This is a genomic window from Gelidibacter salicanalis (genome assembly GCF_007997285.1).
GTDB classification, from domain to species: Bacteria; Bacteroidota; Bacteroidia; order Flavobacteriales; family Flavobacteriaceae; genus Gelidibacter; species Gelidibacter salicanalis.
In genome coordinates this window covers 634,386-692,056 of record NZ_VORX01000001.1, presented here as the reverse complement: position 1 = coordinate 692,056, position 57,671 = coordinate 634,386, and the positions used below count along the sequence as shown (strand labels likewise).

Here is a 57,671-nt window from a genome sequence, read left to right as displayed (position 1 = left end):
CTAATTGTCCTCTGTCCAATCCGATGTCATTAGAACCTATTCCGCTGGCTAAACTGTTCACATAAAGAAACTCTTCATCTAAATTAGCAACTTCCAAATAAATTTTATCCTGCTGTTCTTCATAATAAAAATTAAAAAACCCTGTATAGGGTTCCACTTTTTTCTTCTTTAAAACTTGTGAGAATGAAGAGGTTGCACATAAAATAAAAACGCAAAGCAAGGTGTGTTTTTTCATAGCTGAGAATTAGCTCATAAATCTACATAAATTAACTTGAAAAATTTATCCCTAAATTTCTTTATCTGTCCTCAGTTTTAATGATATATTTGTGAAAAATTCACACTATTATGACTACATCTGATCAAATTAAAGGTCTTGTAGAACGCCTAGGAGCGTTGAGGAGGTATCTTTGACGTTGATGCCAAAACTATTGAGATAACCAACGAAGAAGAACAAACTTTTGACCCTAATTTTTGGAATGATTCTAAAGCTGCTGAGCTGGTGATGCGTTCCATTAGGGAGAAAAAAAGTTGGATTCAAGATTACAACGCGGCCAAAACTTTAGTTGAAGATTTGGAGGTGTTTTATGAATTCTACAAAGCCGAAGAACTTAGTGCGCAAGAATTAGAAACGCATTTTGATAAAACTGTAGCTCATATTGAGAAGCTAGAGTTTAAAAACATGCTTTCTGAAGAAGGCGATAGTTTAAGTGCGGTCCTTCAAATTACTGCCGGTGCTGGTGGGACTGAATCCTGTGATTGGGCAAGTATGCTCATGCGCATGTACTTAATGTATGCTGAAAACAGCGGATTTAAGGTCAAGGAATTGAACTATCAGGAAGGCGATGTTGCGGGAATTAAAACCGTAACTTTTGAAATTGATGGCGCTTTTGCCTTTGGTTGGCTAAAAGGTGAAAACGGCGTTCATAGATTGGTCCGCATTTCTCCTTTTGACAGTAATGCCAAACGCCATACCAGTTTTGCTTCAGTTTATGTTTATCCTCTTGTAGATGATACTATAGAAATTGATATCAACCCTGCCGATATTGAAATTACTACGGCGCGCTCAAGTGGTGCCGGTGGTCAGAATGTCAACAAGGTAGAAACCAAAGTACAATTGACGCATAAACCTACAGGCATCCAGATTTCTTGTTCTGAAACCCGTTCACAACATGATAACAGATCGCGGGCCATGCAAATGTTGAAATCGCAGTTGTATGAGATTGAACTGCAAAAGCAATTGGCGCAACGTGAAGATATTGAAGCTGGAAAAATGAAGATTGAATGGGGCAGCCAGATTCGCAATTACGTGATGCATCCCTACAAATTGGTGAAGGACGTGAGAACTGGTCATGAAACCGGAAATGTAGATAATGTGATGGATGGTGAAATTGACGAATTTTTGAAAGCTTACTTAATGATGATGGGTCAGAAGGATGAAAATCCGAACGATTTATAACCTAACGTGTTGTAATGATTATCTTGTGACCACTTATCATACGTATTTTGAACATTATTAATTATTAATAGTATAAAGATGAATAGTATTGACACGATCATTTTTGATTTGGGAGGCGTTCTAATTGATTGGAATCCTGAGTATGTCTATTTAGACGTTTTTCAGGGAGACCGAGATAAAATGCAAGCGTTTTTTGATACCGTTTGTACTCACGATTGGAACGAGAATCAAGATGCTGGATATCCATTGGCCAAGGCCACAGAAGAACGCATCGCCTTGTTTCCTGAGCATGAAGAGTTGATTAAAATGTTTTACGGACGTTGGGAAGACATGTTGGGCGAAGCCATTGAAGGAACCGTGGCAATTTTGAAAAAGCTAATCGATAATAAAGATTACAAAGTCGTGGCTCTCACCAATTGGAGCCATGAAACATTTCCAATCGCTTTGGAGCGTTTTGAGTTTTTGCATTGGTTTGAAGGAATTATTGTTTCTGGTGAAGAAAAAACCCGAAAACCTTTTAAAGACATCTATGAATTGACCCTGAGCCGTTTTGATATTGAAGCCAATCGAGCTGTTTTTATTGATGACAACCTTCGGAATATTATTGCCGCCAAAGATATGGGCATCAACACAATTCTATTTAAAGATCCAGAAAATTTAGCAGCTGATCTCAAGGCCCTGAACATCCAACTTTAAAATCTATTTATAACTTTCAACATTGTTGAGGTCATCAAATTGCCTAATTTTGAGTATCACATAAAATCTTGACTCATGATTTCCATTTATCACAATCCCCGTTGCAGTAAATCGAGAGAAGCGCTACAAATTCTCGAAGAAAACTCTACAAATTTTGAGGTGATCAAATATCTGGAAGATACTTTTGATCAGGAAGCATTGGAAAACGTTATTAGCCTTTTAGGCATCAAACCAATTGAACTGATCAGAAAAAATGAGTCTATTTGGAAAGAAAAATACAAGGATTTAGATCTTTCGGATAATGACCTCATTGCCGCCATGGTAAAACACCCTAAATTAATCGAACGACCAATTGTTGTAAATGGCAAGAAAGCCATAATTGGTAGGCCTCCACAAAACATCCTTAACATCCTTTAAGGGTAGCTTTAACACAACTTTAACCAAACCCCATTAAACCAAGTTCTATTTTTGCACTCTCAATAATAAACCCTATTTATTATGGTTGCAAAACTAGTCAAGGTTACTCTTTTGATGCTTGTTTTAAGCGTCTCTCCCGCGCATGCACAGAAAAAAGAAGCTATGGAAAAAGAGCGGGAACAGTATATGGAAAAACAAATGGATCAGTACCGCGAGCGTGTTGACACCTTTGTTAAACTTCTACACGTTGACGATTTTAAAGGTCAAATCATCAAACAAAAAATAGATGAGTTTTATGAAAAACGTCATAAAATTTATAGTTCTGATAGTTACAAGGCAATAGAGAAAGAATCTGTGATTGAGGAGATGAAAATTTCTCATTTTGCTGATGTCAGTGAATTGTATTCAGAGGAAACTATCAGTTCCATCCACCGCTTTCTAAGTGATAATAAAACCGAAATAAAAAAATTGCAGAAAACTAAAACCAAAAAAAATAACTAAATAATAATGAAACTAATTCCCTACGTATTTACCCTACTATTTGTATTTACATCACATCTCGTGTTCGCCCAGCAAGAGGTTAGCGTTACCGGCGTTGTCATGGACAACGATGTAAACCAACCGCTGGAGTATGCTACCATTGCCTTTTTCAGCAAGGTTGAAAACAGAATTGTCACCGGTGGTATTACTAACCTTGATGGTAAATTTGATATTAAAGTTCCTAAAGGCACTTATGACATATCTATTGAGTACATATCTTACGGTACCAAAAAAATTCCAAACAAAACTATCAATCAGAATACTGACTTAGGTGTGATGGGCATTGCCATTGATGCACAATCTTTGGGTGAAGTATCAATTGTTGCTGAACGTACCACGGTCGAAATTAAATTAGACAAGAAAATATACAATGTTGGTCAAGACCTTACCGTTAGAGGCGGAACTGTGAGTGACGTTTTAGATAACGTGCCTTCCGTATCTGTCGATGTTGAAGGGAACGTCTCTTTAAGAGGGAATGAAAACGTTACAATTTTAATCAACGGGAAACCATCAGGCTTGGTAGGCTTAAATTCTACCGATGCGTTGCGTCAATTACCGGCAGAATCAATAGAGCGTGTTGAGGTGATTACGTCTCCATCAGCAAGATATGATGCTGAAGGTACGGGTGGAATTTTAAATATCATCTTAAGAAGAAGTAAACTTCAAGGATTCAACGGCGCCATAACTGCAAACGCTGGCTATCCTACAACGGCTGGTGTGTCAGGTAATATCAATTACAGAACTGGCGATTTCAACTTCTTCAACACCACTTCTTATACCTATAGAGAATCTCCAGGAAAATCCTCCACAGAAACTCAATATTTCAACAACAGATTTGACACTAATGGCAATCTTATTGAGGACAGGCCTGATACCTTCTTAAATGAAAAAGGCGAATCTGAAAGACAAGATAAAAACTTTACAACTAACGTTGGTGTGGAGTGGTATATTAATGATTCTGCATCATTAACTACCTCTTTGGTCTATAGAAATAGTGATCAGGAGAATAACAGTACAAATATCAGTAGAGAATTTGATGCCAGCAATAACTTTCTCTCTTCTTCTGAACGTTTTAATCCTGAAGTTGAAGATGATAAAACCATTCAATATTCGGTAAACTTCAATAAGCAGTTTAAAGACAATAGCCAACATAAATTGACCTTCGATTTTCAATACGAAACCAATGATGAAAATGAGCGTTCATTAATTTCTCAAGATGGAGCAACCGTAGAACGTGTACAAATGCTACAGAATCAAAATAAAGTTTTATTACAAGCAGATTACGTGCATCCAATTGGAGAAAACAGCCAATTTGAATTAGGATACCGTGGAAATTTCAATGAAATGGATACGGACTATAGTTTAGAATTTTATGAAGACAATCAATTTGAATTGGACACTGATGTCAGTAATAATTTGATCTATAGAGATTATATCAATGCGGTTTACACCCAGTTTGGAAGTAAGATTGGTAATAAGTTTTCTTATTTGATGGGCTTACGTATGGAAGGATCACGTGTAACAATCGATCAAAAAACAACCAATGATCTTCAGAAAAAGGATTATGTTGGGTTATTCCCAACACTTAATTTAGGCTATGAAATTAATAAGGATCAAAGTTTACAATTAGGATATAACAGACGTATCCGTAGACCATATTCTCGATTTATCAATCCATTTCCATCAAGAAGCAGCCCAACCAGCGTATTCCAAGGAAACCCAGATATCGACCCTAGTTATTCTAACAAAATAGATTTAGGATATTTATGGAACTTCAGTAAGTTTACTTTAAATTCTTCAATTTATTACGAAAGAGCAACGGACGTATTTAGCTTTATCAGCGAACCTACTGGCGATTTCTACATTAGAGATATCAATTATACCATCAACGAAAATGATCCAACATTTGGTGATGTATCCGCTCAACACGAAAGTGTTATTCCGGTCATCAGAAGAACGCCTATCAATTTAGCGACCAACGATCGTTATGGTTTTGAATTTACATTATCCTACCGTCCTTCTAAAAAGTGGAACATGAATGGTAACTTTAATTTATACCAATCTAAAACAGAAGGTTTTTATAATGACACGGATTACGGTGCTGAAAACTTGAGCTGGTTTGTAAGATTTAATAACAAATTTACCCTACCGGGCGGTATTGATTGGCAAACACGTTTATTCTATATGGGGCCAAGTGAAGATGCACAAAACAAAAGAGATGGCATGTTCTCTACTGATTTTGCCTTCAGTAAGGATGTGTTTGATGAGCGTGCCTCAATTGCATTTAATGTGAGTGATGTATTCAATACCAGAAAGAGATCAATGGAATCTTTTACTCCTACATTTATCAGTGCCTCAGAGTACCAATGGAGACAGCGTAGTTTTAACCTATCATTCACGTACCGTTTCAACCAACAAAAGAAACAACAACGTAGTATGGAGCGCAGCAACGGTGGTGACGACATGGATTTTGAAGGATAATAACTTTCACAATAAAGCACAAAAAAGCGGTTTCAAATTGAAACCGCTTTTTTAATATCTGGTATTTAAATTATTGTTACTTTGAGCTCATTGATGCTCTCTTAGCTTTACGCTCTGCTTTTATTTCCTTAAAACGTTCCATTGATGAACCAAAAATCCAATAAGGAATTACGAAAGTCATCAAAAATATCATTAACCAGAACCCAATGGTTAAAATGGTTAAAAATGCTAAAAATCCTAAATATTGGTCAAAATCAAACATGCTGAGAGTTGTTTTTAATAATTAAAGCAAAGATATAAGAAAGCATTGTGTTTTACAATACCAAAATTAACTTTTATTAACAAGGTTGTTAAAAGCCTAGTTCTTGTTAGGCTGTGGCGTCATTCTTAAATAAGGACGCACTTCATTAAAACCTTTAGGGAACATCTTCTTAGCCTCCTCACTACTAACTGCAGGTACAATGACACAATCATCGCCATCAGTCCAATTAGCCGGTGTTGCAACTTTATGGTAGGCAGTCAATTGTAAGGAATCTATTACACGAAGCAACTCATCAAAGTTTCTACCTGTAGATGCTGGATACGTAATGGTTAATTTAACTGTTTTATCAGGTGCGATAACAAAAACTGATCTCACCGTATGTTTACTGTCAGCATTGGGATGAATCATATCATACAAATTAGATACCTTGTGATCTTCATCAGCAATAATCGGGAAGTTTACGGTAGTATTTTGAGTAGCGTTAATATCCTTTATCCAATCCTTATGAGATTCTAAACCGTCAACACTTAAAGCAATAACTTTAGTATTCCGTTTATCAAATTCTTTTTTGTACTTCGCCACGGCACCAAGTTCAGTAGTACATACTGGTGTATAATCTGCAGGATGGGAAAATAAAATACCCCAGCTATCTCCTAGCCACTCATGAAAGTTTATATCGCCCTCCGTTGTTTCGGCTGTAAAATTTGGAGCTTCATCACCTAATCGAATCGTTTTCATAAAAATAGTGTTTTTAGTAATTAATATATCTAAAGGTAAGTATAATTGCTAAGGCTACATATGAAAGAATTGTTAATTGTAGACTGACTTGGAGGTATCAGTTTCATTTTCAATCACGTTCAAATATATCCATTTTTAGATAGAGCAAAGCATCTTTTCCTCTTATTAATCACCAAACTAATGTGGATAATTCATAAAATTAAACCCTCAAAACAATTCTTTAATCGTCCTCAAAATCTTAACTTTGTGTAGTAATTAATCATCTAAGTATTATGGAATACAGAATTGAAAAAGACACAATGGGAGATGTTAAGGTCCCTGCAGATAAACTTTGGGGCGCACAAACTGAACGTTCCCGAAACAATTTTAAAATTGGTGCTCCTGCATCTATGCCTTTAGAAATCATTCACGGTTTTGCCTATCTTAAAAAAGCAGCCGCGTTTACCAATTGCGAATTAGGAGTTTTACCTGAAGAAAAGCGCGACCTGATTGCTCAAGTCTGTGACGAGATTTTAGAAGGAAAACATGATGACCAATTTCCGTTGGTAATTTGGCAAACAGGTTCTGGGACCCAAAGTAATATGAATGTTAATGAAGTGATTGCCAATAGAGCACAGCAATTGGCAGACAAGAAAATTGGCGATGATGAGCCTGTCATTAAAGCTAATGATGATGTTAACAAATCACAATCTTCTAATGATACGTTTCCTACCGGAATGCATATCGCTATATATAAAAAAGTTGTTGAAAACACCATTCAAGGAGTCATTCAACTCCGCAATACGCTCCATAACAAAGCTGGCGAATTTAAAGACGTTGTTAAAATTGGACGTACTCACTTAATGGATGCTACGCCTATTACACTAGGCCAAGAAATTTCAGGTTATGTTGCACAATTGGACTATGGTTTAAAAGCTTTACAAAACACCTTACCGCACTTAAGTGAAGTCGCTTTAGGCGGAACTGCCGTAGGTACAGGCTTAAATACTCCAAAGGGATACAGTAAATTGGTAGCTGATTACATTGCAAAATTTACGGAGTTACCGTTTGTAACAGCTCCAAATAAATTTGAAGCGCTTGCTGCTCATGATGCCTTGGTTGAAACCCACGGTGCATTAAAGCAATTGGCTGTAAGTTTAAATAAGATTGCGAACGATATCCGTATGATGGCTTCTGGACCAAGAAGTGGTATTGGCGAAATCATCATCCCTGCAAATGAACCTGGAAGTTCTATCATGCCTGGAAAAGTAAATCCAACCCAATGCGAAGCGTTAACTATGGTGTGTGCACAAGTTATGGGGAATGACGTTGCCGTAACCGTTGGTGGCACGCAAGGCCATTATGAATTGAACGTTTTTAAACCGATAATGGCTGCTAACGTTTTACAATCTGCGCAACTTTTAGGTGATGCCTGCAGAAGTTTCGACGAGCATTGTGCCCAAGGTATTGAGCCGAATCACGATGTGATTAAGCACCTTTTGAATAATTCATTAATGTTGGTGACAGCGTTAAACACTAAAATTGGCTATTACAAAGCTGCTGAAATCGCCAATACAGCGCATAAAAATGGTACAACCTTAAAACAGGAAGCGGTCAATTTAGGCTACGTTACTGCCGAAGACTATGACGAATGGGTAAAACCTGAAGAGATGGTTGGCGGACTAAAATAAGAACGCTTCAAAAGTTATAAAGCGGAATCAATCCTATAAAAAGCAAGTTAAATTTAATAACTTGCTTTTTTATTTCATTTTTTTCAAGTTCAAGTTCAAATTCAATTTCAATTTCAATTTCAATTTCACGCTATGTCCATACTCATCAAAAATATAAAGGAACTGCTTCAAGTTAGAGAAACCAACGTGACCATTGTAAAGGGTGAAGACATGAAAACACTTCCTACGCTCAAGAACGCGTATCTCATCATTGAAAATGATACTATTGTAGAATATGGTCCGATGTCAGAATATACCGAGTATGAAGCCGAAGAGGTTATCGACGCGACAGGCAAAATTGTACTTCCTGCCTGGTGTGATTCCCATACTCATATTGTCTATGCTGGAGATAGATCGCAAGAGTTTGTTGACCGCATCAATGGGCTAACATATGAAGAAATTGCTGAACGCGGTGGCGGCATTCTTAATTCTGCTGAAGTCTTACAAAACACCTCAGAAGAAGAACTGTATCAACAATCCTTGGTGCGCTTAAATAGAGTAATGCAATTAGGCACAGGCGCTATAGAAATAAAATCAGGTTATGGCCTTACTGTTGAGGCTGAGATGAAAATGCTTCGCGTTATAAAACGCTTAAAGAAAGAGTCTTTAGCAGCTATAAAAACCACGTTACTCGCCGCCCACGCTGTACCCAGAGAGTATAAAGCTAATAAAACAAAATATGTCGATCTTATTGTTTCGGAAATGATACCTGAGGTTGCAAAAGCCAATCTTGCTGATTTTGTGGATGTGTTTTGTGAAAAAGGCTATTTCGATTTGGAAGATACCGATCGTATTTTAGCCGCTGGAACAGTACATGGCATGACCCCGAAAATTCACGTCAATCAATTTAATGCTTTTGGAGGCGTTGCGCTTGCCGTAGAACACAATGCCCGTTCTGTAGATCATTTAGAAGAAATGAGACCAGAGGATATTGAAGCCTTAAAAGGCTCTGATACAATGCCGGTGGCACTTCCCTCCTGTTCTTATTTTTTAAGCATTCCTTATTCGCCAGCACGACAAATTATAGATGCAGGCCTTCCATTGGCTTTGGCTACCGATTATAATCCGGGGTCTACTCCAAGTGGCAATATGAACTTCGTGGTCAGCACCGCCTGTATCAAACTCAGAATGACTCCTGAAGAAGCTATTAATGCTGCCACCATAAATGGGGCATATGCGATGGGCTTATCTAATCAATACGGTAGCATCTGTAGAGGCAAAAAAGCGAATATCATCATCACCAAAGAAATCGCGAGTTATAATAATCTCCCTTATGCATTTGGAGACAATTTAATTGAGACCGTTATTGTTAGAGGAAAAATTCTTAAAAAAGAAGTATAGCGATAAACCAAGCATTTCCATTACACTAGACACCATAAAAAAACCCGAAAGCCATATGACTTTCGGGTTTTTAATTCGTGTAATTTGCGCTTATTCTAAAGTAAACTCTGTGCTAGATACGAGTTCTTTTTTATTGTAAACATTAACCGTGTAACGTCCTTCAGCGAATTCTCCTCTAGGAGAAACAAACTCACAGATATTTAAATTTCTGTTTTCGTAGTTAAATTTACTAACAATGCTATAGTTTAAAACAGTGTCACCAAATTGAATTTGCTCATTAGCCCCTAAAACGTTGTCCTTAGGATCCAATACTTGCACATACAATTCTTTATCACCAGCACCCACTAACGTGTTTTTTGCTACGGTATAACAGATTCTGATTTTATCACTACGACGTGCTCTTTCAGTAGGAATCAACTTTCCTGAACTTCTTTCAATCACTCCAAACGCTTTTAATCCTACTGTTTGTAAAACAGCTGCACTTTCCACTACTGAAGCCAATTCCGTATTTTGCACTAGTAACGAATCCGTAAACATGTTGCGTTCTGCCAACTTAACATTGGTACTGTCCAATGAATTTGCCAATAGAGAGTTTTCAATTTTCAACTTATCATTTTCAGTTAAGAGTACATTCATCTCTTCTTGCAACGACAAATATTTCTTTTTATAATTCCACAAACTGTTTACACTATTCTGCGAAATTTTCAAAGAATCCATTAAATTTTGAATTCTATTTCTCGCGTCAATCAAATCTTCGTTTGCAACTTTATTCTCACCAATGGCAATATCATATTGCTTGGCCATATTATTTAAATCGGTCATGACCAATTGTTTCTCCTTAGCCAATGTGGCTTCATTTTCTTTTTTCTCATTGTATAGTTTCGAGGTGTAGAATCCTGTCCCGATAAACAAGGCCAATAAGATGCCTAAAGCAATTTTTAATCCGGTATTTTTGTTACTATTGTTACTAGTTGAACTTTCCATAAGTTTTGATTTTAGTTATTGATACTTAAATTAACACTGGTTATACTCTGATTTTAATGATAGAATTAAATAATAATGTATTTTTAATACTTCAAATTTAAAATTAAACTTCACAATGAACAAACTTGTTCTATTTAATATAAACGATTTAGACACATTCTTGAAAAAAAGACCAAATGAATCTAAATTTGGAGAGCATATCAAAATTCTTTCTAACACTACCAATATATACGAATCTTTAAGAACTTTAGACGTTAGCTACGTTATATTCGGAATTCCCGAAGACATTGGTGTATTTGCTAACTATGGCCACCGAGGTACGGCTAAAGCTTGGGAAGCCACTTTAAAGGTGTTGTTGAACATCCAAAGTAACATCCATACCAAAGCCAACAAGGTTTTGGTGCTTGGTCACTTAGATTTTTCCAAGGAAATGGAAAAGATTGACCATCTCGATAATTCCGATAAGAATATTGCTAAGGCCAGAAAGCTTACAGAAAAAATTGACCGGCACGTCACTGAACTGGTACACACCATTGTCAGTGCCGGCAAAAAACCTATAATTATTGGCGGCGGTCATAATAACGCTTACGGCAATATCAAGGGCACCTCTTTGGCCTATAAAAAACCGATTAACGTGGTTAATTTTGATGCCCATTCTGATTTTAGAAAAGAAGAAGGTCGGCATAGCGGCAATGGGTTCAGTTATGCTTACGCTGAAGGCTTCCTAAAAAACTACTTTATCTTCGGACTGCACGAAAACTACACGTCGCATTTAATTTTTAAAACCTTGGACAAATTCAAGGCTTTAAAGTATAATACCTTTGAAGCCATTACCATTAGAAAAGACAAAAAATTTAAATCAGAATTGGAACGTGCAGCAAAACATGTTACGGAGAAGGCGTTTGGTGTAGAAGTAGATTGTGACGCTATTAAGTTCATCCCTAGTAGCGCTATCACTCCGAGTGGTTTTAGCGTCAAAAAAGCACGCGCTTTCGTTACCTATTTTGGAACTCACGAAAACGCCGCCTATTTGCACATTTGTGAAGCGGCTCCTACAGCAGATACTGAAGTCATCGTTGGGAAATTGATCACCTATCTGATTACGGATTTTATAAGAGCTAATCAATCTATTTATGAAAGCAGACAGACAATACCGAATTGATTTATGGATATTTATTGGCAGTGTGATTGTGCTCCTATATCTGTTATTAATCAATGTAATGTTTGATAATGCATATAGCAACACCAACTTTAAAGATACTATGGAGATGATTACCATTTTTATTTTTAGCGTTGGCGCTTTTATTCCGTTAATTGTCATATTTAGGGGGATTTCTAAAAAGACTGAAAGTAAGAGTTTGGCCATCTTGACCATGCTTTTTTCATTATTGACCGCCTTTTTAATAGGCTATACCACATTATTATGATGATAAATATTATCCCTTTTGATAAAGTATACGCGAAGGATTTTTATAAGCTTAATTCAGAATGGCTCAAAAAGTTTTTTGTAATAGAACCTTTTGATGACGAAGTCTTAAGCAAACCTGAAGAATACATCATTGAAAAGGGTGGTTATATTTTCTTCGCAAAGCTTCATGAGGACATTGTCGGAACTGTTGCCTTAATGTCCACTGAAGATGCTGAGATTTTTGAACTTACTAAAATGGCCGTGTCTCCTGAACATAGGGGTTATAAAATTGGACAGCAGTTGATGCAGCATTGTATTGACTTTGCCAAAGCGAACAGATTTAACTCGTTACTCCTCTATTCCAGTACCAAACTTGAGAACGCTATTTACATTTATAAAAAGTATGGGTTTATAGAAGTTCCTATGGAACCGAATTGCATTTATAAGCGTAGTGACATTAAAATGCTATTAAAATTTAAGGAACAATAGGAATTAAAAAATATCAGATTCTTACCTAATTCAAAAACTCCAGAATGACTTCTGGAGTTTTTTAGTATCATTTAATAGTGATTTGCTATTAAGCGACAACACTTAAGGGTTGCTCAACAGCAGTAGCTTCCGCAATGGCTTCAAACTGATTTGACGTATTCTTTTCGCCATCTGCTTTTAACGCTTTTTCACCAGCAAAAAACGTTTTGTGATCGTCTCCAAGGTTAGATCTTGCCATACGTTGGTGCTTTACACAAGCGACACCTTTACGGATTTCTTGCCTCTGAACGCCTCTTACATACGCCAACATCCCTTCTTCTCCAAAGTATCCTTCAGTTAAATCATTCATGTGCAAAGCGGTTGTATGATATGTAGGTAACGTAATCAAATGGATGATGCACAACGGACGTTCATTTATGCCAAAGAACTGGCTTATAATTTTCTGCAATACAAAGAACGGCTTTACACCTTTTCATGGATTAAATTTGAAAATTTTGACCAGGTATTGAATAATTTTTACGCATCGTATTTTGCTGGGGCGCTGATTTTACCTAAAGCCAAGATTACCGAACAACTTACCACCTTATTTGAAAATGAGACGTTTGATGAACACTTGTTTTTAGAAATTATAAACTCCTACAATGCATCGCCAGAATCGTTTTATCAACGCTTGACCAATGTGCTTCCTAAAGAGTTTAATATTCAAGATTTATTTTTCTTGCGCTTTACACATCGTGCAGGCAGTGAACGTTTTCATCTAAAAAAAGAATTGCATTTGTCGCATCAGCATTCCCCACGCGCCAATGAAACTAACGAACATTATTGTCGCCGTTGGGTTTCTTTAAGAGTTTTAAAAACTATAAGCAGCACCAAAGAGGATCATGTTTTTGATCTTCAAATATCGGATTATCCTGATGATGATATGAAATATTTACTATTATCATCCGCTACAAAAGATCCCTTTAGAGATAATCAGTACAGAAGCATCAGTATTGGGCTGTTGATCAACAAACACTTGCAACGAAAAATTGGTTTTTTGAATGACCCTAAAATCAAAACCACAAAGGTTGGCGTGACGTGTGAACGTTGTGCGATTACCGATTGTGAGGTGAGACAAGCGCCACCAATTTTATTGGAACGGAAAAACAAAAATGCGCAGATTGAGACTGTGGTCGCGGATTTACAGAAGCGGTTAGGGTAGGGTGATTTTGTTTTGTGGTAGGTCTGTTTTGTCATGTCGAATATAATGAGACATCGCATAACGCAAATTAACCGATGATTACTGTTATGGGATTCCTCCCATCGTCAGAATGACAAAACTGGGTTGGAATGACGAATGATTGTTTTGTCATGTCGAATGCAATGAGACATCGCATCATCATAGTCCACGATTGCACTGTTTTGGGATTCCTCCTGACCTCGGAATGACAAAACTGTGTCGGAATGACAAACTCAACCGGAATGAGAAGTTCCTTATTAATTCCCAGCTGAATTCAAAGAATCAATTCTACGTTGTAACTTCTCAATTTCTTGAGCATTCGCATTAACCTTTGGAATCGATCGTATTGAATCCATTTCCCGTTGCATCAAGTCTAAATCAGAAGTTCGGTTGTCTTCTTCATAGAAATATCCAATGCCTTCACTAGCTCTCCAAGCTTCATTGAGCTGATCGTATACGGTTTTATCCCAAGTGCTTGGACGTTTGACATCGATCCAAATCACATCGCGATACTCACTATCAACCAATGCCAAATCTGGAGTTGCTGATCCATCAAATTTTGCTGATCCATCTTTAACGGCCGAAACCGTTCCTAAGAAAAACATACGTCTGCGGCCGGCGATGTCTTTAATATACGGCCTGAACTCTACAGGTTTATTAACCGACCAATCATATTCCTTACGAGATTCAATTATTTTCAAAGGCATTGCTGAGACTCCAGCATAGCCTTGTTTCTTAGCAGCGTGATCATAATAAAACAACTTATCGGTACCATCTGCAGGCACAAACACACTATAAGTTAAACTCGTGCGTTCTTCTCCAATAGGCTCCAATCCAAACCAGTGGTATAATCCGTTATACGCTTTAGCATCCACAGATGAAAAATCGAAATCGGTAACAAAAGGCTGCTGATTCTGATCTTCTGGTAAGTCAGGAATTTTCACAGCAGTTTCCATCTTCCATGGTAATGGATCGGTAAATCCGCCTAAAAACTTTAAAGACTCGGCTTGTAATCGAGATACTTTTTCAGATAGCGTGTTTTGTTTGGTTAAAAATGGGTAATTTTTCATATTCTCAGGGCTGACATAGGTTCCTTTCCCAATTAAAACCCGCTCCATATAGTCGTTAAAATCATGTTCGCCACTATCGATAATCATTACGCCACCAAAAGTCGGATAAGGAAAAAAGAAGCCTTTCCATTTGATTAAACTCACCACTTGCACCCATTTACCGGCATCATTTTTCATATAAAACGTATCGCCAGGTTCCATGGTAAACAATTGCCAAATATTGAAACGTTGCACCACCGCATTATAGGTGTTTCTGCTGAATTTAAGAGATTCGCCAATTGAAAAGGTTACTGGAATACGGTTTTCATTAGAAAACCTTGGAAATGGCGATGTACTGGATACCGCAAAAACCTCCTCCGTATTTTCACTGATTTGTTGCATGGTGTATTTCTCTGATGGCTGAATGGCCATAGTCCATTTGTTTTCACCATCCACCCTTACCAAGTGCGGTAAAGAGACATCTTTAGTTTCTCCAACGGATTCGTTGGCCATGGAAAAGATATTCCGCAACGGCTGAATGCGTTCATTTTGGGTGAGCGGTAATTTGTTTATTTGAACTTTATTCAAATTGTTAAACACATTGTAGGTTTTTACATAATCGTACATTTTAAAGTGTCCGCCAATGATATAAACCAATCCAAAAAAGAGTACCAATAAAACAAGAATCATGATGCGACGTCCTACGCCTACCGAACTTCTAAAGCTCCGCAATCCGAAAAACAAGACCAAACCAATTACGAGAATAAGGAAAATATATTTTCTTATCCATAGTAAAAATGGTTGGTAATCATCCCGAAGAAAAAACAATAACAGCACTAAAACCAAAGTGACAACGATGGTTATTGTTTTTTGTCTACTGCCTCTATTCCAATAGTTCTTTATCATAATTACTCTGTTCTATTATTAAACTTTTAAAACATCAAACTCAAACCTCATTCCTCAAACCTCACACCTATCTACATCAAACCTTTGTCCTTCAATCGCTCTCTAGCACTCTTCTTAGGCTCAACAGGATTTTCTTCGATTTCCTTTTTAGCTTCCTCCACCACTTTTGGTTCTCTAGAGGTGATATCCTGAATAAAATCGCGACCTTGATCTATTGCATGATCAAATTTTTCTTCAATGGAATCACTATGGGCATCGATTACTTTTTCAGATTTCAGCACAAAACCGCCAATATAAGTCCCAATAAGCGTCCCGACAATACTTGAAGCGAATACTGAAATGGTTGCTATATCAATTGGAATTAAAAATCGAGCGATTAAAATTCCAACCAAAAAAATCATCGTGATGAATACCAAACGTAATAGAAATTTTTGTTGGTATACAAAACCCCTTGGATTGTCTGGTGACATTTGCAACTTTTTGGAATACATCATCTTATTTATAAATCGATAGAGTCCGTTGCCGGTTGATTCACGCCAATATAACAAGATTCCGAATAATATGGAGCCGATGAAAACAATGATTTCTAGTGTCATGATGTTGAGTTTGAAGCTTGAAGAACGAAGCTTGAAGCTTGGATTTATAATAAATTGAAAATATTTAACATTCACTTATTGATAAAAAAAATTGTATAAAATTTCATTTAGTAAAATATATTTATACCACCTTAATTTTATTTCTAAATGCAATTGTCATATTTAGCAAATCAAAACAATTCTTGTAATACGATAAGAATTGTTCTTCTGTTATATAATTTCTACGTTTAGCTTTATGTAAATATGTTACGACTTCAGCCGTTGATCGAATTGCATAACCTAAAAATTTTCTATATTCTGCGTTAGATTGTAGAATAGATCCTTCGGAAATATTTAATGCAATAGAATCTGAAGCTCTTCTAATTTGAGATGATAAATTATACAACTCCACTTGTGGGAACTTATAGGCCATTTGATTCATGTTTTCACCTAAATCCATGGCCTTTTGCCAAATTAGTAAATCTTCAAATTTAAAATGCATATTCTTTATGGATAAAGGTAAACTTCATTCTTCGTGCTTCCCACTTATTTTTTAAATATTGTTACGAATCGTTGCAATTACCCAATCTTTCAAGGAATCATCCCAGGTGTCGTAGTTTTTATAAAACAGTTCTTTATCATACCAATACAAAAATAAAACATCTAAAGGCGCAATATTGACTAACAATTTCCAGATTAAATCTTGATGTTTGACATGTAAAGATGAATGGGGTTCATTTAATGCTTCAAACAATTCCACATCTACAATATCCGCTAATTTATGCTGATTGCTGATTTCCATTTTTTCCAAATAGAGCTCAACACTCATTACCATTTTCCGATCTTCAATACTTAGTTTATTCAAATATCCTTTAAATAACACATTGTCTTCCAAAATATCTTGAATAGGATGCGCCGTGTTTTTGAGATATTTAGCAAACATAAATTTTTTGATTCGGCTGTACCGTGGTGTTTTTACGGCGGCATCTAAATCATACCCAACAATTAAATGATCGCGCAATTTATCCATCAATTCTGGCTGAGAAATATGATAGATCAACACATCATAAGTCGTGTCCTTAATGGCCTCTTTGTGCCACTTTTCGTCTTGAAAAACAACGATTGGCGAAATAAAATCGCGCAACACGAACACACCTCCAAAGGCTTTGGTATAAAACGAATCTGTGGTGTAATACAATTCTGGGAGCTCAAGATTTCGATGTCTTAAATCGCCATACGTTTGAGCCGATTCCAACAACTGTTGGTGCAGACCTTCGTCGATAAAATTATGGCCCTGTTTAAATTTATCAACCAACTCAAGCTGCTGCTTTTGTAATTTATCTAGATTGTTAATTAGCTTAAAAGTAATGGAAATATCGCCATATTTCAAGACATCTAAAGGCTCATAAAATGCATCAATATGCTGGTCAAAGTGCACACAAATGGCGCAGTCTCTCGTAATATCATTAATTTTATCGCCATGAGTTCTGAACACATGCTGCATCATTTCCCGATCGAATGTATGAAACGGCACATAGACCGGTTTTCCTTTTTGCAACGGGGTAATGATAATAGCATTCGGATTGGCTTCACCATTATTCAGATAATGAATTTCCTGCTTCTCCTCAGCAATTTCAGGACTCCAACCAATTCCATCGATAGAAAAATTAGTGAGTTTTGTTTCAGTAAATCCTAATATTTTAAGGCACTGATTGTAACGCTCAACCAATTTCCCACTAATGGGAATGAGTTCATCTCTGTATAAATGTGCTGCTTTTAATTTTTCCATGTTTACTTCCCACGAAAGTGGGAATCTCTATTTCTTGTTTCTTGGTAAGAATTTCTCTCTATTCTCTTCTCTCTATTCTATTTTCTATTCTCTATTTTCTCCTCCAAATAATCCATGTATCTGCGCATACTGCAATAACATAATAGTTTTCGCATCTCGAATTTCAGTGGATGCTATCATTTGTAAAGCTTTTGAGAACGGTAATTCCATCACTTCAATTTCTTCATGCTCCCCCGCAACTCCTCCGCCTTCATGCACTTTCATAGTGTCGGAATAGGGTGCAACAAACAAGTACATTTTTTCAGTCAAGGCTCCAGGTGAAGGGTAGGCTTCCATCACTTTTTTGACTTCGGTGATTCTATAACCGACTTCCTCTTCCACTTCTCTTATAATTGTAGCTTCTGGCGTGTCGTTATCATCGATAGCGCCAGCGCAGACTTCAATAGACATGCCTTCGTCCTTATTGGTTTGATAAATTGGCATCCGAAATTGTCGGGTTAAAATGACCGCTCCTTTTTCTACATTGTATAATAAAATTCCGGTGCCGTGCCCACGATCATAACTTTCGCGAGAGACGCGCTTCCAAGAACCGTTTGTAAATTGGTAATCATAATTGATTTCTGACAAGGTTGCCCAAGCTTTAGAAAGCGTTGTTATTGTAATATTTTTTATGTTTTCTGACATTCTAAAATTTTTGTCTGATTTAGATTTGGTTTTAATTATCAAACTGACGTCGTGCTGCCAATTCAATATTGAGGTCGTTAACTCTCGAATCTACCTGACGCTTGAAATCGGTATCCGCAATTGTGGCCACATTATCTAGATAACGCACCACCTCCTGACGTCGTATTTCAGAAAAATCGAGGCCTTTCATATTGGCACGCATCAATTCTTGTAACATATTAAACTTGGTCTCATAATCCTGCTTAAAATACACTTCAGGATTTTCAAACCACGAGCCCTCCAAATCGAAATCAGTAAGTCGCAATGAAATGGCCGATTGGATATTCCTAACGTCCCTAGACGAAAAGAATGGAAACACACGCTGCATTTCTTTATATAAATTGGCGTAAAATTGATGCTCGTTAGTTTGAAATTGACGTTCGACATTGTCATAAACCGCATGAACGCGTTCCTCCGAGGGTTTACCCACCGATTTGAGAATCTCTCCCATATTTTTAGCCAAGCCTTGATCTTGAAGGTATTGGTATTGTTCCGGATTTTTCATGTTGATGAAATCTGGCATCGTTTGTTGCAATTTACGCCACCATAAATGATCTTGATCTAAAAAGTCGTGTTCCGACTGTGCGCCGTCAATTTCGAATCGGCCTTGCACCCGCGAAATCACCGCCTTATCCAACATTTCAGGTAAATTAGTAAATAGACCGATAGCACTATTCCCATAATTTACCGCATAAGCGCCTTCAGTATATCTCAAAAACACACCGATGACTTCCTTCACACCTGCAGAAACACCTTGCGCGGTGCGCTCTTGCAAATTATTTTCAGCGTCATCAATTGGAGCAAAAATTAGTTTTGTAGGATCTTGCATGGGTTTCATCCATTCTACCATCTTTTCTGCAGAACCCCCTTGAAATGTAGATATTAAAGTGTCTGGCATTGGGTGAAACAAAAACGGTAGCTCCAAATGGTCACAGTGTTCTTTTAACCGCGTCGCAGTGGCTGCGATAAGCATACTTTTTCCTGTTCCCGGAATTCCATACCCCATAAATACGGGCATAAAGCCACCCAATTCTTGAAAAGGATTCTTTTTTGCGGTAAAATCATAACTCAACATACGCTCGGTCAATCGACGGGCAAAATGTTTCGCATCTTTATTACCTACAATCTGTTCAAATTGAATCTTGTTAAACTCGACACTTTTAGCAGCTCCAGCAAATACATTATTCCATCCCGAAATCGCAAACTCTGAATGCTCCAATTTATAGGTTCTGTCCAAAATAGTTTCCTGATGATCCAATGTGGCTTTCCGCATTTGGATTTCGTCGATCAACGCATCGAAAAACACGACTGTAAAATCGGCCACATCTTTATCACTTTTAATAATATCAGGATGTCCCAAATACTTGTCGTAATAAAATAAGATACACGCCACACCTTTTAACGGTGATAACAGGGAAATCTCAGGAATACCCGCAAATTTTTGTTTCATGACGCTTAAATCGTCAGATGCATACGGTTTTAATTGGTGCAAAATATGGTAAGCGGCTGAAAACAACATAAACGCAGTTGCTGTGTGCATTTTGCTTTCATATTCCCGTTTCCCCATACTGTCCAAAGACGCTTTGCGCTCATTTAAGCTAGACAAACCGGAGGCATCATAATAACTATCCTTTATCCATACGCCAAGCGTCAACCCTTCCTGAACCGCATACAAGGTTTGATTTAGCAATACAGGGATTGCAATAGAATCTGGCAACAACCGTTTTTTAAGCTCTAAAATGGTCTTAGAAACAGATGTGGTTTCTGCAACATTAGAGCCGTTATTAGCACGAGAAAGATACAGGAGAATTGATTCGTCTTTCGCTTCCTTATCTTTGTTTTTGGCGCGTTGCCCTTGCTCCCATTGAATACTTTTAAGGTACGATGCTGCTTCATCGCGAAGCATATCGAGTTCGTTCTGTTTTATGGGGAATGTGGAGTTTTGTTGCATAGTTTTATTAAGTCCTCAGTTGGCAGTCTTCAGTTTTCAGTTTTCAGTATTAAGACTGCCGTTATTAATTAGATCCAAACTTTTCTGGATGATTTATCATATAATTCAAAAGTTTTCCAATTTCTTCACTTTTCAATTGTAACGCTTCTCTCTTTTGCGCATCTATATAGTGGCAAGCGAATGCAAAGTCTAACCACAATTGGGTTTCAGAATTTTCACTGTCAGCATCAGTTAATTTGCTTTTGAAATGCTTTTCATATGGCCTTTTCCTATAAGCTTCAGCAATCGCCGAACATACCGCTCTACTCGATCGCACCATTTGCGATGTTAGCATAAACTGCTCTGAATTGGGAAAGCCTTTGGTTAGATGAAAAATTTCCATCGCTAAATCAAATCCTTTTTGATATGCCAATAGCTTTTTAAAACTCATTTTGTTTAGTAGTTTTTTCAGTTAGCAGTCCTCAGTCTTCAGTATTCAGTCCTCAGTCCTCAGTTTTCAGTATTCAGTTTACCGGGTTAATTTAAATTTAATATTACTGTTCATATTGCGTACTGCCAACTGTATACTTCTTACTGCCTACTATTTACTGCCAACTGTTTTACTGTTTACTGCCTACTGTTTACTGCCTACTGCCTACTGAATTTTGCAAATCCGCAATCTGAATAGGCGGTTTTTCCAATCCATTCATAATTTCTGGTCTTTTACTATATAGCAATTGAATGATGCGATGTGGCGCCAATACGTAACTTTTATTGACAGGTTGATTCCATCTTTGTAAAGTTTGCTTTGAGAAATAACCCCCTTCTGTAAATTCGCCTCCCGACGTTACTTCATCAATTTTTAGTGACAAAGCATAGGATTCTAAAGGCACATCTTTTGCTGCAATACTTTCTAAAATCGTATGTGTAATCAGGTTTTCGTCTTTAGCAAATACGTTATGGAAAGGTCCTAAATCAATACGTTTGATGTGTTTTGGTTTGATATCTTTTAATTTTCTGTCAATCCCGTAGGCCATCACATCCAGATTCATTTCTCTATCTGCAGTGGTCTTTAGCACTTCATACACTAATTCTTTTACGGCGTCTATAGTACTGCCTTCAAAATCGAAATACATATAGCACACAAACGGACGGTTACAACCCACATCAAAGAAACTCCAACTGGTCATAAATGCACCTTCTGAACCTTCGGGTGCTTTAATGATTTTACCCTGAACAAACCGATTGAAAATAAATTTTTGTTCTACAGAGGTGTAATACATAATTGAAGCCGCTTGGAACAATTTAGTTCGGCTAACGGGTTCTTTTTTTCTCAATAACGAATCTAAAAACTCTTCTTGAAGTTCGCTGACATCTTTAAGTTTATTGACGTAGTTCTCCTTTAAGGACAGGTCGTTAAATAGATAACGGAACTCTAAATAGTTTGGAAAACCAGACTCTGTTAAATCCACTTTCATATTCTCCTCTTCGTCATACATGTATTTGACCCGCATGGCTTCAATGGAATACAACAACAAATCAGCATATTGTTTAAAGAAAATAATTTCTTGCGTGGTACACAACTGATTGTGTTGAGCAGTTACAATTAATTCCTTCAAAGCAAAATCGACCATTTTATGATAGAATACATACTGCGACTTAGAATCGAGGTAGGCAGAATCTAATGGTGTTACAATGTGATTTATGGACACTTTAGTAGGGTTAAAATGAGTATTGAAAGTTAAGTAATAGAAGCCTGAATTGCATCTTCAATCCTGAGCTGCGTTAAGGGTTGGAGCGGCATCCTTTTTTCTATTTCAGAAAAAAGATACAGCGGAAAACCTGACCACGCTTTTTTGCGTGGGAACGCCCAAATTAAACCAGCAACCATTCCTGCTTTACTTTTAAGATAACAGCTCGTCGCCTGAATTTTCAGATTTAGGCGTTGGTTTGCCAGGCTCCGGAGTTCCTGAAGGTTTAGTAGCATCCGCTTTATAGTAATCTTCAAAAATCTCTTTCATGTCGATGCCATAACGCTCAGCAAAATTCTTTTGGATATCACTATCCTTAGCGCGAATTTCTTGCAATGCTTCAGCATAACTGCTGTACACACCTTGCATCACTTTTTCGTGCACCGGAATGTTTTCCATCATTTCCTGACGCGCTTTAGCACTTGCAGTATGCATTGAAGCTAAAGTTTCACCAATATGCTCATCGGTCTTTACTCCCAAATGTTCTAAAATAGCGGCAAATTCCTGATCGGTACGCGCTTTTAAAGCTACCACATAACCGTCATAATATTTCAGACGCTCTTCTGTATCACTTTTTAATTTGGCACGGTGTGTTTGTAAATTACTACGTAAAGAAGTCAATACTTTTATGGTCAGATTATGCTTGTGTACAAAACTGTCTTTACTGGCTGCCAGCGTGGTGTAGGCGTTTTTAAGACCTTCCAACTCCTCAATTTTTTGTTCTAGGGTTGTTACTTTCCCTACGGCTTGGGCGTAATCAGCGGATTGTTTATCTACAATTTCTTCCAACTCCTGACGTGCCTGTCTCAACAACGCATAATTTTCATCAAGCTTTCCTTCTACTTCCTTTTTCTTTTCTAAGGCGCGGGTATGATTTTTAGTCGCTTCCACAATAGCGACTTGAAGTTTTTCCTCAACTTCTTTTATTTCAACTTCTCTATTTTTTAAGCGAGAAACTGCAGCTTGACTTTTAAATGATAATTCGCTTAACAAGGTTTGTACATCGGCACTTTCAATACGCTCCTGAAACATTGCCTTGGCTTTATTATCAGCGCCGGCACGTACTTTTTCTGCTTCTTTAAATTCTTGTTCCTCTTTTTGAATTCTACTTTTACGACCCCATAGGTTGTTCCACCAGGTATCTGGTTTATTACGAGCGTCCTCCAATTCAATACGGGCACGTTCTAAAGCTTTCTGAGCCTCATCAATAACGCGTTGTTCATCGGGATTTAGGGAAGAGAATTTTTCGAATATGATACCAACTTCATCCTGATAATCAGTTAAATCCTTAATGGCATCCAACAAGGTTGTTCTATCTTTTTCGGCCATATGCACGACATCATCCAAGGTAGCATTGAGAATTTTTTGACGCGATTGCGGATCATCTTCTTGAGCCAATTTAGATTTCATCGTATCAATTGCTTTTCCCCAATTGACATCTACTTTTCCTGTTTTTTCGTTGGAATTGGTTTCTAATAAATCAAAATCATCAGACATATGGTAATTTGTTTTAGTGCGTTGGACATATTTTAGTAAGTAGCAATTTCGTTAAAAAATATGGGTTTCAAAATTATTACTCCTTTAATTATTAGTAGTGATTTTACAAATATGTTACACACTTCTTAAATATCTTTGAAAGTCAGTATCTTTAAGCAAACAAAAACTTATAAAATGAAACGACTATTCCCTATCGCCATTATGGCAATCCTTTTAACGGTCAGCTGTAAAGACAGCACTGAAAAAGTTGTAGAAATGGCATCTGAAACGGCGAATGATATGCACAAAACTACTGCGGTGGATTCCGTAAGTGTCATCCCCATTGAACATGCATCATTGATTTTAGCTTATAAGGATGTGGTTATTTACGTAGATCCTGTTGGCGGAGCTGAAGCATTTGTTGATCAAGAAAAGCCAGATTACATATTGATTACAGATATTCACGGCGATCATTTAGATGTCAATACCTTACAAGGAATGACTTTAGACTCGACCATACTTGTCGTCCCTCAAGCTGTAAAAGATAAATTACCCAAGCTTAACGTTAATGAAATTGTTGTAATGCATAATGGTGATACTAAAGATTTTAAGAATTACTCTATTGAAGCGATCCCGATGTACAATTTGAGACCAGAATCCTTAAAATTTCATGAAAAAGGAAGAGGAAATGGTTATGTGCTATCTTTAGGGGAACAGCGAATTTACATTTCTGGAGACACTGAAGATATTCCGGAGATGCGACAACTTAAAAATATCGATATCGCTTTTGTATGCATGAATTTACCTTATACGATGACCGTTGAAAGTGCGGCAAGTGCCGTGCTGGACTTCAAACCCAAAAAAGTGTATCCATATCACTTTAGAGGTACTGATGGTATGAGCGATGTGAAGCAATTTAAAGCATTGGTAAATAAAGAAAATTCTGACATTGAAGTGGTTCAAATAGAGTGGTATAAGTAATCGTTAAACAAACAATCCTGACGATTAAAAACACTTTTATTTCATAAAGTTTTTAAGATGAAACAGTTAGTCAATTAATTAATAGTGTATATTTGGTCATCAAAGCAAATCGAATTACATTAAAATCATGCCTGCTATCCAATATATTATCAATCGTCCGTTGCTGGTAAGCACAGAACAACTTACCGTTGTCCTTCTTATTACTGCTGCTGTATTCTTGTTTTTTATTGCCATAGCAGTGATTAAGATGTACAAATTAAAAGCGGAAAATAAACGCCTGACAGAGAGTGATGCTTTTAAAGCAGAAGTAGATGAAGGCTATAAAGATTTCACGGAAGGTCATTTGTATGATAATAAGTAAGCACTATAAATAATTATTTTGATACTACGTTGTCCATTAAAGAAGTAAGACCGCTGCGCTTCTAGAATCAAGAACAAAGACTTGTTGCAACTAATTGACAAGCAATGTCAATTTAATTTAAATTCACCCAAACACTCTCGGTAGAAATAGTTTCTAAAAAGCAAAGTGTCATTTTTTAAATGTATTGTCTCTTGCTTAAAATTGGTTTGTTAGTTTGTTTTTTATTTTACTGGACACTAATGATTTTGATACTCCTACATAAAATAAATGCCGCTCATTGAGCGGCATTTTTAATTAGCGAACTAATTTTTTATACTTAATTCGTTTTGGTGTCAAATCGCCACCCAAACGTTTTTTCTTATTTTCTTCGTATTCACTAAAACTACCTTCAAAGAAATAGACTTGCGAATAGCCTTCAAATGCTAGAATATGCGTACAAATTCTATCTAAGAACCATCTGTCGTGACTTATCACTACCGCACAACCAGCAAAGTTTTCAAGACCCTCTTCCAAAGCGCGTAATGTATTAACATCCAAGTCGTTAGTAGGCTCATCTAAAAGCAATACGTTACCTTCTTCCCTTAGCGTCATCGCTAAATGCAAACGGTTACGTTCACCACCAGAAAGCAATTTTACTTTTTTGTTTTGCTCACTTCCCGAGAAATTGAATCGGCTTAAGTAAGCTCTTGAATTGACCTGTTTGCCACCCATCAGAATTAACTCTTGCTCATCGCTAAAGTTTTGCCAGATTGATTTTTCAGGATCAATATTGGAATGTTTTTGATCTACATAAGCCAATTTTGCAGTTTCCCCTACTACAAATTCGCCTTTATCTGGCTTTTCCTCACCCATAATCATTTTGAAAATGGTGGTTTTACCAGCACCATTCGGACCGATCACACCAACAATTCCTGCCTGAGGCAAGTTGAAATTTAAATCTTCATAAAGCAATTTATCTTCAAAACCTTTACTAACACCAACCGCTTCAATAACATTAGTTCCCAAACGCGGACCATTAGGAATGTAAATCTCTAATTTTTCGTCAAGTTGTTTCTGATCTTGATTCATCAATTTGTCGTAGTTGTTCAAACGCGCTTTTTGCTTGGTTTGACGACCTTTAGCTCCTTGACGTACCCAATCCAACTCACGTTCCAATGTTTTTTGACGTTTGGAAGCTGTTTTACTTTCTTGCGCCATACGGGTCGATTTTTGCTCAAGCCAAGACGAATAGTTTCCTTTCCACGGAATCCCCTCACCTCTATCTAATTCTAAAATCCAACCTGCCACGTTATCCAAGAAGTATCTATCGTGGGTTACGGCAATGATTGTTCCTTTATATTGTGATAAATGTTGCTCTAACCAATGCACAGACTCAGCGTCCAAGTGGTTGGTAGGCTCATCTAAAAGTAGCACATCTGGCTCTTGCAATAATAGTCTACATAATGCTACTCGGCGACGCTCACCACCGGAAAGGACACCAATTTTCTTATCGCCATCTGGAGTTCTTAAAGCATCCATGGCTATTTCCAACTTGGTATCTAATTCCCACGCATCAGAAGCGTCAATTTTATCTTGTAATTCTGCTTGACGGTTCATCAACTTCTCCATCTTGTCCGGATCAGAATAGACTTCTTCCAAACCAAACATATCGTTGATTTTGTTGTACTCATCAAGAATAGCAACGGTTTCAGCAGCACCTTCACGCACCACTTCCATCACTGTTTTATCATCATCTAATTGTGGCTCTTGCTCTAAGAATCCTACAGAATAATCCTGAAGAAACGTGACGTCTCCTTGATAGTTTTTATCCTGTCCTGCAATAATTTTTAAAAGTGTAGATTTTCCTGAACCGTTAAGTCCTAAAATTCCAATTTTAGCTCCATAGAAGAAGCTCAAGTGAATATTTTTCAACACCGGTGTATCTGCACCTTTAAAAGTCTTTGTAAGACCTCGCATCGAAAAAATTATTTTTTTGTCGTCGCTCATTTCTAAAATAAGTTAGTAGTTAATATGTAATTAGGCTTTTATGGCCTAAATGTTTGGTAGGGATTGAAACTAGTAATGTTAAACCCGTCCCTTCAGTGCGTTGAATACCCAAGCGATGGCAAAGAAGCCAATACCCACTGATGCAAAACCGTATCCAGCGACATCATCATATCTGAATGCGCCAAGAGCGATTAATGCAACTCCAACTATAATCATGATTGTTGTGGCCCAAGCCAACACCGTATTTTTATTCATTGACATAAATCTTCATTTTTATGGGAATTACAAATATCGATTATTTTAACATAAAAATGCTCTTAAAGTGGGATTTTAAAAGGATTTTTATAAAAAACCGATCTTCATTAAAGTTATAATTATTAAATGCTTTCTAGCGTACTAAAAATTACATTTATTTAAAATAATAGCTATTTAACTGTGTATCCCATAATTTCAACAACGTAATTTTACCAACTCTTAAATTAACTTTTTATTATCCGGAATCGTGCTACTAATAACATGCAAGACCTTAAATTTGCCGCTTATTTTTCTCAGCATTAAAATTTAATAGGACATGAATAAAGCTTTATTAGCCTTAGCTATTGGTGGGTTCGGAATAGGACTAACGGAATTTGTCATCATGGGTATTTTACCAGATGTAGCTAATGCGTTTAACATTAGCATTCCCGAAGCTGGACATTTCATTTCAGCCTACGCTCTAGGCGTCGTCGTTGGTGCTCCAATCCTAACCGGATTTGGAAGCAAGTGGCCTGCTAACAAGGTTTTATTGGTACTCATGTTGTGGTTTACCGTGTTTAATACACTTTCAGCTTTTGCGACAGGATATAATTCCTTTATGGTATTACGATTTTTATCAGGATTACCTCACGGTGCATTTTTTGGAATTGGCGCTGTTGTAGCTGGTAAATTATCCAAAAAAGGTAAAGAGGCACAGGGCATCGCCATTATGTTTAGCGGATTGACCTTTGCGAACCTTTTAGGTGTACCATTAGGCACGTATTTGGGTAAAAATCTCGATTGGAGCATGTCTTTCCTATTAGTTGGTGTTGTGGGTGTGGCTGCCGTTTTAGGCGTTAAATTTTGGATGCCTTTATTAGAGAAATCGTCAGAAACTAAATTTTTAAGCGAATTAAAAATATTTAAACGCTTAGAGCTTTGGCTCATCATATTACTAACAACCATTGGCACTGGCGGATTTTTCGCATGGTACAGCTATATCTCACCTTTAATAACTGAAGTGGCCGGACATGCTGACAATGTGGTGGCCTACGCCATGGTACTGGCGGGATTGGGAATGGTGATTGGTAATTTTGTCGGCGCCAAACTTACGGAGAAATTTTCGCCATTGTATACTGTAACGCTAGTACTGGTATTAATGGCCATATGTTTGTCCATAAACGCCTTAATCGCCAGTGATAAAGTTATGGTCTTAGTAATGACGTTTATCATTGGTATCGTGACGTTCTCCATTTCTACACCTATACAGATGCTGATCATAAAAGCATCAAAGGGTTCAGAAACACTAGGTTCTTCATTAAATCAAAGTGCTTTTAATATTGGAAATGCTTCCGGTGCTTATTTTGCAGGGTTGCCTATCGCTATGGGTTATGGGTATACCTCTGCGGATTGGGTTGGTGCGGCCATGGCTGGAACGGGAGTTTTGATTGCGATTGGCATAGTCCTGTTAAAGAAAAGTAAGTCCAAAAAAGTAGCACTGTCATCAGCGCGCATTCCGGAATAAGCCATCATTATTATTAATGCTACTATCGCATTTTATCCAATAAATCGCTTAATAATTGCGCTTCATCTTCAGTGATGTTTTTGACCAAATCGTCATTAAAATCGCCCGAAATAGAGCCCAATAAGGTCTTACCTAACTCTGTGATTTCAATAAGAACGACACGCCTATCATCAGAGGATGGTGACCTTTTTATCAGGTCTTTGGCATGTAACTTATCCATTAACCGTGTGGCATTTGGAGAACGATCAATCATCCGGTCTTTAATACTCTGTACTTTTAAAGGCTCATTGGCTCCCTTTAAAATTTTTAGGATATTATACTGTTGCGGCGAGATTCCAAAAGGTTTAAAAAATTCATTCTGAAAATTTGTAATCCAATTTGCCGTGTACAGGACATTAATCATTGCCTTAATTTTGGCATTGGAAAATTTAGAATTCAGCTCTTTTGATAAATCACCCATGCTTCAGTAGATACTATATAATTGTTATTTGGATCTTTATATATCAGTCTTTGTGCCTTTCAATTCACTCTTAAAAATCGCATCATGGAAAGCGTTAACAGCTTCTAATAATTCAGAATTCAAGCTGCTATTGGTCACTTTACCCTCATTAAAATTCTCTTTAAAATTTGGTAATGAAAACGTTGCTACAATTTCTGCGTTATGCCTTGGAAACCGATCTTTCGCAATTGCCAAAACAGAGGCTCCCCCTCTACCTCCTGGTGACGCCGCCATCAATAACATGGGTTTGCCCATAAAGGTCTTTTGCTCAGCACGAGACATCCAATCAAATAGGTTTTTAAACGCGGTGGAATAGGCACCATTGTGTTCTGCAAGTGATAAGATAATCCCATCTGCATTTCTAATCTGATTCAGAAAATTATGAGCATTCTCAGGGATTCCTATTTTCTTTTCAAGATCTACTCCAAATAGTGGCAATTCAAAATCATTAAGGTCTAAAATAGTAGTTTCTACCTCGTCAACTAATCCGGCAGCATAGGTAGCCAACTGTTTGTTTATGGACTCTGAACTGTTACTTCCTGCGAATGCGATGATATGCTTCATATTATTTTGCTATTTTTTTGTTGTAAATATAAGAAACCACCAACAAAACTAAGGCTATAATTGCAGCCATTTGCTCGCCATCACCAATCATATAATGCGCAAAAAATGCTAAGACAAAAGCAAAGAAATACCCTGCATATGCCCATTCTTTAACTACTTTTAAACTGACACTCCACAAGGCAATCAGACCTAACAATTTAATAACAGCATAGGGATAAATGAGATAGGTTGGATAGCCAAAACTGATGAACATTTTTGAAACTTCATCATAGTTAAAAAAGTACATTCCTGCTGAAAACAGTAGTAGGGCAGTTAACAATCCTGTGGACGCGTAATAAATTATTTTGTTAGTCTTCATAATGTTTTATATTATTTCAAGATGCAAATATAGACTAAAAATATTTATTTACCTAGGAATATATTACCTAGGTTACTTAATAGGAGAATTATTTAGGTATAAGCCCATCTCCTTCTTTTATATAACTTTTAAAGTTCGTATTTTAGCGACAACTAAAACATTTGTAATGGACCTTAACTTCAATAAAAACGAAGATCACAACAAACTCTTGCTCTCTGCTTTACGTCAACGCCTTGCCAAAGTAAAATTAGGTGGCGGACAAAAAGGCATCGATAAACATCATGAAAAAGGTAAAATGACCGCTCGCGAGCGCATAAATTATCTTTTAGACCCTAAAGCGAAATCGATTGAAATTGCCGCTTTTGCTGGGGAAGGTATGTATGAAGAACACGGAGGCTGTCCGTCTGGTGGTGTTGTCATAAAAATGGGTTATGTTAGAGGCGTACAGTGTTTAGTGGTGGCTAATGATGCCACTGTTAAGGCAGGCGCTTGGTTTCCTATTACGGCAAAGAAAAATTTAAGGGCTCAGGAAATTGCTATTGAAAACCGATTACCAATCATTTATTTAGTAGATTCTGCAGGTGTTTATCTACCAATGCAAGATGAAATTTTCCCTGATAAAGAACACTTCGGACGTATTTTTAGAAATAACGCCATTATGAGCAGCATGGGCATAACTCAAATTTCTGCGGTCATGGGCAGTTGCGTTGCCGGTGGTGCGTATTTACCAATCATGAGCGATGAAGCCTTAATTGTTGATAAAACGGGAAGTATTTTTCTTGCAGGAAGTTATTTGGTGAAGGCGGCTATTGGTGAAACTATTGATAACGAAACTTTGGGTGGTGCCACTACCCATTGCGAAATTTCTGGGGTAACAGATTATAAAGCCAAAGATGATAAAGACGCTTTAGATACCATTAAAAATATCATGGACAAGATTGGCGATTATGACAAAGCGGGTTTTAACCGCGCTAAAGCCATCAAGCCAAAGGAAAATCCTGAAGACATTTACGGAATTCTTCCAAAAAGTCGTGCGGAACAGTACGATATGTATGAGATTATCAAACGCTTGGTTGATAATTCAGAATATGATGAATATAAAGCAGGCTACGGACAAACCATCATAACCGCTTATGCCCGAATTGACGGCTGGGCCGTGGGAATTGTCGCCAATCAGCGTCAACTCGTAAAAACTGCCAAAGGCGAAATGCAATTTGGTGGTGTGATTTATAACGACTCCGCTGACAAAGCCACGCGATTTATAGCGAATTGTAATCAGAAAAAAATTCCGTTAGTTTTTTTACAAGACGTGACCGGTTTTATGGTGGGCAGTAAAAGTGAACACGGTGGAATAATTAAGGATGGCGCTAAAATGGTAAACGCGGTAAGCAACTCGGTGGTTCCAAAATTCACCATTATCATTGGCAACAGTTACGGTGCTGGTAATTACGCCATGTGTGGCAAAGCTTATGATCCACGATTGATTGCGGCATGGCCAAGTGCAGAATTAGCCGTAATGAGTGGCAATAGTGCCGCTAAAGTTTTGCTGCAAATTGAAACCGCCTCGCTTAAAAAGAAAGGTAAAACCATCACTAAAGAGCAGGAAGACGAACTTTTCAAAAAAATAAAAGACCGTTATGATGATCAAGTATCTCCTTATTACGCGGCGGCTCGCATTTGGACGGACGGTATCATTGATCCTTTAGATACACGAACTTGGATCAGTATGGGTATTGAAGCCGCCAACCATGCTCCTGTTGAAAAGAAATTCAATATGGGGGTACTCCAGGTGTAATGGAGGCTACAAAACCTAAGCAATCATTATACATTATCCTATTACTCATATTAGCAGGGGAAGCCATTTTTGTGCTTCCCTTTGTTTTAGCCCGAATTTTTAGACCTACATTTCTGGAGGTCTTTGACATCAATAATTTTGAACTTGGCAGTTGCTTCTCTGTGTACGGTGTTGTTGCACTACTCTCCTACTTTTTTGGCGGTTCATTAGCCGACAAATATGCGCCAAGAACTTTGATGGCTGTTGCCTTGTTTATGACTGCATTGGGCGGATTTTACATGGCAACCTTTCCGTCCTATAACACCCTGAAAATACTTTACGGTTACTATGGTTTTACGACCATTTTCTTGTTTTGGGCCCCTATGATTAAAGCTACCCGAGTTTGGGGCGGACAAAGTAAACAAGGATTAGCTTTCGGATTTTTAGATGGCGGCAGAGGACTTGTAGCAGCCAGTTTTGGCTCATTAGGCGTCTTGGTTTTTTCTTATATGCTGACGGTTGACGTGTCTTCAGCCTCACTATTAGAGCGGCAAAACGCTTTTAAGTATGTGATTTGGATCTCCTCTGGAATGGTGACACTGATTGGAATCTTAGTGTTTTATTTCCTTAAACCGTTATCGGACAATCTTGAATCAGCAAGTTCTCCGCATAAGGTTTATTCTTTAGAAAATTTTAAAGCAGTTTTAAAATATCCATCCGTATGGTTGATGATGCTGATCATTTTATGCGCTTATGTAGGCTATAAAGTGACCGATATTTTTAGTCTGTACGCCAAGGATGTTTTAAAATTTGATGCCGTCAAATCGGCCCAAATTGGCACTTACCTACTCTATGTACGCCCTGTTACTGGCGTTGCCATAGGCTTTTTGGCTGATAGAACACGCGCTTCTTTATGGATCATTATCGGATTTGTTATCATGCTACTGAGCAGTTTGTTATTTGCGTCAGGCATAATTTCAGATGCTACCATTGGCCTTTTTGTCATTTCAATAATTTTCATGGCCATTGGAGTGTATGCCACCCGAGTGCTCTATTTTGCCATAATGGAAGAAGCCAATTTGCCACTAGTCATCACTGGCACTGCTGTCGGATTTATTTCAGTAGTGGGCTATACTCCTGATATTTTTGCTGGTCCATTGATCGGCTTACTGTTAGATAATTCGCCGGGAGAATTAGGACATCAGCATGTATTTTTAGGAATGGCCGCTTTTTCAGTGATTGGTTTCGCCGCGGCTTTGGCATTCTCGGTAGTGACCAGAAAAAAAAATAGATTCGCTGAATCAGTGCGGTGATTTTACCGTTCTTTTTTTGAAATTTTAGGATCTCAACATATAAGATAAAAAATGAAATTGAACTCCGTTCACTTACCTTTATACTCATGAAACAGTCTATAATAACAATTACCGTACTTATCTTTACTTCCATTGTTTTTGCTCAAACTCAAACCATATCTGTTGTCAAAAGGTACATGCCAATACACATCTACAAAACTCAATTCAAGGAACCATTGACTAAAAATGATACGCTAAATTTCAGAATTATTGAGAATGATACTTTGGTATTGTTAGCAGATCAATCACTTCCCGAAGGCGTTAGAGTGCCTTATGAGCCAAAGGATTCTACATTTCTCTCTTATTATAGAAAGGTAGCCTTTCAACATAAGAATAACAGGTATAGCAATAAAACTGCAATGAAATATTGGAAAAATGACATCAATATCTTCTTTTCAGAAAGTGTTTCTCGAAAAACTAAAAAGGAGTTTATGTCCTTTGTGAAACAGATTGACAAGGCCGTGGATTCTTTACAAATTAAGACGGTAAAAAAGTTAGAAGATTCCAATTACGCCATCTATTATGCTGGTGATTATGAATACGAACCGCGAATGTATACTAATAAAAGGTCTGATTATTATATTTCTTGGAACCACAATAAGATTTATAGAGGTGCCCTACGGTTAGATAGAGATGAGCACTCAAGTGAAGACTTATTGCAATTTAAAATGCGAGAATTCTTCATCAAATCTCTTGGACATTTTAAATTTATCGGTGACTTTGACTGTGATAGTTATTTCTCCAATTGTTATTCACCGAATAAAAAGTTGACGGCTATGGATTTGGAACTTTTAAAGTATCACTATTCTTATGGAATATGTAAAGGGACTGACCTCAAAACTTTTGACGAACAGCACGCAAGAGCACAAGAAGTATTACAAAAAACGGGACAACGGATGTATTTTCTTCATCTTACCGGAGATGAAGCTGGTAAATAAAAACAACCTCATGAGATGAAGCGCTAATTTATCAATTTAACTGTAAAATAAAAGGAGCGAAAACGTATTAGTTTCACTCCTTAGTGTGGTTTAATCCTATGAAAATTGATTTATTTCACGATATCTTTTCCAAGCAGTTTTAAAGTGCCTTTTCGCTGAATCTTTCCAGTAGCAGTTTCCTTAAACTTCGGGGTTGCATAAATTTCTTTGGGAATTTCAAATTTTTCCAAGCCTTCAAATACCGTTTTGTCTATGGTGTTGGTTTCACCTTCCAAAACGAGAATTAATTTTTCTCCTAAGGTTTCATCCGGCTTAGATGCGATGATAAAGCGTTCTTTAATTTTACTCGCCAATTTGGCTTCTATTTGTTCTGGAAACAATTTCACCCCACCTGAGTTGATACTGTTATCCAAACGCCCAATCAGTTCAAATTCAGTATCTGAATGGAGTTTTACCACATCATTGGTCACTAAACGTTCTGACGCCACTTTTGGCGCATCAATTATCAGACAGCCTCTATCATCTTGAGAAATTGTCACCTCAGGAAATACCGTAAAATACTTCATTTTATGCTCACCATTCATCGCTTTAACCGCTACATGGCTCACCGTTTCCGTCATACCATAGGTAGCATATATTTTGGTATCCAACCCCTGAATAGCATCTTCTAAGGGCTGAGCGATGGATGCACCTCCAATGATCAAGGTTTTGATATTGTAGATATAATCCACCGTGTTTTTTAGTTGTAATGGAATCATGGCACTGAAATCATAAACTTGGCCATAATCAAACACAGGTTGTGAAGAAGGATCTACAAAATCGAGTTCCAGACCCAAAACCATGGCTCTCACTAACATCATTTTTCCGGCAATATAATGGGTGGGCAAACACAACAATGCTTTTTGTCCAGGTTCCATATTAAAATAATTTCCAGTGGCAATAGCCGAATTGACCATGGCCTGTTTACTGACTTTCATCAACTTTGGTTGACCGGTTGAACCTGATGTTCTTACGTTGATATGATCTTTGGTATCTAACCAATCCATAAGGAAGTCGCCCATTACTTTTTCATACGGCGCGCCTTCTTTAACCAAACTATAGGCCACTTCCTTAAGATCTTCAATATCATAGGAGTTCCCGTTTAATTTAAATTTAAAATGAATTTTATCGTATGTTGGCGTCATTTTTATATTTTTATTTATGATAATCTAAGCGTTAATCGCGAGCCAAGGTAAAAGTTTCTTAAGTAACCAAGGTGCGCTATGGCTAATAATTGTTACTTATTCACTACCAATGGTATCGATCTCTTCTAATACCTTATAATTTTCTTTAGGTGGTTCTATTACCTTACCGAATAATTTACCTTTCCAATCGGTCCAATTGTACATTTTTGAAAGAATAAAAAGGATGATTGGAAACATTACAAATACAGGTACTAGAACATCGGTGAAGCCTGCTACTGATGGATCTGACGTGTCTTTTAATATGGAATGGGTTTGAAACGCGGTCCAATCTGCAGTAACTAATAAAGCCGTAAATAAATTATTTGCGGCATGAAAACCCAAAGCCAATTCTAAACCATCATCCATCAAGGTCATAATTCCTAAAAACAATCCAGTCCCAATATAATATACCATAATAATGGGTCCGAGTTTGTCTACTTCAGGGTTGGCAATGTGCAATAATCCGAATACTACCGAAGTGAAAATTAATGGAACCACTTTGTATCGTGTAACAACACCAAGGCCTTGCATAATATAGCCTCTAAATAAATACTCTTCAAAACTCGTTTGTATCGGCACTAAAATAACCGCAATCACACAAAGGATTACAAAGGGTTGTAGGTTAAAATTAAAGACGTAATCTTCAGGAGACATCATATAATCTACTAGTACTAAACCAGTTGATAAAACCCCCCATCCAAAAAAGATAACCCAAAAGCGTTTCCAGTCTATTTTTGGTCGTGCAGTGGTCAGTGAAGTAAAGGTTTGTTTATGAAGCCATTTTACAGCGAGCAGTAAAAAAAGCAAGCCGCCGGCAAATGGTAGCAATATAAAGATGAGGTTTAAATTGGGTTCAAACAAACCCATGAGGTAGGCCGTATCGTCCATTTTAGACTGATCAAGGCTTCCACCTTCCATACTTTTGAGAAACACACCTAAGGCGTGCGGAACGGAAAACAGTACCAATCCGACAAGGGAAATAACGATTCCCAGAATATACCGCCACCAATCATGTAATCCTTTAAACGCTTGAGCTATGTACATATGTAATTATAAATTAATATTCCAATTAATGTTCTGATCGTATTTTAAGTGACCCCGTTCAACCACCAAGGAACTGGTAAAATTGTTGGTAAACAAACTTCCAGTGCCAAGACCTTGCGGTAGATTATTATTTAAAGTATAAGTCCATTGGGCAATCGCATTCAACCCAACGTTACTCTCTAACGCGCTGGTTATCCAATGGCCAATATTGTTTGAATTTGCAGCAGCAATCCACTCATTACTACCCTGAAATCCACCCACTAACGTTGGTTTTAAAATGATGTATTGAGGCTTTACGGTTTCTAGCAATTGATATTTGTCTGTAAGGTTAAAAATACCAATAAGCTCTTCATCCAAAGCAATAGGCAACGGCGTGCTTTCGCAAAGTTTAGCCATCTCCTCCACTTGCCCCTGTTTTATAGGTTGTTCAATGGAATGCAACTGATAGTCGGATAAACGCTTTAATTTTTCTAAGGCTTCTTCTGGTTTAAAAGCACCATTGGCATCTACACGTAATTCGATGTCTTTTGCGGAAAAATGTGTTCGGATAGATTTTAGAAGATCGAGTTCCGTTTGAAAATCGATAGCACCTATTTTAAGCTTGATGCAGTTAAATCCGGCATCAATTTTTGAAGTGATTTGCTCCTTCATAAAAGCTTCCGTTCCCATCCAGATCAATCCATTAATGGGAATAGACGCTTCACCTTTTGTAAATTCTGATGGAAATAACTCAAAAGGCGCGTCAGCCTCAAGATCTAAAAATGCCATTTCCAATCCAAATTGAATGCTTGGAAACTCTTTCAACTTTGAGAGCAACACTTTTTTTCCTAAAAAAATATTGTTACAAGTCCATTCTAGAACCAACTCAAAATCTGGCCGATCGTCAACAGACAGACCTTTAAACATGCCACATTCTCCAATACCTTTTTTACCGTCAGATTCTAATGTTATGAACCAGGTATCCTTGGTTTTCAGAACGCCACGGGAAGTGCCACTAGGTTGTTTGAAGTTGAGGGTGTATTTTTGGTAAGTCGCTGTCATATTCTTGTCAAAAATAGTCAAAAAATGTTGTATTTTTAAGAAATGAAAAGAATGAAAATGGGGTATTTCCATGAACTTCATTCTTTAGAAATAAACATCGTAATTTAATGACGCCCTGTATAAATACTCACTATTTAGAACTCATAAGTCCACATGCCTGAATTTCCAGATATCATTTTATATGCCATCCCTTTTTTTGTGATTTCTATTGGGTTGGAAATCTATGGCAGTATTAAAGATAACAAGATATCATACAACACTAAAGATGCATTAACTTCAATTACCATGGGATTGGGAAATACGATGTTAAGCTTATTAAGTAAAGGCGTGGTGTTGTTTGCATTTATGCTGATTTATGAAAACTTCCGAATTTTCACCATCCCATTTGCCTGGTGGAGTTTTATCCTATTGTTATTTGCAGATGATTTTGCCTATTATTGGTTTCATCGTATTTCTCATGAAAACAGATTATTTTGGGCCTCGCATGTAGTGCACCATTCCTCAGAACATTATAATTTAAGTACGGCGTTGCGTCAAACCTGGTCTGGCGGATTCTACACTTTTATATTTTGGTTATGGTTACCCTTAATTGGGTTTCACCCGGGAATGATCCTCTTACAAATGTCAGTGAGTTTACTCTATCAATTTTGGATTCATACCGAAGCAATTGACAAAATGCCAAAATGGTTTGAGGCCGTCATGAATACACCTTCACACCACCGTGTGCACCATGGTAGTAATCCGCTATATTTAGATAGAAATTATGCTGGAATCTTCATTATTTGGGATAAGTTGTTTGGTTCATTTCAACCAGAACTCAAAGAAGAAAAAGTAGTATATGGTTTAGTTACAAATATTGAAACTCACAACCCTATTAAGGTAGCATTCCATGAATGGATAGCCATGGGAAAGGATGTGTTTTCTGGTAAAAAATCATTGCGAGATCGTGTAAAATACATCGTAAAACCCCCAGGATGGAAACACGATGGCACCGGGAAATCAAGCGACGATTTACGGAGGGAATGGCGGTCTTCAGTTGGCAGTGCTCAGTCTGCAGTTGGCAGCGGGCAGTCCTCAGTTGGCAGTGGGCAGTCTTCAGTGGGTGAATGAGTTGTTTCACTTTATTAGCTCAATAATAGTTCTGTTATTCAATTTCAACTTCAACTTCAATTTCATCCATGAATTTCAACAATAAAGTGATCTGGATTACTGGCGCTTCCAGCGGTATTGGCAAAGCATTAGCTTTAGCATTATCTCAGCAGAATTGTCAATTGATATTATCTTCTAGACGTAAAGAAGCCCTAGAAGACGTCAAAAATCAATGTCAACGTTCAGAGCAGGTGGCCATTTTGCCATTCGATTTAGCAGATTATAAGGAGATGAAACCGTTTGTTGGCAAGGCCATTAAGCTTTTTGGTAAAATTGATATGCTTGTAAATAATGGTGGAATTAGTCAACGGTCGTTAGTGATCGATACAGATATTAGCGTGGACGAGAAATTGATGTCAGTGGATTATTTCGGACCTGTTGCCCTTTCGAAAGCTTTACTCCCTCATTTTGTAGATCGAAAAAGCGGCCATTTTGTGACAGTTAGTAGTGTAATGGGGAAATTCAGCAGTCCATATCGATCAGGATATTGTGGCGCTAAACATGCTTTACACGGTTTTTTTGATGCCTTAAGATTAGAACATGACAAAGACAATATTAAAGTGACCATGATTTGTCCGGGTTTTGTGAATACTGATGTTGCTAAAAATGCCTTAACTGGTGATGGTAGCACACAAAAATATCAGGATGAGGCTACAGAAAACGGTTTGCATGTAGATGAATTTGTAAAGCGCATGTTAAAAGCAATTGAGCACGAAAAGTTTGAAGCTTATATTGGAAAAAAGGAAATCTTAGGCGTGTACTTAAAACGATTTTTTCCTAAGGTCTTGCATTGGTATGTACTGAGAAGTACGGTGAGGTAAAAAGTTCTTAAAAATAAAATTTTTTAAAATTCGGAATTACTCTGCTTCATTTTACTCCAATGAAATTTTTCAGATAACTCATCAACGTTCATCAATCTCTTAAAAATGTTTTTTGAACTTCTGTTTTTGAGAAGAATTTCTAAATCATAGGTGTGATCATCTTTATCTATAATTTGTAAAAAATTCTTATTCCCATAAATGGAATGAGCGCTCCAACTCCCAAAACTTGAATATTTTAAAACAATAGCTTCTAGCTGATTAACCGGAATTATTTTAGTTATGTCACCTAATTTCACATGAATTGCATCGTTAGCAATTTCTAAAATACCGATTGATTTTGGCTTCAGAAAAGACTGTGCGATTAAATAATAAACACCATATAACAAAATCACTATAGATGCGTATTTTAAAATTAGGTTTAGATAGTGTCCAATTAAAAAAAAGCTATAAAAACCAGCCAATGCGTAATAAATTGAAAAAACAGTCCTAAAAGTCTTGCTATAGGTTTTTGTTTTAACAATTTCGGTGCTAAATCGGTCCATATTTATGGGATAATGAGATGTTAGTGAACACAGTAAAATTAAGCACTGAGATTTCTGAATACTTTTAAAGTTCAATATCCTCCCCAATCTCCAACAACATCAAATCTTTATTCTTATCAAAGAATTTGCGTTTTGCTTCTTCGTGATCAATTTCAATATAACCAAACGTATCGTAATGATAGCCCATAATTTTATCGCATTGGATAAAATCGCTAGCAATAATGGCATCATCAATCCCCATGGTAAAATTGTCGCCAATTGGAAGTATTGCCAAATCGAGCTTAACAAACATCGGTATGAGTTTCATATCCATCGTCAGGGCAGTATCGCCGGCAATATAAATAGTTTTACGTTCGCCTTCAATTACAAAACCGCCTGGTTGTCCGCCATACTTCCCGTCAGGAAAAGATGAAGTATGGATCGCATTGACATATTTTACATTCCCGAATTCAAAATCCCACGAGCCACCATGGTTCATTGGGTGCACCTCAAAACCCATCGCTTCAAAATGACTGGCGATTTCAAAATTGGAAACGATCATCGCATTGGTACGTTCAGCAATGGCTTCCACATCTAAAATATGATCTTGATGTGCATGGGTCAGTAAAATATAGTCGGCTTTTAAGGTGTTAATATCGATGTGTGCGGCCTTTTCATTAGCAGAAATAAATGGATCAACCAAGATGTTAACTTCATTAACCTCAATGCCTAAACAGGCGTGACCGTAATATGTAATTTTCATAAAGCTGGAAATTTGATGTCTTAATTTATAAATGACTTAAATATATTCAAAATTTTTGGTGTACCCTATCTGAGCCTAGTAAAAATGATAAGCTTTATAGCAGAAACCTAGCTTACTTTAATGATTACTTATAAAATATAGCCGATGCCCAACAACAAGGAAAAAAGGAAGGTTGAAAGCGCCAATACTTTTAATTGTGAATCAAAATCGGACGAATGCTCTGCCTTGCTAATTTTGATTATATGAATACTTAGTGGGATATAAGATAGTAAGAATAAAAAATTCCAAGGAGAGGTATAATACAAAATCGCAAAAACAAGCCCTAGCACCATGGATGCAATGACTAAAAATAAATGGTAGGTTTTCGTTTTGGCTTTGCCCAATTTTACTGCCATAGTAATTTTATTAGAAAGTGTATCTGATTCAATATCTCTAATATTATTCAGATTCAGTACTCCAACACTTAGTAACCCTACCGCAATTGCCGGTAGCGTGACGATATGATCCAATTGTTTAGCGAACAAAAAATAACTCCCCACCACGCTGACGAGTCCGAAGAACACGAATACAAAGAGATCGCCTAAACCGCGGTAGCCATAAGCTGAGTCGCCCATAGTATATTTTAGTGCAGCATAAACCGAAAGTCCACCTAAAACAAAAAAGAACAACGAATATAAAAAATAACCATGACCGAAGGCGAAATAAATAAGTAACACAGTTAAAAAAATGACAATGAGCACATTAATTTTTAGCCCTTCAAACATTTGTTCTGGGGTAATTTTACCACTCTGAATGGCACGCATTGGCCCTACCCTGTTTTCATTATCTGTACCTTTAACCCCATCGCCATAGTCATTGGCTAAGTTAGAAAGCACTTGCAATGCCACCGTAACCAATAAAGCTAAAACGAACACTAACGGATCGAAAAATCCATTGTAAGCCGCAAAACATCCCCCAATGATAATTCCTGAAATAGATAATGGCAGCGTCCGTAGTCTGAACGCCGATAACCAGAGTTTTAAATTGTTCATTCTATGTTTCTGATTGGATTATGGAATCCATTTTTTCTCGAAGTTCGGTTTCCGTTTTTCCAAAAAGGCGTTTCGACCTTCGGTAGCTTCATCCGTCATATAAGCCAAGCGAGTCGCTTCGCCTGCAAATACCTGCTGCCCTACCATGCCATCATCAGTCATGTTCATAGCGAATTTTAGCATTTTTATGGAGGTTGGCGATTTTGCCAATATTTCTTGCGCCCATTCGTAAGCCGTATCTTCTAAATCATCGTGCGGAATGACAGCATTGACCATGCCCATTTCAAAAGCTTCTTGAGCTGAATAGTTTCTTCCTAAGAAAAAGATTTCTCGCGCTTTTTTCTGCCCCACCATTTTTGCTAAATACGCTGAACCATAACCACCGTCAAAACTAGTTACGTCAGCATCAGTTTGCTTAAAAATAGCATGTTCTTTACTCGCCAAAGTTAAATCGCAAACCACGTGTAAACTATGGCCGCCACCAACTGCCCATCCCGAAACTACCGCAATAACTGCCTTAGGCATGAATCTGATCAGACGTTGGACTTCTAAAATATTTAAGCGGTGATAGCCATCTTCGCCTACATAGCCTTGATGTCCTCTCGCTTTTTGGTCGCCACCACTACAAAATGAATACACGCCATCTTTAGACGATGGCCCTTCAGCAGATAATAATACCACACCGATATTTACATCTTCATTAGCGTTGTAAAGCGCATCATAAAGTTCGCTAGTGGTTTTTGGTCTAAAAGCATTTCTGACGTCAGGTCTGTTGAACGCTATTCGGGCTACGCCGTTACATTTTTTATAGGTGATATCTTGGTATTCCTTTACAGTTTCCCATATAATTTGACTCATGTAATATGTGTTTATATAGATTAAATAAGGTAGATCCCGTCGTCCTTAATTTCTATTAATCGTTGTTTGTATAGTGTCCCGATAGCCTTTTTAAAGGTTTTCTTACTCATTTGTAAAACCGCTTTAATGTCTTCAGGATTTGATTTATCGGTCAAATTGATGTAGCCACCATTATCTTCCAACTCATACATAATAGCATCAGCATTAGGTTCAATCTTTCTATAGCCGATTTTCTCTAAGGTAATATCCAATTTATTATCAGGTCTGATTTTCTTAACCACACCTTTCATGCGGTCTCCAATACTCAATTCCTTATAAATATCATCTTGAAAGATCAGCCCGGCATGTTTATTATTTACAATAACGTTCATCCCAATTTCAGAAGGATGGGAAATAATCACATCAACTTCTTCAAATTGAGTTACCGTCAATTCTTTATTATCAAGAAAATGATTCGTTTTACTAGAAGCTGCTAAACGACCAGTTTTTTCATCTAAATAGCAATGCACCAAATACCAGCCACCAGCTTTCATTTTAAATGCTTGTTCTTTAAACGGACAGAACAATTCCTTAACCATGCCCCAATCTAAGAAAGCACCATGTCCGGTAACTTGATTACAGCGTAACATGGCAAATTCACCACGCGTGATGTAAGGTCTGTCCGTAACGGCAACAAGGCGTTCCTCGTTGTCTAAATACACAAATACTTCAATTTTTTCCCAAATTTGAAAGGTTTCGGGCACATATCTATTTGGCAGCAAGACTTCATTGCCTTCATTATCTGCAATATATAGGCCTTGCTCGGCTTCGCGTAGTATTTCTAGGGTGTTGAATTCTCCAATATGTATCATGCTGCAAAGGTAAGAATATTAGTGTTCATCCAATAAAAAAAAGCGATACAGTTCTGTGATTTCAGAGGTATCGCTTTAATTTAATAATGTTAAAAAATCTTATTTATAAACTGATTCTTTTTTAAAATGTGTAGCCAATAAATAATACACTACAGCTCTGTATTTATTTCTGTTGGATTTGCCGTAGGTTTCCATAACGGCAGCAATGCCTTTATCTAAATCTTCGCTATCTTTCAAACCCAATTTTTTGATCAAAAAGTTGTTTTTTACAGTTGCCAATTCAGCAGGGTCTGAACCAGAAACGGTTGCAGCATCTGCATTATAAATGGAAGGACCACAACCAATAACTACTTTGGTCAATAAGTCCATATCAGCGTTTACACCGCATTTTTCTTTCAAATCTGCCGCGTATTTTGTAATTAATTCATCTCTTTTGCTCATTTCTAAATTTTTATAGTTAATTATTTATCGAGTTTTCAAGATAATAAAATTTGATTTACTTCCATAATAATCTCCGAACTTATTCCTCTCCTATTTGACATGTTTAAAATAATTAAGCAGAATCTCGTCATTAGGCTGACCAGCAGTATTGATTTCGAGAATTTTTGGTTGATTACTTTCTTTAAAAAACAAAGGTAGCGCATTGGCCAGATCACTCTGGGTAGACACACGCTTGTATTTGAAATTGTACATTTCAGCTAAATGTTGTGCGGTTAAAGTATGTTTAGTTTCAAAAAAAGTATCAAAATTTTCCGTGTCTTTATGGCCCGGAAGAATTCTGAAAATACCCCCACCGCCATTATTGATGATGATAATTCTGAAGGATGCAGGAATATAATTGTTCCAAAGCGCATTGCTGTCATAGAAAAAACTTAAATCGCCAGTGACAAAGGTCGTCTGACGTTTGTGTGCCACCGCACAACCTATCGCGGTAGAAGTGCTGCCATCAATTCCGCTCGTCCCTCTATTACAAAACACTTCTATAGACTTATGGATGTCAAATAGCTGTGCATACCTAATGGCGGAGCTATTCCCAACCTGTAGAATGGTGTCGTTTGGCAAATTTTTAAATAGGATGTCAAAGGCCTTGAAATCAGAAAACGGTAAGTTTTCTACATAACTCAAATGCTTTTTAGCGCGGTCCAGCTTAATGCCTGTCCAATAGTTTTTATAAGAGGTTTTAACTTCCTTGGCTTTTGGCAAAAACTCACTAAAAAAGTAATTTGGAGTTTCCTTAATATGCTGCGTCAAACAGAAGAAGGTATCATAAGCTCTAGTTTCGCTGATATGCCAATGCTCTTTAGGTTGATACTCTCTCAAAAATGCTTTAATTTTTTTGGAAACAATCATCCCGCCAAACGTAATGAGAATTTCCGGTTGTAATTTTAAGAAATCATCCTTTTTTAATGGTGCAATTAGCTTATCAATACTTGTAATAAACGTACCATGATCGAGATTAGAGGTGGTTTCCGTCAGCACAATGACACTCTCGTCTTTTGCCAATGTGTTTAACCATTTTTGCTCTATTTGATTGGGCTCAAACTCCCCAACCAACACCATTTTACGCTTTGCTTTCCGCCAATCATTTAAACATTGATCCAAGATATAGGTATCCATTTTAGGCTCCTCTTTTTCAATGGGTATATTTTTTGGTGCTACTTTTAACGCATCTACCATCTCGTATAAGGGCTCATCAAAAGGCACATTGATATGTACCGGACCTTTTTTAAAGACCGCCTTATTCAGCGCGTCATTTAACTCCTGCTCATTATGTTTTTGGATATCTTTTTGCAGACCTAATAAACGTTCCAACTTATCTTCAATATTTTTAAAAATAGGAATGTCCTCTGACACAGGAATATTCAGTTCATCTTTCAAATCCAACTTTAAGTTGGCCGAATGCAAGATGTGGTTTTCAAAAACATTTTTCTGATTGATGGTTTGCCCGTCACCAATATTTTGAAGATGTTTTGGACGATCTGCTGAAAGGACAATCAACGGAATTTCACTGTAAAATGCCTCAGCGACGGCTGGATAATAATTCAGCAAAGCGCTGCCTGAAGTGCAGACTACCGCTACCGGCAATTTAATTTGTTGTGCAATCCCTAATGCGAAAAAAGCTGCGCAACGCTCATCGACAATACTGTAGCATTTAAAAAACGGATCGTTGGAAAAACCAATGGTCAGCGGAGCGTTTCTACTTCCGGGAGAAATTACTATATGCTTAATGTTTTTTGCTTTACAAAGCTGGATTACAGTTTGAGCAAGGGGAATTTTAGGATATTTCATTCATAACTTATCTTGTCACAAAAATACAAAATTAGGACAGCTAAATAGGCTTTATCGATTTGAAAAAATTAAGAATTGGTTTATCACAGAATTGGAAAATTTATATTTGAAATTCCGGATTGTACTGTAGGAAAAACAGCTAAGCAATATTAGTTATAGGTAGAACCTAAAAAATCACCCGCTTTATTATTTGAGATTTATGCACGGTCTCCTCCCATTCTGACACAGGGTCAGAATCTTTAGTAATGCCACCACCAACATAAAGATTTACCTTAGAATCCTTGAGTTGCATGCACCTCAAATTCACGTATAAATTTGACACCACTTTTGAAACACCATAAGCGTTATTTTCTACATTGCGTCGGTTGGTGTTTCGGGTTTTGGTTTCTTTCAGATTTAATTCACCTAGAAATCCTGCATAAAATTCTCGCGGATATCCTTCATTTGCAATGATAAAATCTTTGGCTTTATCCTTTGGAAATCCACAGACTGCTGGAGTGGGATGCAAAGCCTCTAAAATAGGTTTCAAAGCTTTTGTACCGGGTGCTAATTGCAGTGCGATGTCCGTCTTTAAATGCAATAAATTTCCTGCCCTGACTGTATGTTGCGAAGACACCTCCATCTTTAAATTAGATGTAGCATCGCCCATAGAATTTCGCAACTGTGCTACAATGAAGTCAGTGACAATTTGCTGTTCTTCCCGCTCTTTGTCTTTCCAAATCACATCAGTTTCACCTTTAAAAGGCTGAGTCCCTGCAAGCGCCATGGTATTGAGTCGGTTTCCACGAATTTTTACTAAAGTTTCTGGCGTTGCGCCTAACCATAATCCTACTTTCGGGTGGTACCAACAATATACAAATGCTGTGGGGTAGGTATTTAATAACCGTTCAAAAATAGGAATGGGATCAGCATGGGTTGTCTCTACAGTTTCTCGTCTAGAAAGCACCACTTTTTTAAATTGGTCCTGTTTGATAGCTGCAATTCCCTTTTGAACAAGATTTACATGAAATTCCCTTTGGTCAGTATTCATGGGAGTGACTACAATGGCATACTCGGCGCTATCCGATGCTACAAAATTATGGGTCAGTAATGCTGTATTTTCAAACGGAATTAGAAAAGATTCCCGTTGCGAATCAAAAGGCGCAAATACAAAACCACTTTCGGTAAAGTCCCTGCTGCAATGTAGGGCATCATCTTTTTGAAGCCAACCTTTTACTGTGGAAGTATCTGGCTTTTTATAGGCTACAAACGGCAGTTGCAGATCCCATTGTGCCTTAAGCTGCTCAAAAAAATGATCTGAAAGCATCTTATTTATTTTTTGGTAAACTGATGGTAGTCAATCTACAAATAGACACTAAATTATCGTGATCGTCCGTAATTCTGATATCTAAAAGTTGAGTAGTGCGCCCCTTATGAAGGAAAGTTGCTTTAGCATAGACATGACCGTCCTTAACCGATTTCAAATGATTAGCCGTAATTTCAAGTCCGCGTACAAATAAATGTTCTGTATCAAGAAATATATGCGAAGCGAAACTCCCAACACTTTCGGCTAAAGCTGCCGTGGCACCACCATGTAGCACGCCATCTGGTTGGTAAACCCTAGAGTTAACTGGCATTTTAGCAACTAAAAAATCGGAACCATAATCCACCATTTCAATATTTAAAGTTTCCATTAGGGTGTTTTTACTGGCCGCATTTGCTTTTGCCAACACGTCTGCTTTAGTTAATTGCATGAATTTTCTGTTTATGATTTACCAAAAGTAAAGGTACAAAACAATATGAGATGTGACCAAAATTACCATGAATGCTCACAGCCGTTTATGGAAATGCACAATTTTTATGATTCTATTTTCTTCTGATTACCTTTACATTTAAAATATTAAGCAACATGACGTCAAACGAAAAAGAAATTACATACCAAACTACAAACACCTACTCTACTTTACATACGTTATCGGATAAAACCAAGAACGTTTGGTTTGTATGTCATGGTATGGGCTATTTAAGCCGTTATTTTCTAAACTATTTTAACGATTTAAATTCTGATGAAAATTATATCATAGCCCCACAAGCGCAAAGTAAATATTATACGCCACCAAAATTTAAACATGTCGGCGCAAGTTGGTTAACTAAAGAACATACTATAAAAGAAACAGAAAATGTCCTTCGTTATTTCGACGCCGTTTTTGAGGCAGAAGCTATCTACTCAGATTTAAATCTAATTGTTTTAGGATATTCCCAAGGTGTTTCAGTAGCCTTAAGATATATTGCAAAAAGACAATTAAATTGTGCTCAAATTGTAATGATGTCGGGTGGCATCCCTAAAGAACTTAGTGCTACAGATTTTCAATTTTTAAATTCAAATACCAAAGTTTCTTTAATCTACGGAACTTCTGATGAATATCTGGATGAAGACCGCCTCGTCTCTGAAAAAAATAGAGCTTTTGAATTATTTGGACATTGCGATTTAAAAATCACTCCTTTTGACGGTGGACATGTGGTGAATAAAAATTTCATTACCAAATTAGCTGGTGGCATATAAATTTACAAACTCTAATGTCATGAGTGTTTTTTAAAAGTTAAGAGTTAAATCATCTCCCAAACTTAAAAAATTCTGAAAGCTCATGCGTTTCGCCTTTGAGCATTGCAGACACCATAGCCATGCCAATGGCAGAAAATGTAATGCCGTTACCACCAAATCCTAAAACAAAATAGGCGTTTTTAAAGTCGGGATGTTTTCCAATATATGGAAGGCCATCTTTTGTTTCTCCAAAAGTTCCAGCCCAACCAAAATCCACTCTAAAATTGTAATTAGGAAGTATTTTATGGACGACCTTTTCCAATTTATCAGATTTCTTTTTGAGCAATGAATCGCGTTTATTAGCATCGACAAAATCTTCATCTTCGCCCCCCATTAATAACCGATTATCATCAGTGGTCCGCATATAGTTATAAGGTTCAGATGTATTCCAAAAAAGGGTGTTCTTTAGGTGCGATTGTTCTGTTTTATTCTGTTCACCCACAATAGCGTAGGTTGATAGAAGATTAACTATTTTCTCAGGAATAATATCGACGCTTTCAAAACCATTGCAAAAAATTACTTTTTTGGCTGTAATAGTATTCCCATATTCTGTGGTGATAACCACGTCACTTTTGCGATATTTAATAGAATCAACATCTGTTTTATCGAAAATTTGCAAGCCTTTTTTATGATTGTAGCCCATAACATCATGTGCCATTTGAAAAGCATCAATACTACCACCTTGGTCTGACAAAATACCCCCATAGGCGTGTTCTAGTTGATATGCTTTTTTAATTTCTTCTGGTTCTAACCATTTTACCGGAAATCCGTGTTTTTGACGCGCTTCGAATTCCTTTTTTAGCCAGGACACATCTTTCTTTCTAGAAGTAAAATACAGCGACTCTTTTTTTGTAAAACCGCAAGAGGATTTAATAGTTTTAGAAAGGTCTCCCAACTGATCAATAGAATCATAGCAGGTTTTATAGCTAAGCACAGCACCTTTTTCACCAATCAAATGAATGAGCTCGTATAAAGGTTTATCAATTTCATATTGCAGCATAGAGGTTGTAGCAGAGGTACTGCCGTGGCACACTTCCCTTTTATCAATCAGCACTGTTTTATAACCATCGGCTATACATTGATGGGCAATTAAACTGCCGGTAATCCCTGCTCCAACAATAACAATATCCGTTTCAATATCCTGATCTAAAGATGGATAAGAATTAATAATTCCGTTTTTAACTAACCAAAAGGGTTCTGAAGATGTTAAGCGCATAGCGATGTGTTTTGGATGACAAAATTAGTCCTTATCACTCTATCATATCCTCAAAATATTAACGCAAAACCAATATTTTAAACCGTTAAATTATGAATAATTGTTTTAAGGGGCAGAATTGCGGTAGTGTGTTCGATACTAGGACCGGCAACCCAAACTGTTTTATAAGTGGCTTCTTTGGCCGCTTTTTCAGTGGCTTTCATCCCAATTGAAAAACGAATCATTTTTACCCATTTTTTAAGCTTTTTGTTTTTATTCAATACCGTTTCCAACCACGATTCCTTGGTTCCAATTTTCTGAACGTAAGGAGTATTGATTACCGTGCAAGGTGTTCCGGAGATGCGTTGGGTCATGACAATATCATCCGCGCCATAATCTACACAAGCTTGTTTATACTCATCCGTCACCCCTGCTTCTACTGAGGCAATAAACGGACTGCCAATAGATACGCCATCTGCACCATAGGCTAACATTTGGTCTAGATCGGCTTTAGTACCTACGCCGCCCGCAGAAATTATGGGGATATTACAGTTGGTTTTTAAAAGTTCTATAAAATCTTTTGGAGCGATCTCACCACGATGTCCGCCAGCTTCATTATTAACTGCAATAATTGCATCAGCACCCAAGGCTTCCACTTTTTTGGCGAATTTCAGATCAGTAACATCGCAAAATACCTTAATGCCTGATTGATGTGCTTGTTTGATTGTTTCTTCCGGACTTCCCAAAGATGTAATGATAAAATCACAGCCTTCTTCACACAGCACGCGCAACTGCTCTTTGTATTTAAGATTCGATTTATTGACGATTAAATTAAATCCAAAAGAACCGCCTTCCACTTTGGCCGCTTTCAACTCGTGTATAGCCGTTTTTAATTCAGGTAAGGTTCTGTAATTTAAAGCAGGAATGCACCCAGCAATGCCCCCTTTCATGGCTTCAATGACCATGGCCGTATTGGATACCAAAAACATTGGTGCCTGAATTATTGGATATTTTATGTTGAGAAGTTGATTTAGTCTTGACATGTATAAGCTTGAATTTTCACAAATATAACAATTATTATGCATGCATAGTATTTCAAAATAAGTTTAAGATAACTTATTGAATTCAAATTATTTACGTAATTTTGATAGCTTTTCTAAAACTTCCCCTTCTTACTAACGGCTGCTTGCAAATTTTTTCAAAATGGACGCAGACCAAAATAATTCAGATTTTTATGTCGACCTTTTAAAAAACAATTCAATATTCGAAACCACTACTCAACAATCACTTGAAAATTTGGTAGCTAGTTGCAATTTGAAACATTTTATTAAAGGGACGCATACTATTGATAAAGAAAATAATCTCTACAAATTTCACTTTATCATCAAGGGAAAAATTAAAGTCTACAATCTTAATGAGTGCGACAAGCATTTTACGTTATTCATACTTTCAAAAAATGATATTTTTGATGTCTTTTCTTTAATTAACACCGTACAACATAATGTGTGTTATGACATTTTGGAAGATTTACAATTGTTGGTTATCTCAACAGATGTGATGCGGGAATGGTTAAAGAACAACCCAGAGACGCTCAGTGCTTTTTTTCAATATACTATGGAGAAGTTTAAATTGCTGGAATCGCAGCTTTTAGATGTGGGCACCAATACTATTACTGCACGGGTGGCTAACTTATTGTTGCAACATTATAATAAAGAAACCAAGCGCATAGAAAATATTGACAACTTACCGCACGATGAGTTGGCACAACTGATAGGCACTTCCAGAGCAGTCATCAATCGGCATATTCAGCGCTTAAAAAAAGAAGGCATTATAGACGTCAGCCGGAAACACATCAAAATTCTTAATGTTAAGTTACTGGAAGCACAGAGCCAGACCCGAGATCCATTTTCCTAAAGTCATATATTTTATCATTGCTGTCCGATAAAGAATCAAGACCGCTGCGCTGTTAGAATAAAGAATTAAGACTTGTTTGCAACTAACTGACAAACAACGATCATTTAAATTAAAATCGCACATTCCCTCTCGGTAGAAACAGTTTCTAAAATGTAAGGTCTCATTTCGGATATCTATTAATGTCCCTTAGTTTAAATGAGTTTGTTAATTTATTATTATTGGACACTAATGATATTTTTTAAAAGAAGTGTTAAAAAGCACGGAATGCTATTAGAGTAGCAAAACCCTCTCTAACAATCCATTACCTTTACCATATTAAACTTCCCCACACAACCAAATCAAAAAAATTCCCTAGTATTATTTTCAATAGCCATTATAAAATTCAGTTAGTAAGCACACTTTTTTGTGACCTTGCTACTACACCATAATGCCCTAATTCTGCAGTGAACTGTTAACGGAATACAGTTAATCTTTGAGTAGCTTTGAGATGGACTGGAATTTGGAAACTACCTGCTTCTAAAAACAATATATTATGAAAACTTTAATGATTGGTCTCTGTCTAGGTCTGACCAGCCTAATGTACTCCCAAAATTTTACTAAAATGGCAAATGATGCCAATCCGGGTAATGAAGTGGCACTAAAAGAAGTTGTTGTTTCCTCTCTTAAAAACGCACATTATTTCAATTTAGTAAATGATCCTACTGCGCCTAGCCAGGCCAAACATTTAGAATATGAAGTTGGTAAATATGATATTAAAAGTGCTACTGTATATTCTAAAAACATCAACAATTACGAAGTAAAATTCGAATCTAACTACGGAAGTATTTTAGCGTCATTTAGTGGCGAAGGTGAATTATTAAATTCTAATGAGAAATTTGAAGGCATTCGATTACCGGAAGTCGTCAGAATATCACTTAGAGATACCTATCCAGATTGGAGACTTAATACTACTGAATATCGGGTAAAATACAATTTGAATAAAGATATTAAACGATTGTATGAAGTACAACTGATAAAAGATGGTCAGAAAATGAACTTAAAAGTAGATTGTAACGGTCTTATTTTAAATCCGAAAAATCTTTGAGAACAGCGCATTTACAAGTTGTTAGAAACTAGAAACGCAACCTTAAAAAAGGTTGCGTTTTATATGTAAAATAAACTTAAGTGAACCCAATTACATCGGGATTACTTCACTTCTTCAAAGTCTACGTCTTCAACATCATTGCCTTCGTTAGACTGTCCGCCTTCAGCTCCTGCATAAGGTCCTGGTTGTGCACCACCCTGAGCATCTGCTTGTGCTTTGTACATTTCTTCACTAGCAACTTTCCAAGCTTCATTGATTTACTCAAGAGCTGGATCAATTACTGCGATATCCTTAGATTCGAAAGCTGTTTTCAATTCTTCTAACGCTTCTTCAATCGGTTTTTTCTTATCGTCAGATAATTTATCACCAAATTCTTTTAATTGACTTTCTGTTTGGAAAATCATAGCATCAGCAGCATTTAATTTTTCTGCTTTCTCTTTCGCTAATTTATCACTTTCAGCATTTGCTTCAGCATCAGCTCTCATGCGTTTGATTTCTTCTTCAGTTAATCTAGAAGACGTCTCAATACGAATGTCTTGTGTTTTTCCTGTAGCTTTATCTCCAGCGTGAATGATACCATAGGCATCAATATCAAACATTACTTCAATTTGTGGTGTTCCACATTTTGATGGTGGAATTAAAACTGGGATCCCTTTTTTCATTGCCTCGATAACCATTGAGGCATTGACACCAAGAGTATTAGTGCTTGAATGATTTGATGTATATTATTGAGAAGTTCGGTAAGTTTAATTCGCATATTTAAAGTATTATAATTCATTAATATACTAATTATTATACATGCATAAAAAATAGCTTCCCCGTCGGAATTTCAGCATCTTGCGTTGCTGTAGCCTATTATAAGAGAGTTATTATAAAATATAATGTTTTAAAAATTTCCTTATTTATGTTAAGTTTATAATTTAAAATCATTAGTGTCCGGTAAAAATAAAAAATAACTTAACAAACCCATTTAAAGCAAGAGACATTACGAGATTCTCAATATAACACCTTGCTTTTCAGAAGCTATTTTTACCGAGAGTGACTGGGTGATTTTAATTTACATGATCGTTGTTTGTTAGTTAGTTGCAAGCAAGTCTTTGTTCTTGATTCTAGAAGCGCAGCGGTCTTGATTCTTTATCGGACAACAATGATTTAAAATATAAGTGTCCTAATGAAAACAACTGTGAAATTTAATGAATATACTCTTATAAAAGAGCCCTATATTGTTTGATTGTCTTTTATATTATTTAAAATAACACCTTCTGCATTACTTAATTATATCATAATGCAATGGACAATTTAATTAACCACTGAACATTAAATAGCAATCTCCATTTAATAACATAAATCAATAAAAAACTGCCCCGAAAGGCAGCTTTTATCAATAATTCAGATCGTTAAAACAATTCTTTAACGTCTATTTGTAGAAATAATTTTTTTAACGACACTTCCTTGATTGCTTGTTACTTTCACAAATAATAGCCTATCAAGATATTTGACTAAGTTTACATTCACCTCAGAGATCGAACCTTTCTTATAGTTTTTGTCATGGATGGTTTTAATTAAGATTCCATTCAAATCCCTAATTTCAATTCGAACATCAGTGTCAAAATTATAAGAATATTTAACATTAATCTCATTTATAAATGGATTAGGCGACACGGAGATGTTTTGATTTTTTATGTCTTGAAGCACCGCAGGATCTGTTTCGATAATTGATTCTTTCGCTAATACAGGTATAGAGCTTGAGCTGCAACTCACGCCGTGAAGTATGACATAAAATGGTGCTGTTATCGGCACTGGACCTATTTGATAAGTAGACACATAATTGCCACCTAAATCTGGATTAATATTATATTGTCCTGGAGCAACAGTAATTTTGCCATTTTTTCTTGGATATTTCTCCTTACCTATATATACATGTATTTCACTCAATACGTACCCTGGATTCATATTATAAGTAACTGTAACCTGTCCACCGCTATAAACTACAGTAGCAGTTCCCGCTAAAATACCCTTTGAGATATCGCATTGCGCTGCTCCTTCATATAAATTAAACGAATATGTACCCTCACCTGAAATTAGGTTTGTCCAACCCCAACGGTTATTTGGAATCTGATCTTGGAGAAAACATGATGAATAATTTGAATTATAACCAAAAACGGTTTCACACTGCATACAATCATCAACCATCACTGTAGTCTCACAAGTGGTTTTACATCCATTCTTATCTGTTACAACCACAGAATGCGGGCCTGGACCAAGAGCTACGGCTGTAGCTAAAGTTTCTCCATTATCCCAAACATATGAATATGGAGCGGTTCCACCCGTTGCAACAACGGTCGCACTTCCATCTGCACCCTCAGCACAAGTGTCATTGTTGTTAATTGTTATTGAACAACTTAAGCTATTCGGTTGGTTTAAGGTTACACTACAGGTAGTTTTACACCCTTTAGCATCAGTGACTTCAATTGTGTATAAAACATTGGCTGATAACCCACTGAATGTGCCACTCGCTTGAGAAATGCCACCATTTAAACTGTAGGAATATGGTGTGGTGCCTCCACTTCCAGCCGATGTTAAGGAGCCATCTGATCCACCATTACAACTTGGGTCAGTACTACTTGAGATAGAACAACTTAAGCTATTCGGTTGAGTTAAAGTTTTACTACAGGTGGATTTACAACCTTTAGCATCAGTGACTTCAATTGTGTATAAAACATTGGCTGATAATCCACTGAACGTACCATCAGCTTGGGAAGTGCCACCATTTAGACTGTAAGAGTATGGAGCGGTACCTCCACTTCCTACCGAAGTCAATGAACCATCAGATCCACCATTACAACTTGGGTCAGTACTACTTGAGATAGAACAGGAAGGTTTAGGATTTACGGTGACTCTTAATAATGCTCTCTCACTCTCACATCCTCGGTCCGTACTTTGAGAAACGTAAAAATCATAAACACCTGCAACACTTGTATTTGGTGTTGGTGCAGTGGTATCTCCCGTAGAATCAATTATAGAATCGTACCATAATAAATTTGATCCCGTAGCACTTAATTGCGAGGCGATCTCTCCCATACAGTATTCCATTGGACTTGTTACAGGAGCGCTTGGAATTCCGCCAAACTCATCCATTACGAAATCTTGAAGTGCTGCGTTAATGGATTGAGAATTTCTAGTTTCTACCATAAATGTTGTAAAACATTTGTCACTTATAGCGCTTAAATTCACAAATCCTTCAAAAAAGGCACCAGTGTGATAGTTATTAGGTGAAGGCGTCCCTACGCTAGGTACGTTTTTCCCTTGATAGGTCCACATATCGCCATTCACAAGTCCTCCATTACGTGAGGCATCAAATGGACCTTCACTAGGAATTACAATTGGTATTGTGTTTACATGTGCATTCGTGGTTGTTCTTTCAAATTTTAAAGGGCCACCGGGAACATCACCTATCCAAGTATAGATTAATAAATCTGAATTACCCCCTCCATTTGTAAAATTACTTAATACTAAAATGTCACCTACTGTGTGTGTTCCAGAGAAAGTGCCATCCGGATTTCTTGACACCCTATTTTGAAAGAACCAAAATCCAATTGACGCATCACCATTAATTGCCGTTCTATCGCTAAAAAAGTATAAAGTTTCACCAATTAGGGCAGCTCCCGCATTGGAAATGTCACCTTTATCATTGGTATTCCCAAATTCCCAACCCCAGTCAGCAATATAATCGGGATCTTGAGAACCTTGAGTAAATTGAGTGTCATTAGACGAATTGGCATCTCTAGAAAATGATTTTGCCGAATTAGATGCATCATTTAAGACAGGCACCCAATCACCAATTAAGTTGTCAAAAATATTAATTTGAGCAGTAAGCTCATTTGACATAACACATAAAAGCATAAAGAAGGTAAAGCCTATTATGCGATTACAAAATGTCGAAGAACAATTCCCGAAGGATATTGCATTTTTAGTAGAAATCCCTTTTCTACTAGAAATAGTAAAGTTTTTAGATAACATCACATCATTGTTTTAACTTAATAATAAATCAGTTTTTATAACAATATGTAAGTTGCTGAAGTTTAAAAGTAACAGTTTAGATACTTAAAAATCAGTTTTCAAAATTCTAGGCAGATAATAAAGGCTAATTTAAAATGTAAGATTTTTTGTGTGGAGATAGCGATTAATTCTGAATACAGAAACGCCTGTAAAATGTGTCATCCGAAAGAAGAAGTAGAAAATCAAAAGATGCCAAGCAATTTTGGTCATCAAAATGTATGACTTGGCCACATTTGTGTAAAAGGTTGAGAAGATAATTTTGTTTCATTAGATTTTGTATTTAATATCAATTTAAATAATAATCCAACACATGCCGTGACTTGGTTGATAACTCATGAAAAAGAATCTCTCGAACCTGAAAGTTCAAAGATGTAATTTTTCAATTCTGAATATTTGCTATCAATCAAATGGCATTAAACAAAAATAATTTTGTAATAAATAATGGGAATAATTAAAGATAATAAATTACAACCAACTTACAATCAATTTATTACAATTTATTTTTTTCCATTTCTTTTATAATTTAAACTTTACATTATAGACAAGTACCTCCATTTAGCAATGTATTGCAATTACAAAAAAAAACCTGCAAGAATTAATTCTTGCAGGCCATTTTCTATAGTTTAGGTAGTTGGAATTCATTGTAAATTTGACATCCCTCCTACTGCTAACTTTTAAATCTATTTCACTTCTTCAAAGTCTACGTCTTCAACATCACTGCCTTCGTTAGACTGTC

General features: G+C 36.9%; 56 protein-coding genes and 2 pseudogenes (2 of these 58 cut by a window edge). 22 read left to right on the top strand and 36 right to left on the bottom strand.

Going from position 1 to position 57,671, the window contains the following annotated elements:
* Positions 1–235, bottom strand: the 5' portion of a protein-coding gene (locus tag ES711_RS03045; RefSeq protein ID WP_146889733.1) for a zinc-dependent metalloprotease. 2,180 nt of this gene lie to the left of the window's left edge; only the first 235 of its 2,415 coding nucleotides appear in the window; it begins with the start codon at positions 233–235; its stop codon lies off the left edge, out of view.
* 110 nt (positions 236–345) lie between these two features.
* Between ES711_RS03045 and prfB the strand changes: the two genes are divergently transcribed.
* From prfB to ES711_RS03020, 5 genes are all read left to right on the top strand, one after another.
* Positions 346–1,456, top strand: a protein-coding gene (gene prfB, locus ES711_RS03040; RefSeq protein WP_146889730.1) for a peptide chain release factor 2 whose coding sequence is annotated in 2 segments (ribosomal slippage) — positions 346–408 and positions 410–1,456 — 1,110 coding nt in all. Because the reading frame shifts where the segments join, the coding sequence is not laid out codon by codon here.
* Between the two features lie 78 nt (positions 1,457–1,534).
* On the top strand, positions 1,535–2,152 hold the full coding sequence (locus ES711_RS03035; protein WP_146889727.1) for an HAD family hydrolase: 618 nt from the start codon (positions 1,535–1,537) through the stop codon (positions 2,150–2,152).
* A gap of 75 nt (positions 2,153–2,227) precedes the next feature.
* Positions 2,228–2,569 carry an arsenate reductase (glutaredoxin) gene (arsC, locus tag ES711_RS03030; protein WP_146889725.1) on the top strand — a complete coding sequence of 114 codons (342 nt, stop codon included), beginning with the start codon at positions 2,228–2,230 and terminating at the stop codon, positions 2,567–2,569.
* An 81-nt stretch (positions 2,570–2,650) separates the two neighbouring features.
* Complete coding sequence (locus ES711_RS03025; RefSeq protein ID WP_146889722.1) at positions 2,651–3,070, top strand: hypothetical protein; 420 nt, start codon at positions 2,651–2,653, stop codon at positions 3,068–3,070.
* A 6-nt stretch (positions 3,071–3,076) separates the two neighbouring features.
* Entirely contained in the window at positions 3,077–5,590 is a 2,514-nt protein-coding gene (locus ES711_RS03020; RefSeq protein WP_146889720.1) for a TonB-dependent receptor domain-containing protein, read from the top strand.
* Positions 5,591–5,666: 76 nt separating this feature from the next.
* Here the strand turns inward: ES711_RS03020 and ES711_RS03015 are convergent, their stop codons facing one another.
* Together ES711_RS03015 and ES711_RS03010 are read right to left on the bottom strand one after the other, a co-directional pair.
* Complete coding sequence (locus ES711_RS03015; protein WP_146889717.1) at positions 5,667–5,852, bottom strand: hypothetical protein; 186 nt, start codon at positions 5,850–5,852, stop codon at positions 5,667–5,669.
* A gap of 96 nt (positions 5,853–5,948) precedes the next feature.
* Entirely contained in the window at positions 5,949–6,590 is a 642-nt protein-coding gene (locus ES711_RS03010; RefSeq protein WP_146889715.1) for a peroxiredoxin, read from the bottom strand.
* Between the two features lie 272 nt (positions 6,591–6,862).
* On the opposite strand from ES711_RS03010, the gene fumC reads away from it, so the two are divergent.
* Together fumC and hutI are read left to right on the top strand one after the other, a co-directional pair.
* A complete protein-coding gene (fumC, locus tag ES711_RS03005) occupies positions 6,863–8,260 on the top strand; it encodes a class II fumarate hydratase (RefSeq protein WP_146889712.1) in 1,398 nt (465 codons plus the stop codon).
* A 132-nt stretch (positions 8,261–8,392) separates the two neighbouring features.
* Entirely contained in the window at positions 8,393–9,640 is a 1,248-nt protein-coding gene (hutI, locus tag ES711_RS03000; RefSeq protein WP_146889709.1) for an imidazolonepropionase, read from the top strand.
* Positions 9,641–9,730: 90 nt separating this feature from the next.
* Here hutI and ES711_RS02995 read toward each other — a convergent pair whose 3' ends face one another.
* Positions 9,731–10,624, bottom strand: coding sequence for a chromosome partitioning protein ParA (locus ES711_RS02995; RefSeq protein WP_146889707.1), 894 nt, complete (start codon positions 10,622–10,624; stop codon positions 9,731–9,733).
* A 115-nt stretch (positions 10,625–10,739) separates the two neighbouring features.
* On the opposite strand from ES711_RS02995, the gene ES711_RS02990 reads away from it, so the two are divergent.
* From ES711_RS02990 to ES711_RS02980, 3 genes are read left to right on the top strand one after another with little or no spacing between them, the layout of a single operon-like run.
* On the top strand, positions 10,740–11,786 hold the full coding sequence (locus ES711_RS02990) for a formimidoylglutamase (RefSeq protein ID WP_146889704.1): 1,047 nt from the start codon (positions 10,740–10,742) through the stop codon (positions 11,784–11,786).
* Positions 11,758–12,051: a hypothetical protein gene (locus ES711_RS02985; protein ID WP_146889701.1), complete on the top strand. Its 294-nt coding sequence runs from the start codon at positions 11,758–11,760 to the stop codon at positions 12,049–12,051. Before ES711_RS02990 ends, ES711_RS02985 begins: the two co-directional genes overlap by 29 nt.
* Positions 12,048–12,521, top strand: coding sequence for a GNAT family N-acetyltransferase (locus ES711_RS02980; protein WP_146889698.1), 474 nt, complete (start codon positions 12,048–12,050; stop codon positions 12,519–12,521). The genes ES711_RS02985 and ES711_RS02980 overlap by 4 nt, the downstream gene beginning before the upstream one ends.
* Positions 12,522–12,609: 88 nt before the next feature.
* Here the strand turns inward: ES711_RS02980 and ES711_RS02975 are convergent.
* Positions 12,610–12,912, bottom strand: a pseudogene (locus tag ES711_RS02975) (isocitrate lyase); the annotation flags it as partial.
* Here ES711_RS02975 and ES711_RS02970 point away from each other — a divergent pair.
* Positions 12,910–13,722, top strand: coding sequence for a short-chain fatty acyl-CoA regulator family protein (locus ES711_RS02970; RefSeq protein ID WP_146889696.1), 813 nt, complete (start codon positions 12,910–12,912; stop codon positions 13,720–13,722). The pseudogene ES711_RS02975 and the gene ES711_RS02970 overlap by 3 nt on opposite strands.
* A 275-nt stretch (positions 13,723–13,997) precedes the next feature.
* Here the strand turns inward: ES711_RS02970 and ES711_RS02965 are convergent, their stop codons facing one another.
* The 9 genes from ES711_RS02965 to ES711_RS02925 all read right to left on the bottom strand — a co-directional run bounded on the left by ES711_RS02965 (position 13,998) and on the right by ES711_RS02925 (position 23,960).
* Entirely contained in the window at positions 13,998–15,695 is a 1,698-nt protein-coding gene (locus tag ES711_RS02965; RefSeq protein WP_146889694.1) for a hypothetical protein, read from the bottom strand.
* 71 nt (positions 15,696–15,766) lie between these two features.
* Positions 15,767–16,291 (bottom strand): hypothetical protein, encoded by a 525-nt coding sequence (locus ES711_RS02960; RefSeq protein WP_146889691.1) that lies wholly within the window; start codon positions 16,289–16,291, stop codon positions 15,767–15,769.
* Positions 16,292–16,412: 121 nt separating this feature from the next.
* Entirely contained in the window at positions 16,413–16,772 is a 360-nt protein-coding gene (locus tag ES711_RS02955; RefSeq protein ID WP_146889688.1) for a four helix bundle protein, read from the bottom strand.
* 51 nt (positions 16,773–16,823) lie between these two features.
* Positions 16,824–18,059 (bottom strand): DUF6638 family protein, encoded by a 1,236-nt coding sequence (locus tag ES711_RS02950; RefSeq protein ID WP_146889685.1) that lies wholly within the window; start codon positions 18,057–18,059, stop codon positions 16,824–16,826.
* An 84-nt stretch (positions 18,060–18,143) separates the two neighbouring features.
* The gene (locus ES711_RS02945; protein ID WP_146889682.1) at positions 18,144–18,743 is read right to left on the bottom strand and encodes an NUDIX domain-containing protein; all 600 of its coding nucleotides are present in this window, start codon (positions 18,741–18,743) and stop codon (positions 18,144–18,146) included.
* Between the two features lie 31 nt (positions 18,744–18,774).
* Entirely contained in the window at positions 18,775–20,733 is a 1,959-nt protein-coding gene (locus ES711_RS02940) for an AAA family ATPase (RefSeq protein ID WP_146889680.1), read from the bottom strand.
* Positions 20,734–20,797: 64 nt separating this feature from the next.
* On the bottom strand, positions 20,798–21,163 hold the full coding sequence (locus tag ES711_RS02935; RefSeq protein ID WP_146889677.1) for a four helix bundle protein: 366 nt from the start codon (positions 21,161–21,163) through the stop codon (positions 20,798–20,800).
* Between the two features lie 190 nt (positions 21,164–21,353).
* Positions 21,354–22,424 carry a hypothetical protein gene (locus ES711_RS02930; protein WP_146889674.1) on the bottom strand — a complete coding sequence of 357 codons (1,071 nt, stop codon included), beginning with the start codon at positions 22,422–22,424 and terminating at the stop codon, positions 21,354–21,356.
* Between the two features lie 192 nt (positions 22,425–22,616).
* Positions 22,617–23,960 (bottom strand): coiled-coil domain-containing protein, encoded by a 1,344-nt coding sequence (locus ES711_RS02925; RefSeq protein ID WP_146889671.1) that lies wholly within the window; start codon positions 23,958–23,960, stop codon positions 22,617–22,619.
* Positions 23,961–24,134: 174 nt separating this feature from the next.
* Between ES711_RS02925 and ES711_RS02920 the strand changes: the two genes are divergently transcribed.
* Both ES711_RS02920 and ES711_RS02915 read left to right on the top strand, forming a co-directional pair.
* Positions 24,135–24,920: an MBL fold metallo-hydrolase gene (locus tag ES711_RS02920; RefSeq protein ID WP_146889668.1), complete on the top strand. Its 786-nt coding sequence runs from the start codon at positions 24,135–24,137 to the stop codon at positions 24,918–24,920.
* Positions 24,921–25,047: 127 nt separating this feature from the next.
* On the top strand, positions 25,048–25,281 hold the full coding sequence (locus tag ES711_RS02915) for a hypothetical protein (RefSeq protein ID WP_146889666.1): 234 nt from the start codon (positions 25,048–25,050) through the stop codon (positions 25,279–25,281).
* Between the two features lie 294 nt (positions 25,282–25,575).
* On the opposite strand, the gene ettA is transcribed toward ES711_RS02915, so the two are convergent.
* Both ettA and ES711_RS02905 read right to left on the bottom strand, forming a co-directional pair.
* On the bottom strand, positions 25,576–27,267 hold the full coding sequence (gene ettA, locus ES711_RS02910) for an energy-dependent translational throttle protein EttA (RefSeq protein WP_146889663.1): 1,692 nt from the start codon (positions 27,265–27,267) through the stop codon (positions 25,576–25,578).
* A gap of 78 nt (positions 27,268–27,345) precedes the next feature.
* On the bottom strand, positions 27,346–27,528 hold the full coding sequence (locus tag ES711_RS02905) for a CAL67264 family membrane protein (protein ID WP_066435655.1): 183 nt from the start codon (positions 27,526–27,528) through the stop codon (positions 27,346–27,348).
* A gap of 310 nt (positions 27,529–27,838) precedes the next feature.
* Here ES711_RS02905 and ES711_RS02900 point away from each other — a divergent pair, with 310 nt between their 5' ends.
* Positions 27,839–29,026, top strand: a complete 1,188-nt coding sequence (locus ES711_RS02900; RefSeq protein WP_146889660.1) for an MFS transporter — start codon at positions 27,839–27,841, stop codon at positions 29,024–29,026.
* A 22-nt stretch (positions 29,027–29,048) separates the two neighbouring features.
* On the opposite strand, the gene ES711_RS02895 is transcribed toward ES711_RS02900, so the two are convergent.
* The 3 genes from ES711_RS02895 to ES711_RS02885 are packed head-to-tail and all read right to left on the bottom strand — an operon-like array spanning position 29,049 to position 30,447.
* Positions 29,049–29,486, bottom strand: coding sequence for a MarR family winged helix-turn-helix transcriptional regulator (locus tag ES711_RS02895; RefSeq protein ID WP_146889657.1), 438 nt, complete (start codon positions 29,484–29,486; stop codon positions 29,049–29,051).
* Between the two features lie 36 nt (positions 29,487–29,522).
* A complete protein-coding gene (locus ES711_RS02890; protein ID WP_146889654.1) occupies positions 29,523–30,089 on the bottom strand; it encodes an NADPH-dependent FMN reductase in 567 nt (188 codons plus the stop codon).
* A gap of 1 nt (position 30,090) precedes the next feature.
* A complete protein-coding gene (locus ES711_RS02885) occupies positions 30,091–30,447 on the bottom strand; it encodes a DoxX family protein (RefSeq protein WP_146889651.1) in 357 nt (118 codons plus the stop codon).
* Between the two features lie 166 nt (positions 30,448–30,613).
* On the opposite strand from ES711_RS02885, the gene ES711_RS02880 reads away from it, so the two are divergent.
* From ES711_RS02880 to ES711_RS02870, 3 genes are all read left to right on the top strand, one after another.
* On the top strand, positions 30,614–32,242 hold the full coding sequence (locus ES711_RS02880) for an acyl-CoA carboxylase subunit beta (protein ID WP_146889648.1): 1,629 nt from the start codon (positions 30,614–30,616) through the stop codon (positions 32,240–32,242).
* The gene (locus ES711_RS02875; protein WP_146889645.1) at positions 32,242–33,534 is read left to right on the top strand and encodes an MFS transporter; all 1,293 of its coding nucleotides are present in this window, start codon (positions 32,242–32,244) and stop codon (positions 33,532–33,534) included. The genes ES711_RS02880 and ES711_RS02875 overlap by 1 nt, the downstream gene beginning before the upstream one ends.
* Positions 33,535–33,710: 176 nt before the next feature.
* A complete protein-coding gene (locus ES711_RS02870) occupies positions 33,711–34,511 on the top strand; it encodes a hypothetical protein (protein WP_146889643.1) in 801 nt (266 codons plus the stop codon).
* Positions 34,512–34,621: 110 nt separating this feature from the next.
* On the opposite strand, the gene ES711_RS02865 is transcribed toward ES711_RS02870, so the two are convergent.
* From ES711_RS02865 to menC, 3 genes are all read right to left on the bottom strand, one after another.
* Positions 34,622–35,695 (bottom strand): AMP-binding protein, encoded by a 1,074-nt coding sequence (locus ES711_RS02865; RefSeq protein WP_146889640.1) that lies wholly within the window; start codon positions 35,693–35,695, stop codon positions 34,622–34,624.
* Between the two features lie 96 nt (positions 35,696–35,791).
* Positions 35,792–36,778, bottom strand: coding sequence for a CPBP family intramembrane glutamic endopeptidase (locus ES711_RS02860; protein WP_146889638.1), 987 nt, complete (start codon positions 36,776–36,778; stop codon positions 35,792–35,794).
* Positions 36,779–36,784: 6 nt separating this feature from the next.
* Positions 36,785–37,819, bottom strand: a complete 1,035-nt coding sequence (menC, locus tag ES711_RS02855) for an o-succinylbenzoate synthase (RefSeq protein WP_146889931.1) — start codon at positions 37,817–37,819, stop codon at positions 36,785–36,787.
* Positions 37,820–37,972: 153 nt separating this feature from the next.
* Between menC and ES711_RS02850 the strand changes: the two genes are divergently transcribed.
* The gene (locus tag ES711_RS02850; RefSeq protein ID WP_146889635.1) at positions 37,973–38,929 is read left to right on the top strand and encodes a sterol desaturase family protein; all 957 of its coding nucleotides are present in this window, start codon (positions 37,973–37,975) and stop codon (positions 38,927–38,929) included.
* Positions 38,930–38,997: 68 nt separating this feature from the next.
* Positions 38,998–39,789: an SDR family oxidoreductase gene (locus ES711_RS02845; RefSeq protein ID WP_146889633.1), complete on the top strand. Its 792-nt coding sequence runs from the start codon at positions 38,998–39,000 to the stop codon at positions 39,787–39,789.
* Between the two features lie 23 nt (positions 39,790–39,812).
* Here the strand turns inward: ES711_RS02845 and ES711_RS02840 are convergent, their stop codons facing one another.
* The 9 genes from ES711_RS02840 to ES711_RS02800 all read right to left on the bottom strand — a co-directional run bounded on the left by ES711_RS02840 (position 39,813) and on the right by ES711_RS02800 (position 47,835).
* Positions 39,813–40,250, bottom strand: coding sequence for a hypothetical protein (locus ES711_RS02840; RefSeq protein ID WP_146889630.1), 438 nt, complete (start codon positions 40,248–40,250; stop codon positions 39,813–39,815).
* A 145-nt stretch (positions 40,251–40,395) separates the two neighbouring features.
* Complete coding sequence (locus tag ES711_RS02835; protein ID WP_146889626.1) at positions 40,396–41,073, bottom strand: metal-dependent hydrolase; 678 nt, start codon at positions 41,071–41,073, stop codon at positions 40,396–40,398.
* A 128-nt stretch (positions 41,074–41,201) separates the two neighbouring features.
* Entirely contained in the window at positions 41,202–42,104 is a 903-nt protein-coding gene (gene menA / locus ES711_RS02830) for a 1,4-dihydroxy-2-naphthoate octaprenyltransferase (RefSeq protein WP_146889623.1), read from the bottom strand.
* Positions 42,105–42,122: 18 nt separating this feature from the next.
* A complete protein-coding gene (locus ES711_RS02825) occupies positions 42,123–42,962 on the bottom strand; it encodes a 1,4-dihydroxy-2-naphthoyl-CoA synthase (RefSeq protein WP_146889620.1) in 840 nt (279 codons plus the stop codon).
* A gap of 20 nt (positions 42,963–42,982) precedes the next feature.
* Positions 42,983–43,813 carry a CvfB family protein gene (locus tag ES711_RS02820; protein WP_146889618.1) on the bottom strand — a complete coding sequence of 277 codons (831 nt, stop codon included), beginning with the start codon at positions 43,811–43,813 and terminating at the stop codon, positions 42,983–42,985.
* Between the two features lie 99 nt (positions 43,814–43,912).
* Positions 43,913–44,254 carry a DUF2853 family protein gene (locus ES711_RS02815; protein WP_146889615.1) on the bottom strand — a complete coding sequence of 114 codons (342 nt, stop codon included), beginning with the start codon at positions 44,252–44,254 and terminating at the stop codon, positions 43,913–43,915.
* Positions 44,255–44,344: 90 nt separating this feature from the next.
* Positions 44,345–46,102 (bottom strand): 2-succinyl-5-enolpyruvyl-6-hydroxy-3-cyclohexene-1-carboxylate synthase, encoded by a 1,758-nt coding sequence (gene menD, locus ES711_RS02810; protein ID WP_146889612.1) that lies wholly within the window; start codon positions 46,100–46,102, stop codon positions 44,345–44,347.
* Between the two features lie 166 nt (positions 46,103–46,268).
* Entirely contained in the window at positions 46,269–47,408 is a 1,140-nt protein-coding gene (locus ES711_RS02805) for a chorismate-binding protein (RefSeq protein ID WP_146889610.1), read from the bottom strand.
* 1 nt (position 47,409) lies between these two features.
* The gene (locus ES711_RS02800; protein WP_146889607.1) at positions 47,410–47,835 is read right to left on the bottom strand and encodes a PaaI family thioesterase; all 426 of its coding nucleotides are present in this window, start codon (positions 47,833–47,835) and stop codon (positions 47,410–47,412) included.
* A gap of 155 nt (positions 47,836–47,990) precedes the next feature.
* Here ES711_RS02800 and ES711_RS02795 point away from each other — a divergent pair, with 155 nt between their 5' ends.
* Positions 47,991–48,644: an alpha/beta hydrolase gene (locus ES711_RS02795; RefSeq protein ID WP_146889604.1), complete on the top strand. Its 654-nt coding sequence runs from the start codon at positions 47,991–47,993 to the stop codon at positions 48,642–48,644.
* A gap of 49 nt (positions 48,645–48,693) precedes the next feature.
* Here ES711_RS02795 and ES711_RS02790 read toward each other — a convergent pair whose 3' ends face one another.
* The gene (locus ES711_RS02790) at positions 48,694–49,899 is read right to left on the bottom strand and encodes an NAD(P)/FAD-dependent oxidoreductase (RefSeq protein WP_146889602.1); all 1,206 of its coding nucleotides are present in this window, start codon (positions 49,897–49,899) and stop codon (positions 48,694–48,696) included.
* A gap of 77 nt (positions 49,900–49,976) precedes the next feature.
* Positions 49,977–50,972, bottom strand: coding sequence for an NAD(P)H-dependent flavin oxidoreductase (locus tag ES711_RS02785; protein ID WP_317129853.1), 996 nt, complete (start codon positions 50,970–50,972; stop codon positions 49,977–49,979).
* A gap of 109 nt (positions 50,973–51,081) precedes the next feature.
* On the opposite strand from ES711_RS02785, the gene ES711_RS02780 reads away from it, so the two are divergent.
* Positions 51,082–51,792 (top strand): Crp/Fnr family transcriptional regulator, encoded by a 711-nt coding sequence (locus ES711_RS02780; RefSeq protein WP_146889596.1) that lies wholly within the window; start codon positions 51,082–51,084, stop codon positions 51,790–51,792.
* 532 nt (positions 51,793–52,324) lie between these two features.
* Positions 52,325–52,876 (top strand): hypothetical protein, encoded by a 552-nt coding sequence (locus ES711_RS02775; protein WP_146889593.1) that lies wholly within the window; start codon positions 52,325–52,327, stop codon positions 52,874–52,876.
* A gap of 101 nt (positions 52,877–52,977) precedes the next feature.
* On the opposite strand, the pseudogene ES711_RS02770 reads toward ES711_RS02775, so the two are convergent.
* The 3 genes and pseudogenes from ES711_RS02770 to dnaK form a co-directional block, all read right to left on the bottom strand.
* Positions 52,978–53,514: pseudogene (locus ES711_RS02770) on the bottom strand (Hsp70 family protein); the annotation flags it as partial.
* A gap of 772 nt (positions 53,515–54,286) precedes the next feature.
* Positions 54,287–56,764, bottom strand: a complete 2,478-nt coding sequence (locus ES711_RS02765; RefSeq protein ID WP_170245227.1) for an Ig-like domain-containing protein — start codon at positions 56,762–56,764, stop codon at positions 54,287–54,289.
* An 851-nt stretch (positions 56,765–57,615) separates the two neighbouring features.
* Positions 57,616–57,671, bottom strand: the 3' portion of a protein-coding gene (gene dnaK, locus ES711_RS02760) for a molecular chaperone DnaK (protein WP_146889587.1). It continues 1,852 nt past the right edge of the window; the window shows 56 of its 1,908 coding nt (coding positions 1,853–1,908); the start codon falls outside the window, past its right edge; it ends in the stop codon at positions 57,616–57,618.

Excerpts from the sequence above, each read along its gene's own strand:
- ES711_RS03035 (WP_146889727.1), top strand. The coding sequence starts at position 1,535 with ATGAATAGTATTGACACGATCATTTTTGATTTGGGAGGCGTTCTAATT.
- arsC (WP_146889725.1), top strand. The coding sequence starts at position 2,228 with ATGATTTCCATTTATCACAATCCCCGTTGCAGTAAATCGAGAGAAGCG.
- ES711_RS03025 (WP_146889722.1), top strand. The coding sequence starts at position 2,651 with ATGGTTGCAAAACTAGTCAAGGTTACTCTTTTGATGCTTGTTTTAAGC.
- ES711_RS03020 (WP_146889720.1), top strand. The coding sequence starts at position 3,077 with ATGAAACTAATTCCCTACGTATTTACCCTACTATTTGTATTTACATCA.
- ES711_RS03015 (WP_146889717.1), bottom strand. The coding sequence starts at position 5,852 with ATGTTTGATTTTGACCAATATTTAGGATTTTTAGCATTTTTAACCATT.
- ES711_RS03010 (WP_146889715.1), bottom strand. The coding sequence starts at position 6,590 with ATGAAAACGATTCGATTAGGTGATGAAGCTCCAAATTTTACAGCCGAA.
- fumC (WP_146889712.1), top strand. The coding sequence starts at position 6,863 with ATGGAATACAGAATTGAAAAAGACACAATGGGAGATGTTAAGGTCCCT.
- hutI (WP_146889709.1), top strand. The coding sequence starts at position 8,393 with ATGTCCATACTCATCAAAAATATAAAGGAACTGCTTCAAGTTAGAGAA.
- ES711_RS02995 (WP_146889707.1), bottom strand. The coding sequence starts at position 10,624 with ATGGAAAGTTCAACTAGTAACAATAGTAACAAAAATACCGGATTAAAA.
- ES711_RS02990 (WP_146889704.1), top strand. The coding sequence starts at position 10,740 with ATGAACAAACTTGTTCTATTTAATATAAACGATTTAGACACATTCTTG.
- ES711_RS02985 (WP_146889701.1), top strand. The coding sequence starts at position 11,758 with ATGAAAGCAGACAGACAATACCGAATTGATTTATGGATATTTATTGGC.
- ES711_RS02980 (WP_146889698.1), top strand. The coding sequence starts at position 12,048 with ATGATGATAAATATTATCCCTTTTGATAAAGTATACGCGAAGGATTTT.
- ES711_RS02970 (WP_146889696.1), top strand. The coding sequence starts at position 12,910 with ATGGATGATGCACAACGGACGTTCATTTATGCCAAAGAACTGGCTTAT.
- ES711_RS02965 (WP_146889694.1), bottom strand. The coding sequence starts at position 15,695 with ATGATAAAGAACTATTGGAATAGAGGCAGTAGACAAAAAACAATAACC.
- ES711_RS02960 (WP_146889691.1), bottom strand. The coding sequence starts at position 16,291 with ATGACACTAGAAATCATTGTTTTCATCGGCTCCATATTATTCGGAATC.
- ES711_RS02955 (WP_146889688.1), bottom strand. The coding sequence starts at position 16,772 with ATGCATTTTAAATTTGAAGATTTACTAATTTGGCAAAAGGCCATGGAT.
- ES711_RS02950 (WP_146889685.1), bottom strand. The coding sequence starts at position 18,059 with ATGGAAAAATTAAAAGCAGCACATTTATACAGAGATGAACTCATTCCC.
- ES711_RS02945 (WP_146889682.1), bottom strand. The coding sequence starts at position 18,743 with ATGTCAGAAAACATAAAAAATATTACAATAACAACGCTTTCTAAAGCT.
- ES711_RS02940 (WP_146889680.1), bottom strand. The coding sequence starts at position 20,733 with ATGCAACAAAACTCCACATTCCCCATAAAACAGAACGAACTCGATATG.
- ES711_RS02935 (WP_146889677.1), bottom strand. The coding sequence starts at position 21,163 with ATGAGTTTTAAAAAGCTATTGGCATATCAAAAAGGATTTGATTTAGCG.
- ES711_RS02925 (WP_146889671.1), bottom strand. The coding sequence starts at position 23,960 with ATGTCTGATGATTTTGATTTATTAGAAACCAATTCCAACGAAAAAACA.
- ES711_RS02920 (WP_146889668.1), top strand. The coding sequence starts at position 24,135 with ATGAAACGACTATTCCCTATCGCCATTATGGCAATCCTTTTAACGGTC.
- ES711_RS02915 (WP_146889666.1), top strand. The coding sequence starts at position 25,048 with ATGCCTGCTATCCAATATATTATCAATCGTCCGTTGCTGGTAAGCACA.
- ettA (WP_146889663.1), bottom strand. The coding sequence starts at position 27,267 with ATGAGCGACGACAAAAAAATAATTTTTTCGATGCGAGGTCTTACAAAG.
- ES711_RS02905 (WP_066435655.1), bottom strand. The coding sequence starts at position 27,528 with ATGTCAATGAATAAAAATACGGTGTTGGCTTGGGCCACAACAATCATG.
- ES711_RS02900 (WP_146889660.1), top strand. The coding sequence starts at position 27,839 with ATGAATAAAGCTTTATTAGCCTTAGCTATTGGTGGGTTCGGAATAGGA.
- ES711_RS02895 (WP_146889657.1), bottom strand. The coding sequence starts at position 29,486 with ATGGGTGATTTATCAAAAGAGCTGAATTCTAAATTTTCCAATGCCAAA.
- ES711_RS02890 (WP_146889654.1), bottom strand. The coding sequence starts at position 30,089 with ATGAAGCATATCATCGCATTCGCAGGAAGTAACAGTTCAGAGTCCATA.
- ES711_RS02885 (WP_146889651.1), bottom strand. The coding sequence starts at position 30,447 with ATGAAGACTAACAAAATAATTTATTACGCGTCCACAGGATTGTTAACT.
- ES711_RS02880 (WP_146889648.1), top strand. The coding sequence starts at position 30,614 with ATGGACCTTAACTTCAATAAAAACGAAGATCACAACAAACTCTTGCTC.
- ES711_RS02875 (WP_146889645.1), top strand. The coding sequence starts at position 32,242 with ATGGAGGCTACAAAACCTAAGCAATCATTATACATTATCCTATTACTC.
- ES711_RS02870 (WP_146889643.1), top strand. The coding sequence starts at position 33,711 with ATGCCAATACACATCTACAAAACTCAATTCAAGGAACCATTGACTAAA.
- ES711_RS02865 (WP_146889640.1), bottom strand. The coding sequence starts at position 35,695 with ATGACGCCAACATACGATAAAATTCATTTTAAATTTAAATTAAACGGG.
- ES711_RS02860 (WP_146889638.1), bottom strand. The coding sequence starts at position 36,778 with ATGTACATAGCTCAAGCGTTTAAAGGATTACATGATTGGTGGCGGTAT.
- menC (WP_146889931.1), bottom strand. The coding sequence starts at position 37,819 with ATGACAGCGACTTACCAAAAATACACCCTCAACTTCAAACAACCTAGT.
- ES711_RS02850 (WP_146889635.1), top strand. The coding sequence starts at position 37,973 with ATGCCTGAATTTCCAGATATCATTTTATATGCCATCCCTTTTTTTGTG.
- ES711_RS02845 (WP_146889633.1), top strand. The coding sequence starts at position 38,998 with ATGAATTTCAACAATAAAGTGATCTGGATTACTGGCGCTTCCAGCGGT.
- ES711_RS02835 (WP_146889626.1), bottom strand. The coding sequence starts at position 41,073 with ATGAAAATTACATATTACGGTCACGCCTGTTTAGGCATTGAGGTTAAT.
- menA (WP_146889623.1), bottom strand. The coding sequence starts at position 42,104 with ATGAACAATTTAAAACTCTGGTTATCGGCGTTCAGACTACGGACGCTG.
- ES711_RS02825 (WP_146889620.1), bottom strand. The coding sequence starts at position 42,962 with ATGAGTCAAATTATATGGGAAACTGTAAAGGAATACCAAGATATCACC.
- ES711_RS02820 (WP_146889618.1), bottom strand. The coding sequence starts at position 43,813 with ATGATACATATTGGAGAATTCAACACCCTAGAAATACTACGCGAAGCC.
- ES711_RS02815 (WP_146889615.1), bottom strand. The coding sequence starts at position 44,254 with ATGAGCAAAAGAGATGAATTAATTACAAAATACGCGGCAGATTTGAAA.
- menD (WP_146889612.1), bottom strand. The coding sequence starts at position 46,102 with ATGAAATATCCTAAAATTCCCCTTGCTCAAACTGTAATCCAGCTTTGT.
- ES711_RS02805 (WP_146889610.1), bottom strand. The coding sequence starts at position 47,408 with ATGCTTTCAGATCATTTTTTTGAGCAGCTTAAGGCACAATGGGATCTG.
- ES711_RS02800 (WP_146889607.1), bottom strand. The coding sequence starts at position 47,835 with ATGCAATTAACTAAAGCAGACGTGTTGGCAAAAGCAAATGCGGCCAGT.
- ES711_RS02795 (WP_146889604.1), top strand. The coding sequence starts at position 47,991 with ATGACGTCAAACGAAAAAGAAATTACATACCAAACTACAAACACCTAC.
- ES711_RS02790 (WP_146889602.1), bottom strand. The coding sequence starts at position 49,899 with ATGCGCTTAACATCTTCAGAACCCTTTTGGTTAGTTAAAAACGGAATT.
- ES711_RS02780 (WP_146889596.1), top strand. The coding sequence starts at position 51,082 with ATGGACGCAGACCAAAATAATTCAGATTTTTATGTCGACCTTTTAAAA.
- ES711_RS02775 (WP_146889593.1), top strand. The coding sequence starts at position 52,325 with ATGAAAACTTTAATGATTGGTCTCTGTCTAGGTCTGACCAGCCTAATG.
- ES711_RS02765 (WP_170245227.1), bottom strand. The coding sequence starts at position 56,764 with ATGTCAAATGAGCTTACTGCTCAAATTAATATTTTTGACAACTTAATT.